Source organism: Sphingobium sp. BYY-5 (genome assembly GCF_022758885.1).
Taxonomy (GTDB): Bacteria; Pseudomonadota; Alphaproteobacteria; order Sphingomonadales; family Sphingomonadaceae; genus Sphingobium.
In genome coordinates, this window is the sequence record NZ_JALEBH010000001.1 from 2,499,832 (window position 1) to 2,557,502 (window position 57,671).

A 57,671-nucleotide genomic window follows, 5' to 3' on the forward strand; every position below is an offset into this window, starting at 1 on the left:
GACGCCCAGGATTCGCCCCGGAAACAGGCCCATGAAGAAGGTGACGGTGAAGGTCAGGAAGCCGAGGATCGGCACCGATTGCAGGATGTCGAGCGCAGGCACGATGATCTGGCTCGCGCGCCGGCTCCTGGCGGCCAGTGTTGCAATGACGAGCGTGAAGACGAGCGATACGAACAGCGCCGCGAACATCCGCAGCGTGGTGCGCAGGGCATAATAGGGCAAATAGGCGGGATCGAGCGTGACCGGCTCGATGCGCAGACGCGACAGAGGCTCGGCGATCCCCTCCGCGCCGCGGAAGACGAACATGGCAAGCGCCGTCAGCAAAACGAACGCGACAGCATCCGCCCGGTTCGGCGCGGTCAGGCGGAACATGCGCGAGAAAGGGCGCACGCCCCTGGCAATGGGGGTCATTTTTTTCATGTCTCACCTCATCGGACGCCGCCTGGCGACACCCCGAAGCGAGACTGATGCGATCAGGCTCGGCCAGGTGCCTCCGGCGGCGTGGACAATCGACTACTGTCGCTTGGCATGGTTTGGTTGCTTTCCTGATCGCCGGCAAATCTTGCCGACGGGCGGCGGATGCCCCCACCACGCGACAATGTCAATCGAAGCCCGGCGCACTATACCAAAGTATCGCTGCCCTATTACCGCCCCGAAGCGATCAGGTCGAATATCCGGACCAGTTGCGGCAGCGATGTCGCGCCCATCTTGAGCATCACCTGTCGCCGTCTCACCTTGACGGTGATCTCGCTTACATGGAGCAATCCGGCGATCTGCTTGTTGAGCAGGCCCTTGACCACCAGTTCCATGACCGCATCTTCGCCGGGCGTCAGGGTGCGATGCCGGGCCTGCAACGCCGTGACGTCACGCTCGGCCGCGCGGCGCAGCCTGTCGCGTCCGATCCCGCTGTGAATCGCATCGATCAATGCCTGATCGTCGAACGGCTTCATGAGGAACTCGATCGCCCCGTCCTTCATCGCCCGCACCGACATCGGAACGTCGCCATGTCCGGTGATGAAGATCACCGGAAGGCTGATTCCGAGCGAAACCATCTGCCGCTGAAAATCGAGTCCGCTCTGTCCCGGCATACGAACGTCGAGAATCAGGCATCCCGGCGCGTCCGGAATATCCTTTTCGAGAAAGGCCCCTGTCGAAGCGAAGGATCGCGCCTCAAGTCCCACCGAGGCAAGCAGATCTTCAAGCGCCAGGCGCACCGACACATCGTCATCGATGATGTGAACGACCGGCGGCGTTTCTTCGGGATCGATCGCAATATTCATGATTCGGTCCGTACCGGCAGGCTGATGTGGATTTCCAGCCCGACCGGCTCGGAAAGGCGCGCCTGGATCGTGCCGCCATGGTCCTCGACGATCGTCCGGCAGATCGCCAGGCCCATGCCGATGCCCTCCTTCTTGGTTGTCCAGAATGCATCGAACAGAAAGGGGAGATTCTCTTCCACCGCGCCAATGCCATCATCCTTCACGCATAATCGCACCGCAGCGCCATCCCGCCATGTGCGAAGGTCGAGCGAACGACGGGACGCCGGCAGATCCGCCATCGCCTCCACGGCATTGAGGGTCAGATTGCCAAGCACCTGCTGGAGCTGGACGGCGTCTCCCAGGATCAGAGGAAGGTCTTCCGCCAGATCCAGACGAAGTGCGATTCCGTTTCGATCGATCTCGCTCCGCGCAAGCGCCACCGATTCGATCACCAGCTCATTGAGCGACATCTCTCTCTTTTGGGCGACCTCGCCGCGGATATGCTGCCTGACGCGGGCGACCACCTTGCCCGCCCGGTCGGCGTCGTCGACAATCCGGCCGGCCGCCAGCCGCGCCCTGTCGAGATTGGGCGGATGGGCCGCCAGCCAGCGCAGACAGGCGTTGCCGCTGGTTGCGATCGCCGAAAGCGGTTGATTGACTTCATGCGCAATCGATGCCGCCAATTCACCCAGGCTGTTGACGCGCGCGATGCGGATGAGTTGGGCGCGGGCTTCATGCGCAGCGCCCTCGGCAGCGATCATCCTGAGCCCCAGCCATGTCGTGATGGCGATGGCGACGATACTGATGCCGGAATTGATTAAACCGGCGTCGTGGGAACCGGTCTTGGTGAGCGCGGCGCTGCACAGCGTCAGGGCGATGCAGATCATCGACAATATTATCACGCCACGTCGCCGAAACCGGCCGATCGCGACCAGGATCACCGCAATGTAGAATACGGCCGTTGCGATCTCCAGATCGGTGATCGTGTCAAAAACGAACACCAAACCGGTCAGCACCGCGATGATCGATGCGTATCCAATCCGCATTCCAATCCCCTTCTGGCCCAAGGGATATAAGCATTAGCTCAACTGCGCCACCAGCGCAGCGACCATCGATTATCCGGGATATGCGCTTCCGACGCGCAGGCCTTTTCCTCTCTTCGACAAGAGAGGAAAAATGGCGGAGACGGAGGGATACATTAAGATCAACATAGTGAACTGAAATATCATGATATTCTTTTTGCCTTAGACAGCCGATGCCCCCAAGGATGCCCCCGATCTCAGCGGTCATTGGCACCTCCCGCGATGCAGTTGGCAATCCACGCTTCGACGTCGGATTCGAGCCATCCAACGGCCCGCTGGCTCAACTGATGCGGCCGCGGGAACTCTGAGCTCTGGATCTTGCGGTATATGGTCGCTCGGCTCAGCCCCGTCCTTGCCTTGACCGCAGGCAGCCGAAGGATCGCCATGGGGGCACGCCCACCGAAAACGTACATCTCGCGTGCGGGCTGTTGTTCATCTGCTTGTATGATATGGGGGGTCTTAGCCATATGTTCCTCCAGGATCGATTGTGGTGAGGGTCGGGACGATGTTGACGCATCCCCCGACCCGCTTCGTTTATGGTGTCTGCTAACGCATCCAGATCGGCCTGATGATGCGCGACAGATTGATCATGATGTAGCTCCGCATATGCTCCGGCCGAATGGATGCCAGCCCCAGATCTTCAGGAATTGCGATCAGTTCGTTGCCGGCATGGGTAAAGAGCCATCGCGTGTCGAAGTTGTCGAAAATGGCCGGGGTGAACAAATCGAGGTAAAGGGCAAAAGCCAGCTCGGCCTCTTCATCAAACCAGGGTTCGATTTCGAAAGCCTTCGGATAGATTTTGCCCTGACTTTCCAGCCAATCCTCGAAACAGCTGAATGCAGTACCGGGGTTCTCTGTACCGGGGACAACAGATGCCCGAACCGGATAGCGGGCTCGCGCCCGGCGCACGGATGCGGCTTGGAACAGAACCTCCTCGGTGATGTCAGGATGCTGGGAGCAAAATGCCAAAACGCTCCAGAGCAGTTGCGCGACCTGCTTGAGCCCGGCGGTCTGGACACCATAAAGCCCCAGTTCTTTCAACAGGGCAGCGATGTGGATCGCCTCGAAGCCGAAGCGCCGGTATTTGCCCTTGCCCAGACCTTCACTTTCGGCCGCGACCAGCAGGCCCTCCTTGGTCCAGTAGGCAAGCAGTTCACGATCCACCCCCGTGGCTTCAGCAATCTGCTGCCGGGTGTAACGTCCGTCGGTGTTGAAGAGGATAGAAACCATGCCCCTGCGTAGAAGCGAATTTCCTACATGAAAAGGGAAATAATCCCTTTGTTTGAATTATTCTGAATCAATAGCTTAAGTAATAGACACCCCGTCCTTTCCTCTCGAACCAGGGCGGAGCAACCGATGCGGTCAATGACGGATAGATTGCTCCTGAGGGCAAAAGGCGAGCACAGCCGCTTCAGCACGCGCGAGTTCAGCTGCGATATCGTCGCGAATCCTGATGGCCACAGCGCAACGAACCTCACAAAGGACACAGCCGCGCGAACAGCCTGGTGTTTCGCGATATGCCGTCGTACGGTCGGTTCCAATCATCCCCGCCTCTCAGGCCCGTTCGGGTCGAAAGCCGATATTCATGATGCCGACCACCTTGCCGATGATCTTGCGCTGAAAACAGGCCGCACGCTCACCATCGGCGGCATAGGGACCGTCAGACCACCCGCCTGTGCGACCCATTCTGATCCACGCCTGGCGCTCTTTTAGAGACCGCGGCCGGTGATAACTATGGACCCACCAAACCGCTCCGGCATGACCATCGCGAAGCGACAATTCCATGATCGCTCGTCTGCCCGATGACTCCCAGCGGATAAGGAACAGTTCGCCCGACATCGGGTTACGATCCTCTGTATCCACCGCAACCCATTCGCCTTCGTGCAGATGTGGTTCGCAGCTGTCGTCCTCAATCGGGAAGGCGATGCAGCTGTCCGGCAGCCGGTCATAGACGATGTAGGAACGCAGCCCTTCTTGCATCGCAAGAGGGCGTGGCGGTATGTCGGCAAAAGCCATGATCGTTCTCCATAAACGAATGTGGTCAGGCCCGGGTCGATGTTGGTAGCATCGATCCGGGCTGCATAGATGTAATTACATGCACTATTGATTGAGGTCAACAATGTAATTACATTGTTGACATGACCCGGGACAAGAACCACCCATTCCAGATGCGCGTCTCAGCCGAGTGGCTCGCGATCATTGATGATTGGCGCCGCAAGCAACAGGATATTCCATCCCGTGCAGAGGCTATCCGTCAGCTGGTGAACAAAGGTCTGGAGGCCGATAAGGCCTGACTACGTCTGCTGGAATGACCGGGCTTTGGACCCTGGCGACTGACCGGAATTGAAGAGCAAATCAGGATATCGGCAGTAGCGCGGTGGTGCTACAGGCGAGCAAACGTGGCGCAGCGAAGGGATCGTGGATCGAGCAGATGCTGGCCCGCAAGCCACGCATGCTGGTGACGGTCGCGCTGGCAAATAAGATGGCGCGGATCGTCTGGGCGCTGCTGATGAAGGATGAAATTTACAAAGCTCCGGTCGCAGCCGCGGCATAAGCCAAGGCGGGCCAGAGGTCGTCGGAACGTAGTCGGTCGAAGGAGGGTATGGCACAACAGTCGGCGAGACGGGATCGGAAGAACCAGGTTAATCCACCGTGCTTCATCAGCACGCGTTAGTGATGTGGTTCCGGTCCGCGAACTCCCATACGGGCCCGCAGCTATCATCGCTGCATCAGAGGTCGGGCAGATGGCAGCATCCGACTACGAGCCTAACTCCAAATACCACTTGCGTTACTCGGGGCGTCCACAGATGGCAATCATGGTGGTGACCCTCTCAGGATTGCTCGTGCTGCGTTACGGCCTCTACTAGTGAAGCACAACACGAGCAGGCGAAAATGTCGGCTGTCGCCGGAAGCCGCCGTTCGCTTCCTCCATCCTGAAAGACGGCAAAGTCCCAGATGTCACCTACTGCTGTCGACCCTAATAAGACGCTCGAAACTTCAACTCGCGTGCCTTGAACCGGACGGTCGGCTTCTAAGGGCAGATTCAAGCACGCCTCCGATCGCTGCCAGGCAAAATCCAAGGCAAGAGCGTGATCGGAAACATAAGCGTTAACAGAAAAGCGAAAACGCCGTCTTCAAGTGATCGCTGTAGCCAAAGAAATATCCCCGCCAGAACCATCGCGGCCGATGCAATGCAAAGTCCGCAATAGAGATGCGACCCGACAGCGGCTTTTGTCGTAAGCGAGTGTAGGGGCTGGCCAATCATCGACGTGGCTCGCTACGCAAGATAAGGCGCTTGGCCTCGTCGAGCGCCGACGGCGACAAACCAGCCGCATGGGCTCTCTCCCTTGCTTCCGCATATGGGGCGCCGGCACGAAACAATATGCAATAGCTGCGCAGTGCCTCAAGCCGCTCATCTGCGAGCCGGTTGGGGGCATAGTTACCACTTAGCCACGCTATAAACCGTGCAATTCCCAAAGGCGGTTCAAGGCTGGAGGGGTGATCGAACAGGGATAGCGCGACGACGCACTGCTCCAGTGTCGTCAGGGCGTTCTCCTGCGATGGCTCAGGTCTGCAGTGCGTTCCGCCTGAAAGTTGGAGTTCTTCGGGCAACGAGATTTCATCGTGATTGCCGTTTGACCAATCCTGATTTGCCAAAAACATGGGACAACTCCTCGTCATGAGGGACTGCGTTTCAGCGTCATCGCAGGCGGGGTGGCAGCGTGCCGCCACCCCGTGGGACGTGGCTGATCAGTGCCGTCAGAAGTCGATCGTGCGTGCAGCCAGGACATTCTCATAGGCTGCCGACCGGTCGGCAGCCGGAGGATAGATCCAGACCTCGTTGATCTCCTTTTTGATGCCCTTAGCATCCGCACCGGTCACCTCGACCTGAGAGTCCCAGCCGCGCGTGAAGATTGCAGTGTCTGGCCCCAGGTCGAGACAGGTCACATAAGCAGGCTGATCATAGGGCAAGGTCGGCTCACCCAGCAGGTCGGCCGCCGCATTATGCCCTGCGAATGCACCGAGCCGACGGGCGTGCTGACAGGACATGGCAGCATAATTGCCGGCCGCATCGGTCTTCGCCTTGGCCGTGTCGCCAGTTGCGAAGATCGCGGGCGCGCCGGGGACACGCAGGTCGGGATCCACGATCACACGCCCGAGATTGTCGCGTTCGCCCGGCAATTGGGCTGTCAGGGCGGAGGCGCGCATGCCGGCCGACCATATGACGGTCGACGTCTCGATCCGACTGCCATCACTCAGCGTGACGCCATTTTCATCGAGACCTGCGATGCCCAGGCTCATCCGTGTTTCAATCCCTAGATCGCGCAGCTTCTGCTCGATATAGGGGCGGGGCCTTTCGCCCATCGCCGGCGCGACATGTTCGGATCGATCGACGATGATGACGCGAATGTCCGCGGCTTCGCCCAATATGCTGCGCAGACGGGCCGGCATCTCGGTCGCGAATTCCAGCCCAGTGAAGCCGGCTCCGCCGACCACGACCGTGTTGCGAGCGGGTAAAGACGGTTTCTCGGCCAGCGCATGAAGGTGGCGGTCGAGCGCAACCGCCTCGGCCAGTTGCGTGGCAGCAAAGCCGAATTCCGCGAGCCCGGGAATCGGGGGCGTAAAGCCATCGCTCCCCGCCGCCAGGATGAGGCGATCAAAGGGGAAGATTGCCGAGGCGCCGTCAGAGGACAAGACGGTGACGCAGGAGGCATCTCGGTCGATCGTCTCCACATTGCCCTGATGATGGAGGATATCGGTCGCCGCGAACAATTCGCTGAGCGGGGCGACCATCTCGTGCGGATGCGGTTCGTAGAGCCGCGGACGGATGACCATTTCCGGGGCAGGCGACACCACGGTGATGGTGAGGTCCTCCGGAGACACGCCCTTCTCGTCCCGCAGGCGCGATGCGCCCAGCGCGGCCATCATGCCTGCGAAACCGGAGCCAATTATCAGGATATTTTTCGACATGGCAATTTCTCCTCACGCCTGGTGAAAGCTGATTTGAGAATGGCTGCCGTTTTCCGTCCGCGCAGACGGACGCCCTGCAGAACGCAAGACTTGTCGCGGTTACGAAGGTTAGAAATCGGCAGCGATACTCTTGTCGGATGGCGCCCACATAGGGTCTGGAGGTCATCCGTTGCGCTTGAGGTCGGGATCTCGACTTCGTTGCCGAAAACATCCTCTGCTCAATCGATCGACAGAAGCTGTCGACACGATCTTTATAACCGCGCGGGATCAATGCCGTCGAGACTGAGACACCCTATACAAAGGTAGAGGCTGTCCTGGCCGGTCCATGAACAGGCCTAGTCTATCGGCATTATCAACGAGGATAAGTGTGCCGGCGCAGTGGAGCAAATGACCCGAAATGACCTTGCCGAGCAGCCCATGCTCCGCCGCCATCAAGTCAGCGCAATCCCCCCATCCACCAGCAGATTCGCTCCGGTGACGAAGCCCGCATCATCCGACGCGAGATAAAGAATTGACCGCGCCAGTTCATCCGCCTGTCCAAGGCGTCCCATCGGAATGACATTGGCCAGATGCGCTTCAAAGCCGTCGCGCGCGTCATCCGGCACGCCCAGCTTGCCCAGGATCGGTGTGTCGACGGGGCCGGGGCTCACCACATTGACCCGGATGCGCCGCGCCTTGAGTTCCAACGCCCAACTGCGAGCGAACGCTTCCATGGCGGCCTTGGCGCCGGCGTAGACGGCATGGCCCTCCAGGATTTTCCGGGTCGCGATCGAGCTGGTCAGGACGATGCTCCCGCCCTCGCGCATCAGGGGCACAATCTTCTGGACACCAAAGAAGACGCCACGCGCGTTGATTGCGAACTGCGCGTCATAATCCTCCTGCGTTACTGCTTCGCTCGGCTGGATGACGTTCACGCCGGCATTGGCGATATAGATATCCGCGCCGCCAAACCGATCGCGCACCGTCTCCGCGACCCGATCATGCGTCATCGGGTCGGCCACATCGCCCACCAGGCCAATGACATGCTTGCCCAACGCGGCGACGGCCTCGTCCACGGCTGCCTGACGGCGGCCGACGATCAATACCCGTGCGCCGGCAGCTGCAAGCGCAGCCGCCGTCGCGAAACCGATCCCACTATTGCCGCCGGTAACGATGGCGACCTTGTTCAAAAAGCTGTTCATGATTGTCTACTCCTGGTTGGAAGCCGACAAATAACTATTGCTTTTTCGCTATCCCATACGTTCAAATGTGCTTTCATTTGTTCCATGAAGGCATGAATTGGATGGATCGCACGCAGGGGCTGCTGGCCTTCATACGATCGGTGGAGGCCGGTTCCTTTTCTGGCGGGGCACGACTGCTGGGCACGACGCCATCGGCCGTCTCGCGCAGCATTGCCCGTCTGGAACGCCGGCTCGAAGCCAGGCTGTTTCAGAGATCGACGCGAAGCTTGACATTGACCGATGAGGGGCAGGCCTATTTCGACAGGGTGTCGCCATTGTTGCGCGAATTGGAGGCTGCCGATGAAGTGCTGCGCCCGGATGGCGCCCTATCGGGAACCTTGCGCGTGACCATGCCGACTGTCCTTGGCGATGTCCTCATGGATGCGATTGTGTCGGACTTCCTGCCGGCTCATCCGAGCTTGCGGTTGCAGGCGAGCATCACTGACCGGCATGTCGACATGATCGCAGAAGGCTTTGACCTGGCATTGCGCGCGGGCCCATTGCCTGACAGCGGCTTGATCGGTCGCCCCCTGGGAACGGTGCCGCTGCGTCTTGTCGCATCGCCGGCCTATCTCGACCAGATGGGACGGCCGCAGATGCCGGCCGATCTCGCCAGCCATCGACACATCCGTTACCTGGCTGGCAATCGCCCCTATCCGTTGCTATTTGCAGACGGCACAAGGATGGTGCCGGAGGGTCGGCTCGATGTCGATGACGGCACCGTCATGCTGCGCAGCGCACTCAACCACGCCGGTCTCGCCCAACTCCTGCATCCCGTCGTTGCCCCGCATCTGGCGAGCGGCGCACTGGAAGAAGTTCTGCCGCGCCATCCGCTGGCACGGATTGCGTTGCATTTCCTACATGCCTTCGGGCACCGTCTGCCGCCGCGAGCTCGAGCCTTCATGGACTTTGTCGCAGATCAGGTCATAGCCGGCACATGATTGCCCTCGACGAGCAGGCGGCTGACGCAATAGCAGTCATTGCCCTGGATGATTTCTGATGCCTGTTGGGCGGTCCAACTGGCATCACGCCGATAGCAGAGCTGATTGATCGGTAGGCTCTCCGCGGCCGGCGACGCCCATATAGTGACCGGGCGATACGATCGGACCGCCCGGCCCAGCGCATCAACCCACGTTGATATCTACGGCAATATTCCCGCGGATGGCATGGCTGTAGGGGCAGATGGTATCCGCCTCCGCAACCAATGCCTGGGCCGCTGTGCGTTCGACGCCAGGCAGAAATACCACCAGCGCGACTGTCAGGCCAAAGCCCTTGTCATCGCGCGGGCCGATGCCGACTGTGGCCTCGACCGCCGCGTCGACCGGGATACGGGGCAGGTTTGCATCCTGCGCGGCAGCGAATTTCATGGCCCCCAGGAAGCAGGCGGCATAGCCCGATGCGAACAATTGCTCGGGATTGTTACCCACGCCATTGCCGCCCAGTTCCTTTGCTGTTCCAAGCGTGACGGCAAAACTGCCGTCGAGCGTTGCGGCCTTGCCGTCGCGACCGCCAACGGCACGGGCTGTCGTCGAATAGAGGATCTTGGTTGTCATGTCGGTTTCCTTCGAAATCATAAGGGGGGAGCACGAACCGCCAGACGCGCGAGGGCGCCTGGCGGTTCGGAGACCATCACGGGGGAGGTTGATGGTCTCTGGGGGAGAAAGGGCTCAAACGCTATTGGAGTGCCCCAGGGTCTTATTACGCGGCGATCAATAGTCCCAGAAACCTGCGACCCAGCGGAAATTGCCTCCATCGCTGGCTACGCGTCCGACCGACGGGAACGGCAAGTGCGTAGCGACCAGCAGTTCACCGCTCGCCGCTGCATCCTGCAGCAGTTGGATACGCACACGGACTGATTCTTCGGGATCATGCTCAAAGCCATTGTGCCAGTCGGGATGGTCGAACCCCACCGGGAAGATCGCATCGCCCGCAAAGGTCAGGCGCTCACCGGCCGACGTCAGGCGCACCACGCTGTGGCCGGGCGTATGGCCGCCGGTGCGCCAGGCAAGCACGCCGGGCGCGACTTCATGTTCCTCCTCGAAGATCTGCAGTTGCCTGCCATAGGCATCCATGAATTGGTTGGCAGTCCTGCGCAGCACATCGGGTACTGGCGCCGGCATGTCCGTCATCGAGAAATCGGGCGACGCCCAGAAATCGACTTCGGCCGCCGCCACATGAATCCGCACGTCGGGCCGCAACTGGTTCTTCACTTCGTCGACCAGCAGGCCGCCGATATGATCCATGTGCATATGGGTGATGACAATGTCGGTCACGGACGACAGCTCGATGCCGGCGGCCTTCAGGCGCTTGGGAAATTGGCCGGCGCGCGGGAAACCGGCAAACTGACCGCCAAGACCGGCATCGACGAGAATGGTCTGCTCGCCGCTGCGCACGACCAGCACGTTGAGCGCCCAGTCGAATGCATCGGGCCCCAGGAACATGTCGTTGAACCAGGCGGCCCGATCAGCCGGCGTGACGTTGGTGGACATCGTCTGGGTCGGCAGCGGCAGCACGCCGTCGCTGACCACCAGCACATCGATCTCGCCAACCTTTAGCGCGTAACGCGACGGGACCAGTTCCTCGAACGCCGCCGGGGCGGCGGGCGTGATATTGTCTACCTTCATGTCTCTATCCTCCTGAGCCGCCCTAATCACGGCACATACGAGGCTATGGGGAGGCACGATCCTGGTCGATTGGGTGGAGGAATGGCCGGAGCCATACTGGAGTATAGGTTTGCTCATTCGCAAAGCGGAACGGCAAACTACCAGAAGCATATGCCTATAAGCCGCCGCGTCCATAACGCACGCAAGGCCCCGCAGAGTGCGATATTTTCTAACGAAAGGCCGTCGATGAGATTGTACGGAGGGCTAAGCTAGCGTTGCGCCACTCGGAATGGTGAAGCGGAACTCGGCACCGCCCAGCGGATGATTATCCGCCATGATCCGGCCGCCATGGGCCATGATGATGGACTGGCAAATTCCCAGTCCGATCCCAAGCCCATTTTCCTTGGTCGTGAAGAAGCCTTCGAACACGCGGTCCAGATTGGCAGCCGATATACCCGGACCGGTATCTCGGATCGAAAAGCACAATAGCCCGGTTATGTCCTGGCTAGTCTCCAGGATAATCGCGCACTCCGACCCTCGCACATTCTCGAGCGCCTGAATGCTGTTCATCAGCAGATTGACGATCACCTGCTGCAACTGGATACGGTCTCCGCGCACCCTAGGAAGACCCTTTGCAAAAATGGTCGTGATGCCGATGCTGCGGGTTTCGATCTCGTGGCGCAGAAACAGCATGGATTCCTGTGCCACCTGGTTCAGATCGAGCATCATCTGTTCAGGCTGATGCTTGGCTGCCATGCCGCGGATGCGCTGTACGATGTCGTTGGCGCGATGTGCGCTCGTGGCGATCCGCGTTGTCAGTTCCTTAACCTTGTCGAGATTGGGCTCGACACGGGCAAGCCAGCGCAGGCTGGTCTCCGCATTGGTCAGGATCGCTGCCAAGGGCTGGTTGACCTCATGCGCGATCGACGTCGTCAGTTCCCCCAGCATGGAAATGCGACAGGCATGGGTGAAATCGGCCTGTAGTTCGCGCAACTGCGCTTCCATCTGAACGCGCGCAGTCACATCCTCTATGCTGAAGATCGTGACGTCCAGTTCGCCTGGAGGGATCGGGTAGGTGACGGACAGTTGCACATCCAACGTGCGACCATCCAGTGTCTGCACCTTGGTTAGTTCTCTATGGCTGGGCTGGCCGTTGAACCGGCCAATCATGACGTTGCGCAAGGTATCACGATTGGCGAGGAACAGGTTGCCGACCGGACGGATCAGATCGAGCGCGCCCTGCCCCCCGAACATCTCGACCGCCCTGCGGTTTACATCCGTCACCGTCACGGTTTCGGCGGCCAGTTCGACCAGTTCGGGATGATCGGCGAGATAGGCGCCGAAATCTTCCACGCCGCTGGACCGAAGCCCCGCATAAATCTTGCCCATATGGCTGGCATCGACCTGTAAAAGGGCCGTGGGCATATAATGGATGAGCTTGCGATATCGTGCTTCGCTTGCCCGCAGATAGAGATAGGATCGGTCGTCGTCGGCGGTGCCGTTCACTGCCACGAATATCCGGTCGACCTTGTCAACCAGCCACAATGTCACCACCGGATCGCGCAATATCCCGTCCGAAGCCAGTTGCCGACGATGGGTCTGCCCCCGCTGGTCGGCGACAACCGCCTCTACGATCAGTTCCCCCAGGGTTGCCCTGCTTTCGATCGGCCAGAACGCTGCGACCGATTGATCGATCATGACGCCCGGCCCGCGATTGCCACCGACAAGACGTGCCGCGCGATCATTGACCTCGATCACACGACAGGCCTGGACCAGCGACAATAGCTGCGCTTCGCGGGCTTCGGCCTCCTGACCAGTCCCGCCGGCCACGACGGCATCAATCCATGGACGCGCGCCGGCAATATCTATCTCCCAACTGGCCGCCATCAGCCTGTCGGGAATATGCCAGTCCGTACCGGCCCTTTCGCCGTCCGTCAGGGCCCGCTGACCATACTCCACGATATCATGCAGCGTGCCGTCGCTGTGGAAACGAACATATTGCCTGATATCGACGACCACATGGCTGTTCGAAAAGCTGCGCCGGCTCACCTGCCCCTGCCATCCACCCTCGCGCAAGAGCAACTGCCAATGATCCTCGTCATCCATCACCCCCTTGGACAGGTCGACGATGCTCCGCCCCTTAACGCTCAGTGCCGGCCAGCCGTACAATGCCTCCGATGCCGGATTCCAATATTGGATCTTGCCTGCGCTGTCGAAGATGATGACGCTTTCCGATGCCAGATCGGCGATATGCAGGTCGGCCTTGATGGCCCCTACGTCCGACACCGCCGGCTTCATGCGTCGGGTTCCTGCGGCAGATCGACACCCTTGTCCTGCAGCGCCCGTCGCAGCGCGTGCAACAGCACACTGTCAGCAACCGGCTTCCCTAACCACGCCTGGGCTCCAACCCCCAGTGAACGTGTGCGGCTCTGGTCATCAACGACGGACGTAAGAACGATGGCGGGTAGATTTTCGCCACGCGCATGAAGATGTTCGAGAAGGTCCAGCCCGTTCATACCGGGCATGCGCATATCGGTGATGAGGCAATCGAAGGATGAACGGCCGATCTCCGCAATGAAGGCCAATGCGTTCTCGAAGGGTTGGCAGGCAAATCCTTCGACCATCAGCAACTCCGACAGGGCATCGCGAATGGCTTCGTCATCGTCCACGATCGCAACGATGGGAATTCTGGACAAGTGGCGCGATCCTCATAGTGGTGGCCCCAGGCCATCGCGGCATATGTCGCCCATTCCCGGGCAATTTGTAACCATACCAAGGTTTAGGCCGACTGCGGCTGGCGCAGAGGTGCAGGCAGGATTTCCCACGCCCGGATCAGTTCGCCCACGGATCCGGCCTGCATCTTCTTCATGACATTGCTGCGATGCAGTTTGACGGTGATTTCCGTAATGCCAAGATCAAAGGCAATCTGTTTGTTGAGCCGTCCGCGTGCCACTTCGCGCATGACCTGTGCTTCGCGCGGTGTCAGCGTCGCAAAACGATCGACATGTTGCTGCACGATGCGCGCCGTCTCGCGCTCTTCCGCGTTACGCTCCACACCGACGATGATGGCATCAATCAGGGTCTGGTCGCGCACCGGCTTGGTCAGGAAGTCGACCGCCCCTGCCTTCATCGCCTGCACGGACATGGGAATGTCGCCATGTCCGGTAAGGAACACGATCGGTCGCGACACTCCGGCGGCCGTCAGGCGCTGCTGCAGGTCGAGGCCGCTTAACCCTGGCATGCGCACGTCAAGGACCAGGCAGGCCGCCCGTTCAAGCAACGGCGAATCCACCAGTTCGCGGGTCGATCCGAAACCATGCGCTTCCATTCCCACTGATAGCAGGAGTTCTTCCACTGCAGTGCGAACATCCTCATCATCGTCCACGATGAGGACGAGGGGCGTTTCATCGGCAGCGCCTGTACTGATCATACTATCGTCCCCTGCTTGTCATGCTTGTCTTCGCTGCGCCTCCCGCGCACGCTCAGTCGGCTATCGAACCAGTCGCTGACCTCTCCGGCAAAGTCGGTAGGTGCCTTGCGGGTGACCGACCGACCAATATCAGCTAGCGAACAGTCCGCCAGCGTGTCGCGCATGGCCTTTTCCGCCTTGAGCATCGCAGCGTGGATCGAGCAGACGCCGCCTGTCGCCCATGATGGTGGCTGTCCTTCGAATATGGCACAGCGTCCCCGAATTTCCTGACAGGGAAAAAGCGGCTTGCGTCCCTCTATAGCGTCCAGGACCTGCAGTAGGCTGATCTGCTCTGGCGCGTGCGCCAGTACATAGCCGCCGCTCAGCCCTTCGGAGGCGCGAACGATGCCCGCCTTTGTCAGCTTTCCGAAGATCTTGATAATCAGGCTGGAGGAAATGCCCTGAAACTCTGCTAAATCGCGGCCACTGCGCGGCCGATCGCCGGCATCGACCAGCCATAGCAGGCAATGAAGCCCATATTCGACGTTGACGGTCAGGTAAGCCATAACGCAGACTATATTGATCCGTGTTCATCTGACAAGCCGGCTGCGCTCCGGTGGAAGCGGCATCTCCCTCCAGATCGTTCGTGCTGAACGAAAGGCCGGTAATCGCTTGATATCGATGAGGCCATATATGGCCTTTGCTCAGGCCAGCCTCATCCTTGGCACAATGTTCAAACCGCCTGTTGCTGCCCGATTAAGGCTTCGGCGCTTTCCTCACGTGAGGACAGGCGCCGAGCCACAAATCTTGCAACGGACATCAGCCATGCCCCTTCTTGAACAATTCATGTTGCAGCGCCGACGCTTTCTGGTTGCTGGCGCAGCCTCCGCAATTGCAGGCAGTATCGGCTGGTCTGCGACAAGCCTCGGCTCGATTTCCTCCCCGAACCAAGGAGCCAATCCGATGAACTTCATCACCGCAAAAGATGGCGCCCAGATCTTCTACAAGGACTGGGGCCCCCGCGACGCGCAACCGCTGGTCTTTCATCATGGCTGGCCACTCACCGCCGACGAATGGGACAACCAGCTGCTTTTCTTCCTCGCGCAGGGCTATCGCGTGATCGCACATGATCGGCGCGGCCATGGTCGTTCGACGCAGACCGACAACGGCAATGATATGGACAGCTATGCGGCCGATGTGGCTGCGCTGGTGGCAGCCCTCGGCCTCAAGGGCGCGGTCCATATCGGTCATTCGACCGGTGGTGGCGAAGCCGTCCATTATGCCGCCCGCGCAAAGCCCGGCGCGTTGTCGAAGCTGATCCTGATTGGCGCGGTACCGCCGGTGATGGTCAAAAAAGACAGCAATCCTGGCGGCCTGCCGATCGACGTCTTCGACGGTTTCCGCAAGGCGCTGGCCGACGATCGTTCGCAATTCTATCTCGATGTTGCTGGCGGGCCCTTTTACGGGTTCAATCGCAAGGGCGCCAAGATCAGCCAGGGCCTGATCCAGAACTGGTGGCGCCAGGGCATGGTCGGCAGCGCGAAAGCGCATTATGACTGTATCAAGGCCTTTTCCGAGACCGACTTTACTGAGGATCTGAAGAAAATTCAGATACCCACGCTGGTCATGCACGGAACCGACGACCAGGTGGTTCCCTTCGCGGATGCGGCTCCACTAGCGGTCAAGCTGCTCGCAAAGGGTATGCTCAAAGCCTATAAGGGCTATCCGCACGGCATGGCCGCAACCAATACCTACGAAATCAATCGAGACATATTGGTTTTTCTTCGGAGCTGATCATGGCAACCGGGGCGGACAATTTGCCGCCCCGGCCACTTAGGGCGGCGCGAACCGACCATTTATCGTCGCTTATGTCATGCTCTGGCACGCCACAAACCGGACGGTGGGTTAGGTCTCACTCTCCGCGTCTTGGCTATCCCGGTAAAGAGCTAGTATTTCTGCCCTGCGCTCATCGGACGAGACATGCACTATCACTGTTTCTGAGAGGTCCACATCGGGATGAGAAGCACAGTTCCCGGCAAACCATAGAGCCTCAGACAACGGTTCTTTATCGTGCCACGTCGTCATCACAAACTTGTCGTCCGGTATCTCCCCGAAATCGAAAGTTTTCAAGACGGCCCAATCCACTGCATCGTGCCATTCTTCGCAGGTTGTGCCCCAAGCGATAAAGTAGAGGCATCCGCTGCTAACGAGCCATGCGGCGACGTCATCGCGCCAAGCTTGGCTTACTGGCCTTTCAGCAATCAAAATTGCCCGGTAGGGCCGAGCTTTCATGTGAGGCACAGGCTGATCAGGCGAGATGTGCAGATAGTCTAGCTTCATCACGCGAGCCTATGTCCGCAATGTGATAAGCTCAACTTAAAAGCCGGCCATCCCCTAACCACCCTCTGCGGCGCTCTCGTCGTATCAACATCGTGGCCGTCAAGACCGAGCGGCTGTTGCAATTTCGGCGGCCGCCTCATCGCCAAACAACGCCGTTTGTCGAGTCGGGTACGTGTTCGCCTGCGTTACCAAGCAGCTAACCGCCATCGCCCCCAAAACACTAATTTTTCATTCTTCGCCGCGCTCGGATCGCGCTAGTCGCCGGCCGGTGGCCAAAGTCTGAATGACGAAAAGGAGAATAAGGATAAATCCGACTGTGCCAACAAACAGGTCGAAGCCTGACAGCCGTCCGAAATATCCTGGACCAGAACCCAGAGCGATCATCATCAGCGTCAGCGCGATGAGCATCAATCGCAATTCGGTCGGGCCTGCTGCGAGATAGGACAGCTTGAACTCTCCCAGCACGCGCGCCGAAAGGTAGGCGTGGATCGAGAGCAGCAGATATCCAGCGAGCGCCACCATGGCGACGTCCATCGTGACGAACGGACTAAGGCCAATGCCGGCAAGGATGAACAGTGTCGCAAGCCCATCGCAGCTATGATCGATGAAATAGCCATAGGAAGGACGTTCGATGCGGCGGAAGCGAGCTATGCTCCCATCCATTGAATCCCCAAACCATTGGACGACATAACCGACGATGGCGAGCAACAGCCAGGAGGAATGTAGATTGCTCCCCAAGTAGCCTAGAAAAATCATGCAGGCGCCGATCATGCCCAAGGCCGTCAGGCGATCAGGCGTGACGTACGGCGGCATTTGAGCGCACAGCCAGTTCAGTAATTTCCGCTCTTTCGTTGCAAGCCAATTTTCTTGAATACGGGAAAGGGCGGCTGAATTCTGCAAAGGAATTGTCATAGTCCCTTATGAAGCCGTCGGTCTCAATGGGCAATGTGGGAATGGCATTGCCTCCAATTGCTTCCGAGGCATTTGTCTGATGGCGGTTTCCGACCGAGGCTGTGTAGAAACGCTGGCGGACGGCATGGTAGCGCAAGATTGATTCACCGATGATCGTTTTCGGATTCTTTCTATGCGCGTTACATGTCACACGGATTCCGAAGTTGTTCATTTCGATCGCGACGAAAGCGTTTTCACACATGGGGTAATCGCGGGAGCGAGTCGCTGAAGATGACCGCGCAAGGTCATGGAAGCAGGGGTTGAAGCGTCCCGGGTTTTCTGGAGGCTGTGCAGTTTGACTCAGGCAGCCATATCGAGGGTCTCAATGGCCGCATAGTAGTTAGCTTCGGCCTCGGCGGGTGGGATGTAGCCGAGCGGGCCGAAAAGGCGATGGTTGTTGTACCAGTCGACCCAGCTCAGCGTCGCCATTTCCACCGCCGATGCGCTTGGCCAGGACCGCTGGCGCCAGATGACCTCGGCCTTGTAAAGGCCATTGATCGTCTCGGCCAAAGCATTGTCGTAACTGTCGCCGACGCTGCCGACCGAGGGCACGAGGTTGGCCTCCGCCAGGCGCTGGGTGTAGTTCATGGCGAGGTATTGCACGCCCCTGTCGCTGTGGTGGATCAAGCCGTCATCCGGGCCGGGTCTGCGCGCATGGATCGCCTGCTCAAGGGCATCCAGAACGAACCCGGCCGTGGCTGAAGTACTGACCTTCCAGCCCACGATGCGCCGCGCATAGGCATCGATCACGAAGGCCACGTAAACGAACCCTGCCCAGGTGTGGACATAGGTGAAATCGACTACCCACAGGGCGTTCGGCCGGTCCACACGAAACTCCCGGTTCACCTTGTCGAGCGGGCATGGCGCCTTGGGATTGCTGACGGTCGTGGTCGTCTTCTTCCCTCGACGAATACCGGCCAGCCGCATGCTACGCATCAGTCGCTCGACCGTGCACTTGGCGACATCAAGGCCCTCGCGCCGCAACTGATGCCAGACCTTGCGCGAGCCGTAGAGTCCGAAGCTGGCCTCGTGAACGCGCCGGATCTGCTCGCACATGTCGTCATCCCGGCGCGCACGGGCGGAACGCTTCGCCGGATCGGCAAGACGGGCCGCGTGTTCGTGATAGGAGGACGGGGCGATCGCCAGTTCGCGGCAGATCGGCTCGATACCCAGGTCCTCGCGATGGACGTCGATGAACGACATCATCATCTCTCGCGGCGGTCGAGCTCCGCCATCGCAAAATATGCCGACGCCTTGCGAAGGATCTCGTTGGCTCGACGGAGCTCCTTGACCTCGCGCTCCAGCAGCTTGAGCCGGGCCTTATCATCAACACCCTGCGCCGCTGGTGCCGCCCGTCGGCCTGCCTCCGTGCGGCACCAGCGGCGCAGCGTCTCGGCCGTGCAGCCGATCTTCGAGGCAATCGAACTCATCGCCTCCCATTCCGAGCCGTAATCCGCACGGTGCTCGCCAACCATTCGCACCGCTCGATCACGGACCTCAGGCGAAAATCTGTTTCCCATCTTGCTCATACCGGATGCTCCTTCTCACAGTTCGGAGCCTCCGGAAAACCCGGGACGCTTCAGGTGGCTGCTCTTCGATAAGATGAAAGTACGGGCTCACGACTGGACGCCGGGCCCAAGCATCTAGCGGAGAACAGCCATGGAAGAGTATATCGGATTCGACGTGTCGATGAAAGAGACCGCCGTTTCTATCCGCCGTGACGGTAAGCGGATTTGGCGCGGCAAGTGCGCCTCAGACCCCAAAGTTTTAGCGGACCTGGTCCGCAAGCGGGCGCCGCATGCAAAGCGTGTCGTATTCGAGACGGGTCCTCTGTCGGTATGGTTCTTCCATGCGTTGCAGGCAGAAGGTGTACCTGCGATCTGCATCGATGCGCGCCACGCCAAAGCTGCCCTGGACATGGCGCCCAACAAGACCGATGCGAACGATGCTGACGGACTGGCCCATCTGGCTGAGGTAGGTTTCTTCCGGGAAGTTCGCGTAAAGGGCTTTGAGAGCATGCTCTCGCGCACGCGCATAGCCGCACGCAATAGGCTGGTGAGGATTTCAGTGGAGCTTTTCAACCAGATCCGCGGGTTGATGAAGACGTTCGGCCTAGTCGTCCCTTCCGCCAAGGGAGGTAAGTTTGACGAGCATATTTGCCGTTTACTGGATGGGCGAGCTGACCTTGCACCTATCCTGATGCCAATCCTTGAGGCGTGGCGAGCTATCCGGGTACGAGCAGCAGAGCTTGGCCGTCAGCTCCTGGCTGAGGCACGGCAGAGCCAGGCATGCCAACTCCTCAGTCGATACCGGGCGTCGGCGCCATCACTGCGACAGCGTTCACCAGCGCCATTGAGGATCCTGCCAATTTTAAGAAATCACGATCTGTCGGCGCGTGGATCGGTCTGACGACCCGACGTTACCAATCAGGTGAGGTCGATTATGATGGCCATATCTCCAGGCGCGGCGACGCTCATCTGCGCGGCCTTCTCTACGAAGCGGCAACCGTCATCATGACGCGTGCAGCGGCAAAAAGCAGTCTGCGAACCTGGGGGGCTCAAGCTGCGCGAGAAAATCGGCTTCAAGCGCGCCGCTGTGGCTGTGGCGCGTAAACTGGCAGTTATCATGCATGCCATGCTCGTATCTGGAGAGCTTTTTGAGAGGAAAGCAGACATTACCATCTAACATTATCCAGCTCACACGCCCGATAGCGTGTAGAGGCGTCCTTGCCAGGACGTGGCTGAACCATTCCGCCTAGGCTGTTGCACTTCCCTTGTTGGAATGTGCGTTTTACACATTGGAAGGTTCTCCCGCGAAGCCCCATCATGCGGCAGCCGATGTTGACCGCGACGACGACAGTGCTCCGGGCAGGTTCATCTCTCTATGCTTTTTAGGGCTTGCAAATTGGGCCGCTATTAGACGACAGCCTCGACCAAAGTACGTCGTTCTGCTGCAAGCGGTGAACGTCCACTTACGCTATGACCAGTCATTGAAATCGGTTCAAACTTCCGGTGACAAGGGGATGGATGACGCCGATCGTCCGTCCTACATAGAAAAGGCGGCCCGTGATTTCTCACGAGCCGCCCCGGACGGTTCAAGCCTCGGAGACCTCTCCCCGTTCATGCTGGCACATGGGCGGGGCTGTTACCTGATGTACGAGGCGCGGGAGCGGGTGAGGCCCGCCCTCGGAACCTACGCCTTGCGGCGATGCTTAGGCAGAGCGACGTTCTTCCGACGCGCGCGATTTTCTTCCTGGACGGCCGTAAATTCCGGCTCGAGTTCCTTCAATCGGGCCACCAGACCGCTAAGATCATATTCGTTGCTGGTCTTTCCGCGTCCCGGCCGAGTGCGACCAATCCGCGCAACCAGGCCGGCCGCCTCTAGCTCTGCAATCTGGCGCTGAATCTGGCGTTCACTCATGCCGATGCGATCCGACAGCAGCTTTTTAGCCGGATATGGCTTGCGCTCCGGGTCCCACCAGAAATCGGCCAACTGCATGATGACATTGAACTGCACCGTGTTGATGCCAAGGCGGGCCTGCGCCCACATCAGCAGCGAGGGCACGATGCAGAAGCCCAGGTCCATCACCGGCTTGCCGTATTTCTTTTCCGACGCCTTACGCGTGTCCACCTTTTTTGCCGCCGCCGCGAGCTGGACGATGGAGGCACCAGGCATCGGGGGCACGCTCGCCAAAGGCGGGGGCGGCGGTGCAGGCGGTGCAGGCGGTGCCGCAACGTTCTGCGACGGCCAGGCGAGCGGAGCAGCTGGAGCCGGCGCAGGCGGCATAAGCTGGATAGGGGGCGGGGGCGGTATGTTCGGCGTGTCGGTCATAGTGCGTTTCCTCGATGACCGGGATATGGCACCAAAATTTGCGATTTCAAAGCGCGCCGATAGGACATAGAAGTCCGATCGCGCATGGACATTCACGACCTATCGGGACCAGTCGCCAGTGTCCGATAAAGCAGCATGTATCCCAAGCTGCACATAGTCGTAACGCTCATACGAACGTAGCATGAAAGCGGAGCGGTCGCGGATGTCCAGTCGGTTTCGACCTCTCAAACTTAGAACGTCCAATCCTCTTCCTCGATCAACGTCAGCAGATCGATATGGCGCACGCCCTCACGATCGCAGACGAACGGAATCCGGGGCTTGTCTGCCGTGCCGCCCGCTTCCTGTGTCACGACGACCAGGCGCGGGTTGCCAGCGAGGGCTTGGGCGATCACGAACGGATCGCCACCCGACTTCCCTTTGCCGGTGTCCACCAGCTTCGGATAGGTTTGCATGATCCTGACGACCTCGCCTTGCACGTCGTCATCAATCTCGAGGAACATCGTTTCCTTGCGGTCCTTGGCCCACTCGAAAATCTCATCGTCCTTCTTTTTTAGCTCATGATAGACCTCGATCGTCGCGACCAGGCGACCGTCATCGATGAGCTGATCGAACGCGTTCCATAGACCGCTGAAACGCTTCGGCGGATAAGCACGCCGCCACGCATGCACAAGCGAGCTAGTGTCGATGCAGTAGATCGGCGGCTCTGCAGCGACCATCAGCTATAGCCTAACTGTTGCTCAATGCCGGGAACATGGCGAACCTTCACGCCAAGATATCCCGACACATCAGAAAGGCTGATCCGATCGAGATGATAATTCTCGATCACGCGGCGCACGAATGGCTTGCCGTAGTCGGCGACCGTCTCGCGCGGCATGTTCCGCGGGATCGGCTTGCCTTCATTCTTCTCGCGATCTCGTTGCCGCTGTTGCTGGAACTCGATCGCATATTGGGCGCGCTTGCGCCTGTAGAATGCTTCCGTGGTTCGCCCGAGCGTCAGCAGGCGACGCACGATCGCCTCGCGCGACACACCATAGGTGAGCGAGAGCAATTGCACGCTGGCATCATCCCACTCGTGGCGCCCGTTGCCCTTCGCGGCGATCAACGCCTCTTTTAGAAACAGGTCGCGGGGCATCAGGGCCGCGGCGGCGACCTGGTTGCAGAACACTTCGATCTTTTCATCATCGGCAGGGCGGGGGCCTTCGATATCAAGATCGGAAACGCCGCTTTGCCGAAGCATCAAATGCGCCAGCTCATGGAACATCGAGAACGTGCGGCGCGCATAGGCATCCTTCCGGTTGATGACCATGAAGGGCAGCACATCGGACCAGTAGGCAAAGCCCGAAGCCTCATCGCTACTTATTCGCGAGGCCTGGAACACCAGCACGCCCAACTCCTCGATCTTCCCGCGCCAGGCCAGAAAGGCGACGCGGGGATCGCGCCAGTGCGATTGCAGATCGTAATCGACGCCGAGCGCATCACGGAGCGCGGCCGCGGCCGTTTCCGGGTTGGTGGCGATCGTCGTCTCAACCTTGAAGGGGGCGGGGGTTTCGTCACCGTCCTCGAATAGCTCGAGGGCCAATTCGCGCCGTTGCTGTGCGAGCCGGATTTCTAGCGTCAGCTCCGGCGAGAAGCTGCGCATTCCCAAATCAGGCAGGCGCCGGAAATCGTGCATCGCCTGGAATGAATTTGTCGGTGGTTCCGGCAGATAGAAAACCGCAAGCGGCCGCTTATAGGCTTCGGCCAGTTTGCGGAGCTGGGGAATAGACGGCTGATCGTCGCCCGTTTCCCAGGCGGCGAGCTTTTCTTCATCTACATCGATCTTTGCGGCCGCGGCCGTGAGATCGAAACCGGCCGTTTCTCGCGCCCAGGTCAGAACGGCAGGATTGATCGTTGCCTTGATACGCTTCGTCATGCTGGCGCACCGTCAACTCGCAATGCGCGATATAGCGTCGATCGGCCGACGTTGAGCGTGCGCGCCGTGTCAGACACGGAGGCACCGCCATCGATCAACATGCGGGCATGTTCGACCTTGGACGGGTTGAGACTAGGGGCGCGGCCAAGATGCCGCCCACGGGATCGCGCCGTGGCCATGCCAGCCTTAGTCCGCTCGACGATCAAAGACCGATCAAATTCTGCGAGCGCGCCCATCATGTGAAATACCAAACGCCCCCCGGCTGTCGTCGTGTCGATGTTTTCCGATAGCGACACAATCTCGATACCGCGCTCGCCCAGGTTATGCACTAAATTGATGAGGTGCTTAACCGATCGGCCGAGCCGGTCGAGCTTCCAGACGACAAGCGCATCACCAGGTTCGAGCATGGCGAGAGCCGCATCCAGGCCAGGGCGATATTTGGAGGCACCCCCGGCATGATCCTCGAACACGCGCGCGACAGCAGCCCCCTCAAGCGCATCGCGCTGCAGGTCTGGGTTTCCCTCCTCTATGGAGACGTAAGCATATCCGATTTTCACACTTGATTCTGACACAACCCTTTCGGGACGTGCAAGCATTTGTTCTCTTGTGCGCCCCTACGCATTGCCTGATGCTCACCGAAAACGCGGATTCGACTGCCCGAGGCACGACTGCTGACCCACGAATCGTTGAACGCAGCACGGCCGAGTGTGCGAAGGTCGGCTCTTGTAAGAAGCCGACGTTTAGAGATCCTGATAGGAGTGGCGGCTTTGTCCCACGAGCTTCCGACTGCTGTCGATCATTCAGCGCAAGGGGCTCGAAGCTGTCGCCCGACTCATGTCATGGCGCATCTTTACGCGTCGGCTTCATCATCCGCTTGACCCGCCCTCGCTTCCCTCGCCTCCCAAGGCTGCAGCACCTCCTCGAAATCGCCATCGTTAAAATGGATGTTGGCCTTTAGCGACCAGATGATGGACGCGGCGTCCCCATTGTCCGGCTTGGCCTTCGCCAAGTCATGAATGCGGCGCACAATCGCGACCGGCTTATCGAAGAAGGCGCCCAACCCATCGAGCGATAGCGTCGAGTTCGGCCCATAAAGCTTTTGGACGAAGCGCAGGAGCCAGGCGTCGTCTCCCGATCGCGCCGCCACGTGTTGGACGACGGCCTCGCGCGCGCCGGCTTGCGACCAGGCATAGAGCATGTCGGTCGCGCGGGGATCGGTCATCACCGTGTCGATGCCGCCAGCGCCGTAGCGCGCGATCATGATCTTGCGGATGACCTCGAACCCCTCGCGTGACGTCAACCGGTCGGTCGGATTGGGCCGGTCGCCGTAATAGCCGTGACCGAAGGTCTCGTCGCGCAGCAGATAGGAAAGGAAGCCGAGCGAGGTGCCCGCCTCGAACATCGCCTTGAGCGCCGGATCGAAGCGCTCGGGCGGCAGCGCGGCCTGGAACTGGCGCAGCATCGCGCGCGTCAGATAGTATATCCGCGGATAGCCCCAGTCGTCGCCGCGAAAGTCCGCCGCCAGCGTGTCGGCCGCGTGGGACAGGCCGAGCATCAGCGTTTCGATCGGCCAGCGATGGATCACGTCCTTCTCGACGTAGCGTAGCTGGTCGAGCAGCCGCTCGGCCTTGGTCCCGCCGGCATCGCCCTTGCGATTGCCCATGGTCATGAGGAGGTGCGCGACCGGGTTGGCGCCCTCGCGCGCCGCTGCTAGCAGATCGGCAAGGTCCATGTCGGTGACGCTATCGGGCGGATCGATCAGGGTGAAATAGATGCGGGCATGGCTTGGGCTCGCCAGACGCTTGTCCCTTGCCGCGTGGAAATGCGCCGCGCCGCGCGCGCCCGAGAACAGCCGCTCTTCCTTCTCCTTGTTGAACGATTGGAACTGGATGCCGGGCAGATGGCGGTCGAGTTCGAACTGCTGCTTGTCCCAGCTGAGCCCGTCGAGCTCCAGCGCGGCGTCCATCTCCTTGGCCATGTTCTCGCGCTCCGGATCAGAGACATGGGCACGCCCGCCGGCGAGCGCGACGAAGCTGGTCAGATAGTCCTCGACCCAGCGATAGAAATTGGGAGACCCCACCGCGATCATGCGCAGCCAGACGAGATCGGCTAGATCGACCCGGTCCTGGAGGCTCGGCCAGTAGACGCGCAAACTATCGAGCACGCGCACGACCGCGCGCGGGTTTTCGAGGACGCGGCCGCCGGTCTCGTCGATGACCTGCTGCAGATAGCCGACGCGCTCGGGCGGACATGTGGCGAAGGCCTGGAGCTCGGCCGAGAACCAGCGCCGCAGGGCAAAGGATTCGGGGCGCGGCACGGCAACCTCGGTCTGGACGATCTTTTCAAGATAGGCAGCACCGCTCGCGACGCCGGTGCCGGTCTCGATCGACCGCACCAAGGCCCGCGCGTCGTAGCAAAGGAGATAGGAGACGTTGGGGAAGTCGGCGACCGAGCGCACCAGGCGCAGGAGCTCGGCGACTTCCTTGGGTTCGAGGCGGTCGACATCGTCGATCGCGACGACGATGCGGCAATCGAGCTTGAGCAAAGCCTGCGAGAGCTTGTCCTTCTGCTCGACCAGGGTCGGCCCCTCGGTCTGCTCGGCCGCTGCCGCCGCGAGTTTTTCGAGGACGTCCCCTGCGAGCGATGCGCCGGGCACGAACAGGCCGGCCACGCCGGCGAGCTTGCCGACCGGCCCCAGGTGCCGGGCAAAGCTCTTGACCTGCGCGGCGACGTTCTTGGCGGCGATCTGGGTGGTGCCGGTCGCGTCGCCGGCGGCATGTTCGAGACCGGCGATCGCCTTCGCCAGATCCTCAAACAGGGCGGAGAGCAGCTGATCGCGGTCGCCGATCAGCCAGGGCCGGAATTCGACGGCGGCGACCTTGGCCCCATCCATGGCGCGCAGCCGCTTGAGCACGAGCGCGAGCATGCTCGACTTGCCCGAGCCCCATTTGCCCTCGAGCCCGAACACGAAGCCCTTGTTCGCGGCCTGCGAGGTCAGCGAATCCGCGATGCGGTCGGCGAGCGCCGCGAAGCCGAAGCGATCCTCCGCTTCGCTCTGGATCGGGCGGTCGCCATGGAAGGTCGGATCGGTCATCGGATCATCTCGCGTAGCGGCTTATATTGTTGGTCGGTTTCTTTCGGGGTCCGACGCCCGGAAAACTGGCGGTCAATGCCAGGGCGCCTGATCATGCTTGGGCACGCGGCTGTAGGCGAGCGCGTCCTTGGCCTGTTTGCCGTCGTCCTTGAGCAGCGCGTTGAGCGCCGGAACATTGATCCGCCAATGGTCATAGGCGCGCGGGGCGATCCGCAGGCGCGCCGCTGTCATCGTCCGCCCTGCCCAGCGCGCGCAGCCGCGGCTCGCGCAGCGTACGAACAGTTCGAACGCGGCAAACTGGACGAGCGGGTCGGGACTGTCGATGAAGGCGGTCAGCCAATGCCGGGCCTGGATCGTGCGCTCATAACGGCGATGCGCCCGGGTGCGCACCGCCGCCAGCCAGCGCGGCAAATCTGCGGGCAGCAGCCGCGCGTTCCACAGCGCGTCGGCCTCGGCGTCATGGTCGAGTTCGCCCGCCAGCACGAGTGCGCGGGCATAGTCGTAGGTCGGCCCTTCCAGCAGTTCGGCGATGATGGCCAGATGGTCTGCGGTATCGCCCAGCCGGCGTAGGCCTGAGGCGGCCTCGAGCAGGAGCTGATCGAACGCCAGGCCCTCCATCGCTTCGCGCCGCAGCGGACCGGTGACCGCATTGCCGGGAACATCGAACGGCATCAGACGCAGGTCGTCCGACTTGACGCTGGTCTCGCTCATACTGGCGATCAAGGCGCGCCACACCGCCGCCCCGCTCGGTCGTCCTGCGCGTAGCAGGGCGCGGGCAAGGTCGATCACCGCCTTGTGCGCGCCGAACAGCATATGGCCAAGGTCGAGCCGGCCGTTGCCGATCGCCGGCGCGAGCCATTGTTCGACCTCGTCCGCCTGCTCCGCCACGAGCCGGTCGTAGGAGCGCCCGTCGTCGATCGTATTGCTCATACCCTGCGAGGAGCGCGGCGGATCGAGTTCGGAGCGCACCCGCTTTTCGACACGATCGGCGAAGGCCCGGGCATAGCGCGGTTCGTCAGGCCAGACCCGCGCCAGATAGCCGAGCGCGAGCGGGATGATCCGCTCGAGCGGGTCGTCGTCGTACGGGATATCGGCCCGGGCGAGGGCCAGGCTGCCATGGGCCGCTTCGTCGCTGCCCTTGCCGGCGGCGCGCCAGGCGCTGTCGCGCAGGGCGTTGCACAGCCCGCGGTCGGGCGCACGGTAGGCGACCTGCATGGCCGCGGTGCGCACCTCGGCATTGTCGTGGCGCATGAGCGCGGCGACCGGCGGGTAACCGGGCGGCATGGCCGCGATGTCACCGTGGCCCAGCAGTGCAAGCCACCGCTTGAGTATGACAACATCGGTGCCTGGCGCGAGGATGTCCTCAAGTGCCCTGAAGGCTTCGGGCGCAAACGGCTTCAGGAGGTCGAGCTGGTTCTTGGGCCAGGTCGGCCCGTCGGGCATCGCCCGGAACGCGGCGAACTGCTCGGCGTCGCTCATGGTCGTCATCGCCAGCACCGCAAGGGTCGCGTTCATCGTCGGGTCGCGCGCGCCGTCGCGGTTGGCAGGAAGCCGCAGGGAGGCCGCGAACATGGCGTCGATCCCGATCCGAACGTCCTCCCCATGCGCGATCCAGCTGGCGCCCAGGCCGGCGAGAATGCGGGTGAGATCGTGGCGCCCAGTATCGATATCGGTGGTGCGCGCGAGATAGCGCAGCAGCTGTCCGGGCGCCCAGCGCGCCAGCACTGCCCGCAGTTCGGGCCGCATGTCGAACGAGCGGTCCTGGTCCCGCGCGATCATGTCCGCCGCGGCGGCTTCGAGCAAGGCGATGGAAGCGGGCGCCAGGTCGGCCGCGGGATCGGTCGCCATCGCCAACAGGTCGGTGGTATGGCGCAGCGCGATCTCGCCCCAGCCGGGCTCGCGGTCCTTGGGCGCATAGGTCCAGGTCAGGAGCCCGGCTGCATCGCGCGTCACGCTGCTCGGACGCCCGAACCGGCGATTTTCGCGCTGCGCCAGTGGCCGGGCTTCCGGATCGCGCGAGGCGAGCGCGTCGAGCAGCCGATCGGCGGCCGCATCGGCATGCGGATCGGCGACCGCGCGGATATGGCGTGCCTGCGCGATCAGGGCGGTTTCGGCTGCGGCCGGATCCTCGCGGTTGGCGCGCAGCAGCCATTCGAACCGGTCGATGCTGACGTGCATTTCGCGGGTGAGCTCGGTCACCACCGCGTAGTTTCCGAGCGCTTCGACGAACGGCGCGCGCGGCAGATAAGAGAGGGCGGACAGCAAGGTATCGGCCACGCACAGATAGTCCTCGTCAGGTTCGACGAGGATCAGCGGCGGCAGCGCGCCCTGACTGGCCGCGTTCCATGCCCCGACCCGAGCCGCGACGGCCGCCTGCGCGATCTCTTCGGGCGGATCGCCGCCGTTGACGACATCGCGCCAACCCCAGGCTTCGCTAAGCCAGATCGCCGCGCGCGCAGCCAAGGCGGTCATAACGGGCGGATAGGCTTCGGCGGCATTGACGATGCCGGCGAGGTGAACATTGTGATCGCCGTGCAGCCGATCCCGGTCGCGCCAGACCTGTTCAGTCCGCTCCAGGAAATAGTCCGGATCCTCGGCGATGAGGCGCTGGTAGCGTTTGAGCTCGTCGCCGTAGAAATTGTCGCTGCCAAGCCAGGTATCCAGAAGGACGCTGCGGGCCGCGGGGCTGAAGTCAGGCGAGATCGTCGCGAACGAGGCGGCGATGCCGGTGAGGGTCACGCCAAGCTGAAGCCCGCGCAGATCGTCGATGAACGCCGCGATGCGTTGGGTGGCGGCTTCGGCGGTGTCGAGCGTCTGCACGGCGCGCGCCAGGGCCAGCCCCATGGCGATTGGCGCGAGGTCCGGATTCACGCGGAACCGGTGCGGCTCGCCAGGCACCGGCGCGAACCAGACGCCGCTGACGATCGCGCTGACCGTCGCGTCGCCGCCGGGCGACCCGCTTTCCTCGCCAAGCGCCGCGCCGATCTCGCGCCGCAGGACCGTGTCCTCTCCGCCGCCCGCGGTGCGGACCGTGCCGCCGATCGCGGCGACGAGGTTGCGTATGTCCCGATCGTCGAGACCGGGATAGATGCGGTCCCGGAAATCCTCGTAGACCAGCCGCTCTGGCGTCATGTCGCCGCTGCCCGCCAACCGTTCCCAATGGCGCAGTGCGAGCGTGCAGAGCCGCGGCACCTTCATCAACGGGATCAGCGCGGGGTCGAGCCTGGCCTTGTCCAGCCCGGCGCGGCCGAGAATCTCGTCGAGCTCGGGGTCACTGAACCCAGCGACAGGCACTTCGCTGCAGGCGATGCCGGTCGCCTGGAAGCCGCCGCCGAGCAGCCGCCAGTGGTCGGTCCGGTCTGTCAGCACCAGATCGACCGCGCCGGCCCACGGCGCGAGGCGCAGTTCGGCGGCGAGCATGGCCCAGTCGGTCCTGTCGAACCGCTCGTTGAGCCCGTCGATGATCAGAATGAGCTGGGTGGTCTGTTGCCCTGCGCACCAGCGCCTTGCGCGCCGCGCCCACCATGCCGGATCGCGCACCCCGAACATCTGGTGGAGCGCTGCGCCGATCACCGCGTCGGGACTGGTCGAGGCGATGAAGCGGGCCGGCACCACCAGGGTCAGGGGCAGCGGCGCGCCAGCGCGTTCGCGGTCGAGCCACCAGCTGAGCGCGGCCCAGGTCTTGCCCATGCCCTCTGCGCCGAGCAGCGCCAGCGGTTGCCGGGGCATGGCGCCGTCCCACCAGGTCGACACGGCCTTGCGCAGCTCGGGGCGATCGATCCGGATGATCGCGGGATCGGTGAGGTTGGCGTAGCGCCCGATCCTTGTGGCTGCCGCGGGCATGCTCGCCATATGCTCGCGCAAGTAATCGGCGGCGGCTGCGCGGGCGTTCGCATAGCCCAGGGTCGGGAAACGAAGCGCCGCATGAAGCGCGGCGCATTGCTCGGCATAGGTCACATGGGCGCGGGCGTTGCGGAGAAGTTCGCCGATGTCCGCGGTAACGGTCACATAGGCGGCGAGCAGATCCTCGTGCTGAGCGCAGAGTAGCGCGATGGCGGGCAGGAGCTCGGCCGAGTCCGGCCAGTCGAGGATTAGCACCTCGACGCCGAGCGAGAGACCCTTGGCGCGCAGGTCCGAAGCGTCGGGCTCCTTGATCTCGCGGCTTGCGCACAGGACCCAGAGTTCGAGGTCGGGGTGGGTCGTGGCGGCATCATCGAGCTTGCTGCGCGTCTCGTCGGCCGGCAGCCTTGTCTTCAGGCCGTAGCGCTTGGTTTCGACGCCCAACACTGTGGCGAATCCGTCATCCGCGCTGCGCGCGTCGACGCCGCCCTGCGGCCCTGATTTGGCGAGCGTAAAGCGTTGTCCGGTCTCGCGGGAGAGGAGATCGCGCACGAGATTCTCGAAACTGCCGTGACCGCTGGCCGGAATCGCGCGCAAGGCGGCAACCAAAACATTGCCTTCGCTCTCATCGGGATCGGGCGCTGAAGTCATGTCAATTCCGCGCTCTTCCCGTTCCCCTGAGGCCCATTCCGGGCGGATCAGCCATGCTAGGCCGCCCGGAACGATATGGGAACGGTCATGACGCGATGGAAACCAATTGTTGTTTTCTTGCGACTATAGTTCCGCTCGCCCGCACTTTGACAAGTTGATTTCAATCCATCGGGACATGCGCCGCGTGATCATAGTTCCGGAACAGCTCGAAGCGGCGATTCTTGAGGATTGCCTCGAAGCCTCTGTCCTCCAGGTCTTCGATGGCGATGGCGATGGCGATGGCTTCCTGGCGGACGTTTGGAATCCTCTCCGTGAGACCTGGGTCCGGCGTGTGCCTTTCCGTTTTGCCTTCATCGATGCGCCGGAAATGGCGCAACTCCATGGCGCCCAATCCCGGGATTTCCTGCAACGCCTCATTGCAGGCAAATCGCTGCGCCTGATGCCGGTCGGCAAGGAATCGACCGGCGGCATGCCGATCGATCCATACAGGCGTATGCTGTGCATGGCCTACCTCACCGCGCAGATGGAGGTTGGCCGGATAGCCTATTTCCACGATGGCGTTTTCGAGAGCGGTCTGGTTCGACGCGCCCGAACCGTGTGCCGCAACATCGAACTCGAAATGATCGTCAACGGCTGGGCCTGGGTCGTGGAGCGCTATGCGTTCGACCGCGAGGCCGAGTATCTCGCAGCCCAGGACGATGCGCGAAGGGCGCGGCGCGGGCTCTGGGTGGTTCGCGATCCCGAACCGCCCTGGAGCTTCAAGCGTCGGCACAAGCGCTCAGCTGTCGACCGGCAGTACGGCCTGCTCTGAACTCAGAACAGAGGCGCATGAAGATGTGGGCGCGGGCCGCGCGGCTGGCGGCGCTGCGTCTGGTCGATCGCCCCCGGAACGATAGGTCTTGCCGTCCTGGCTTCCGTTGTGACCGCGCCCGCGGTCCCTCGCCGCCGTCTTATGGCCTGCAATCACCGGGCCGCGCCGCGGCCCAGTTGCACCGTTTAGGGCGATGCCAGCGACGATAAAGTCAGCGTCCCTGTTGCGGTTACGGCTACACCCGTAACCGCGGTGATCACGATATACCAGATACTGCCCCAAGACGGGCTGGGCGATCACAGCGCGCCAACGCCGATGAGGACGCTCAGGCAGCTGCTGCCAAGGCGGAGGCGAGCATGGAGGTGGTGAGCGTCGAGGTGTGCCGAGACCTACCGCTCGCCCATGCAGACAAGGCCGACACGCTCACGCGATCGCTGCCCGCTAATGTCCACGGGCACTGCTTCTTCACGCTCAATGGAACGTTCGACGTGATCGGCGAGACTGATCCGCGCAAGGCGGCCCTGGACCGGGTCAACGACGCGCAGATCGCGTTCGGTCGAACCGATGGCTAGCGTTGCATACGGCTTGGGTGTCGGGTTTTGGCGATGAACCTGCCGCTGAACTCGCCGGGCGGGAACGACCGCTAAGTCCCAGTTGCCGTCTAGCTTCACATGCCCTGAGCGGCGGCTTCTTCTGCCGGCACTTCCTTCACATGCTGAACAGTTAACGTGCCATGCTGGCGTGAATCCTCCCAGCTTATCGTCACCCAGCTGATCGACCTGGGATACTGGATCTCGATCCGCCCCGGTCGAAATTTCGCTGCCGCCAGCAATGGATATCGCTCCGGATCAAGGGGTTCGAGCAACAACACAAAAATGAGGCCCAGGATACTCACCTCGAGCGCCACGATCTCATCTCTGCCGTCCACCGTCTCCACCCAAGAGACCAGCTGGAATCGCGAATGGTTCAGCATGAGGTCGCCCTCATTCATCATGCAGTAAAGCCCCGCACCTTCTGGCCAGGCAGTCGGGTCGTCGAGCATTGCGATGAGTGAACCGTCTTGAGCGAAGGCGCCAGAAAGTCGCTCCTCTCCCCTCGCCAAGTTTCCGGACACCGCCAGCGCCTTGGCCGTCTTCAAAACCCATCGCTCCAGGTCGTGGCCGGACACGAGCGAATGGCGAGGTTCGCCGATATCCGCCTCCAGATAGGTTTTGAGCGACTGGAATAGATGCTTCGCAGCGTCATCGATTGGGCTCAGCGCGCTATTGTGCTTTGCACACAGACAATTCGCACGGAGCGCATTGGCGCCAAGGAATCGCACCTCTCCCCGGGGCAGCCAGGGCACGCCGGCGATCGAGATCTCACCGTTGCCTTGGAGCACCTGCATAACGGACTGTGAGATCAGATGTTCTCCGGAGATCGGGGCAACGCATGATCCGAGCTCGCGCATGTAGCAACGATCGACGACTGCGGATGCAGGTAGTTCCCTTAGGCCGAGGGGCGCGGCTTTCCGATGCCAGTTGCGGCCATCAAAGCAACACTCTCGCGCCACTCTGTTCGACCCGCACGGACACGGGCCATTGAGCACCGCCTCCCTCTTCCGCTTTGCTTCCCCCATACTGTCTCCGGCCATCTTAGCTATTAGCGATCTAAACGAGCCGCCGCTTTTGGGCTGCCCGCTGGCTTTCGAAGCCAGTAATGAGTGAGCTGATAAAAATGCGCATAGGGCAACTGTAGGCCGTGTTCCTGCATTGTCCACGGATCAACACACGAAAGAATGGCATCGAATGGGATGGCGTTCTCTAGGCGCGAATGGAAGTAATCAGGCGGCTTTGGCCGTGGAGCGAATCCATCTTCAATGTCTGTTTTCCACTCTCGAATGCTCGGAAGCCGTCAGTCGGCTAGGTCCCAAACCCTGTCGATCCGAGACCTACCTTTCGACATGAATGGAGGGGGGCTCAGTGCTGGAACGGCTGGAATGTTGGCGACAGCAGTAGATTGATTTTGCGCATGGATACCAATCCACACGCTGCGCTCGGCCACTCGACAAGGAGCCCATGGCAAGGCGCTTTGCTGTGGTAGGGGCTACTCACGCCATTGTGCAGTCGAAAGTTCGTCGCCATCGAGCGGGATACATTCCGCGGCACACAGGAACACTGCATGGCCCCTGCGCCCACACGGCACCCCGCAAAGCGCCCATATCGCCTCTCGTGCCAGGGAAGCGGCAATCGCCCATCGGACCGATGCCCGCGGACCTGCCACCCCTCGAAGCGCGCTTTTCCCCCCGCCTCGCCCGCGCGCTTTTCGTGTCGGTTTTGATGCACCGACCGAAGGGGCTTTGGGGCAGCGCAGGCTGGGCGCTTCTGGGCAATTTTCCGTTCCCATGCACTGATGCATTTTGATGCACCTGGAGGGGGTCGCTGCGCCCTGGGCGCGTCACCCTATCGGCAGGGGAAATGGTTGCCTTTGGGGCACGCCAAAGCCGCTTGCGCCCGCTGGGGAGCAATCGCACCGCCATGGGCGGTGCGTCCTGCCTCTCAACCGGAGGAGAGCTATGCGGGGACCATCGCTTATGAGACCGGATCCACTCACCTGCGCACGGCGAAGCCGTTCCTTCTATATATCCATGCCAGGATTCTGGCTGCTCGGTGAACTCGCGTTACTTTCCAGCAAAAGCCCGATGCGGCCAAGGGTTGCGGCAAGCGTCTCGTCGTCGATCATCGCGTGCATACGCCGGTCGGCCGGCAGCGATGCCAGCATGGCCTCCATTTCCCGCGCCGCGGTCTCGCGGCGATGGAGATCATCCGCCGGGACAGGCCCCTTGCCGACAATCCGGTCCACGATCCGCCGCACCGCTGCCGGGAGGCAGAAGCGATAGGCATTGGTGATCTGGCGCACCTGTGGTCCAAAGCCCTCATTGCCGGTCGGCTCGGTCCTGCGGATCCATTCCAGGAAGCCATGCTCTCTCAGTCGGGCCATGGCCTGGACGATCGCGGCCCGGGATCGGCGCAGCTGCCGCATCAGATAATCGATCGAGGGCTCGAGCCTGCCGGTCTTGTAGTCGACGATGCGGTAAAGCTCGCGCAGCAGTTCCAGCGCGATATGACCAAGTGGCCCATTGCGCTTGCCTGCCTGTTTGCGCTGGCGATCATAGGCCTCGGCCGCCCGGATATGTGCCCATTTGTCCTTTGGGTTCACCGGCCGCCAGAAGCGGCCCTCGCGCGCGCCGGCATGATAGCTGTTGCGGCGAACGGGCTGAAAGGTCCGCCGCGCCTTGTGCTCGATACCCGTGGCGATCTCGAAAAGGGAGCGCGCGCTCATGCGGCGCCTCCTTCAGCCCAACTGCCCCTTAGCGGCGTGGACCTTCCAGCAGCGCCATGGCCGGCGGCATATCCTTCATCAACAGGTCCGCCCACTCCTGCACGATCTCGCGCCGTCGCGGCATATAGGCAGCCCGGTTGTAGCTCGCTTCCACACCCTCGGGAATGTGCGCCAGCATCAGGTCGATGATCGCCCTGTCTCCTGCCAGCCCCTGCGCCTGTGCCCGTTCGTTCATGATGGTGGAGAAGGTCGAGCGCCAGCCATGCGGCACATGTCGCCCATGGGATACCAGTCGATTGTAGAGATAGCCGACCGCATTCTCGCTGATCGGCTTGTGTGCATGGCGCTGGCTGGGAAAGACAAGGCGGCTGTGGGGTGCAAAGGCCCGCGCAGCGTCCAGCACCTCCGTGGCCTGACGGGAGAGCGGCAGCATGAAATCGAAACGTGGGTCGATCTTGCGGTCGAGCTTCAGCTTCATCCGCGTGGCAGGAATCCGCCAGACCGGTTCGTCCGGGTCCAGCCCTTCCAGCTCCGACCACATTGTCGTTCGCAGGACGCCTTGCCGCAAAGCAGTGAGCGCCAGCATGCGGGACGCGAGCTTGGTCATAGGATGGGCGGGTGCGGCCTCCACCTGCCGCAGCAGCGCGCGGGCTTCCTCCAGCGTGGCGAGTGCGGGCTGCCGTCCCTTGATCAGCGGCTTCAGCGCAGCCCTGATCGGGGCTGCCGGATCGGCATCGGCAAGGCCGGATGCAATGGCATAGGCATAAACGGCCGAGATCCTCTGCCGCACCCTTCTTGCCGTTTCGATGGAAGGCCGGTCCTCGATCGCCCGAATCACCTCCAGCACCATGGGCGAGGTAATGCCCTTGATCGGCAGGGCGCCGATCTTCGGGAACACATCCTGCTCCAGGCTTTTGATCACATCGGCCGCATGGCGCGGCACCCAGCCGCCCAGCTGCTGGCCGTGCCATTCGCGGGCAACCGCCTCGAAGGTCGCTTCCGCTTCCTCCAGCCGTATCGCAGCCAGCTGCTTGGCCTGCAGCGCCGGATCGATACCGCTCCTGAGCAGGCGCGCGCCATTCTCCCGCGCTTCGCGGGCGGCGCTCAGGTTCATGTCGGGATAGCTGCCCAGCACCAGCCGCTTTTCCTTGCCGGCAAAGCGGTACTTCCAGCGCCAGGAACGAAAGCCGGTCCTGGTAACGAACAGGTAGAGACCGTGAGCATCGGAGAGCTTGTAGTCCTTCTCCCCTGCTTTGGCCTTGCGGCATTGCAGGTCGGTCAGCATCCGGTGCCCCCATAACTGCAAATTGATGCCCCCACAGTGCCCCCGAATCGTTCAAGCTTTCACGAGAACATATGAGATACAGGGAGATCGCAGACGCGCAACAAATAACGCATTTCTGCGCCTTTTGAGACGATGCAGGATCAATCAAGAAAAGGTGGTGGCGGAGACGGAGGGATTCGAACCCTCGGTAGCCCATTCAGGCTACGACGGTTTAGCAAACCGCTGGTTTCAGCCACTCACCCACGTCTCCGCACGAATTTGCCCACCAGGGAGGAGGGCAGTGGCTAGGGGTGGGGCTATAGCGAGGGCTTTGCGGCATGGCAACGGTCCTGTGCGGGGATTTTTGCACCCCGTCGCAATCATTGGATTCGGTCTGGCGCAGAATCGACTCAGGTCGCCGTTCGTTCATTGTCGGCTCAGCTTTACAGCCGATAATCTGGAATATGGTTTCAAGAGCGGTTTTCCGGGGAGTATCAGGCATGGTCAGCATCAATGGACGCATGAGCGTCCGCATCGCACGCGCAGCGGCACTGGCCGCTGCGCTGGCGGGCATGGCGCTGACCCCGGTCGCCACCTTGGCGCAGGTCCGCACGGTCGATCCCAATACCGCGATCGACGCCGATCTGGCGCCGCCGCCGCCCGCGAACAGCGCGCCGACCGATCCGGGCGTCGATGCCAGCGTCAATCGCGAAAGCGGTACCACCTACAGCCCACCGCCGAGTGGTGCCGAACCCTCATCGAGCGGTACGACGGCCAGCGGCGCACCGGTCACATCCGCTTCCCCGCCTGCCGCCATGGCCCCTGGCGATTCCTATCAGCAGGACGACCTGATCGGCGCGGCCGAGGGCGTGTTCGGCAAGGGCGCCGAAGGGCTGGCAGGCATCATCGAGAAGATCTTGAAGGACCAGGGCCGCCCCAACGCCTATATCTCCGGCCGCGAGGCGTCAGGCGCCTTCGTCGTCGGCTTGCGCTATGGATCGGGCACACTCAACCACAAGATTGAGGGCAAGCGCGAAGTCTATTGGACCGGTCCGTCGATCGGCTTCGATGTCGGCGGCAATGCGTCCAACACCTTCGTCCTGGTCTATAATCTCTATGACACGCAGGATCTCTACCATCGCTTCCCCGCGGCGGAGGGCACCGCCTATCTGGTGGGCGGCTTCACCGCCAGCTATCTGCGCTGGGGCAATGTGGTGCTGATCCCGATCCGTCTGGGCGTCGGCTATCGGCTGGGCGTCAATGCCGGCTACATGAAGTTCACCGAGAAACGGAACTGGCTGCCCTTCTGACGACGGCTACAGCGACAGGGCGAGTTGCCCGTCCTGTCCGTCTTCCTCCTCCGATTCCAGATTATGCACGCCCAGCCCCAGCAGCCGCGCACCCATGCGCAGCGGTAACTGGGCCAGCAGCAATTCCCGTCCCGCCTGCGCCAACAGATCCGGCGAACGGACAGGTGCGGAGAAGCTGCGCGAGCGCGTGATGATGCGGAAGTCGGCGAACTTGATCTTCAACACCACCGTCCGGCCCCAGGCCTGCGCCTTTTCGATTCGGGTCCAGAGATTGACGGCGATCCGGTCCAGTTCCGCCACCAACGCTTCCGCCTCGACCAGGTCGTCGAAGAAAGTGTCTTCCACGCTCACCGACTTGCGCTCCTGCCGTTCATGCACCGGCCGGCTGTCCTCACCCCGCGCCGCCCGATAGTAGAATTCGGCCGCGCTGCCGAAATGGGCCTGCAGGAAGGGCAGATCGCGCGCGCGCAGGTCCGCCCCCGTCTCGATCCCCAGTTCCTGCATCCGCCGCGCCGTCACCGGCCCCACGCCATGGATGCGCCGCACCGGCATGGCGGCGATGAACGCACCGCCCTCGCCAGGCCGCACCACGCAAATGCCGTCAGGCTTGTTCTGGTCCGACGCCAGCTTGGCGATCAGCTTGTTGTAGGAAACACCGGCCGAAGCGGTGAGGCCGGTTTCCTCGCGAATCATCCGCCTGATTTCCTGCGCCACCTCGGTCGCCGATGCGATGCCCGGCTTGTTCACCGTCACGTCCAGATACGCCTCGTCAAGGGACAGGGGCTGGATGATGTCGGTAAAGTGGCTGAAGATCGCGCGCACCTGGCCAGATACAGCGCGATAGACTTCGAACCGGGGCTTCACGAAGATCAGGTCGGGGCAGAGACGCCGCGCCCGCGCGCCCGGCATGGCGGATCGGACACCGAATTTGCGCGCCTCATAGCTGCATGTCGCCACCACGCCGCGCGGGCCGCCGCCGCCCACCGCAATCGGCCGGCCGCGCAAGCCGGGATCGTCGCGTTGCTCCACCGACGCATAGAAGGCGTCCATGTCGATATGGATGATCTTGCGCAGCGGCGAGTCCATGGCACCTTGCTATGCCATAATGCGGAACGAAAGGGAAACGAAGCCAGGACGAGCGAGGGCTTCAGGCCTTATCCTTGTCCTTGAGCGCCAGCAACGCGGCGAAGGGACTGGCCTGCTCCTCGTTCAGCACGCCGGCATCCTTCAGATAGGAGTCGGCCTGCGGCGAGCGGGGATAGGGCGTCATCGCCAGCGCCATCGTCTCGGCCACCGCCTCGCCCATATCGACGACCTGCCCATCATAGCCGATCGTATCGCAATCTTCGGCGTCCAGCTCCAGTTCCTCGCCCTCAGGCACCGCGTCGCCTTCCATGATGAAACGCAGCACGAAATCGCTGTCGATCACCTCAGGCACCGGCACCCCGGTCGCGACGCAGGGCTGGGCCAGCGCCGCGCGCACCCGCCCGCGCGCCATGATCGCGCCATTTTCCTCGGTGAGGCTATAATCCGCATCCAGCCGATCCAGCACGGAAAGGCCGAATCGCTGCGCCAGCGCCGCCCGCTCGGCCACATCGGCCTCGATATGGGTTTCGCCGGTCAGCCGCTTGATCTGGTCTACCTTGACCGGACGGGAAAATTCGGGCGTCGTCATTATCCAAGATCTCCTGCCAGCAGGGCCTCATGCGTCAGGCAGCCTAGCCGCATCCAGCGCTCGCGCAGCTTGCCTTCGACATGGGCGACCGCCGCATCAGCAATCGGCCCGCCGCGATAAAGGTTGCGGCGCAGCGCCTCACCAAAATCCGCACCGTCCGTCAACGCCTCGCGATAGGCGCTGATCCGCCCGCCCAATGCGCTCATCATCCGGCCGATATGCTTGCCGACCACCACGTCGCCCACGCCCTCCTGCCGCAACTGCCCGTCCATATCGTCGACGAACAATTCGGTCAGCCACACGCTTTCCTGCGTCGCGCCCTGCTGTTCCAGCCGGATCAACACCTGCGCCAATATGGCGACGATCATGTCAAAGCGACCGTCCAGCGTGTCGGGCACCGCGCCCTCCAGATACCAGTGCGGCTGCCGTCCTTCGCCGACCACGGCATGATAAAGCGGCCGCAGTCCCTCCCTGGGATCGGTGCGGCCGAAGAAGCGCTGAAGGAAGGAAGGGGTGGTGGGCATGGACAAAACGGCTTTTCATGACGGATCGACCGGTGGCGCGCGCCGACCGGTGCGCCTTCGCCCCTTGCCGGGGCTTGCGCATTTCCATATTGATCGCAGCGTCGCCCAATGCAATGGCGGCATCAGTTTTGTTGGGTTCGCGGGTTACGCCCCCGCAGGAGACGTTCATGCCTCAGTTCAGCCGCCACACCCGCCGCGGGCGCGTCTTGATCGCCGTCGGCCTCAGCGCGCTGCTGCTGGGCACATCAGCCTGCACCCGCATCCGCACGCATCAGGGTTATCAGGTCGACAAACTGCTGGTGGATTCGGTCCAGCCCGGCATCGACAATCGCGCGTCGGTGGAAGGGACGCTGGGCCGCCCCAGCTTTGCCTCGCAGTTCGGCCAACAGGACTGGTATTATGTCTCGCGCAGCATGCGCTCGCTCGCTTTCTCCAATCCCAAGCCGGTGGACCAGACCGTGCTGCGCGTCCGCTTCGATCCCGCAGGCAATGTCGTGGCGGTCGACCGCATGGGGCTGGAACAGGTCGCTCATATCTCGCCTTCCGGGGACAAGACCCCGACCCTGGGCCGCCATCGCAGCCTGTTCGACGAGATTTTCGGCAATATCGGCGCGGTCGGCGCCGGCGGCATGGGTGGCGGGGGCAGCGGCCCCGGCAGCGGCGGCCCGAACGGCAGTTGAATCCAGGAACGCCCGGCCTCGTCAGAGACCGGGCGTTTTGATTCAGGCCGCTGTTTGAAAATGCGCCTATCGGCGCATTGCCGCACCGGCCCTCTCCCCCACCCGGCCACCCAACGGCAGTATCATATGGGTGGCCGGGTGGAGGAGAGGGCCGGTGCCGCCTCAAAAATGCGCTCTTCCGCGCATTCTCAAACAGACTCTGACCGATGCCTTTCATGCAAGCGCCGGTTGATCGGCCGGATCATGCTGCTATCTAGCGATGGTGCCTAAGCCAGACCTTTTTACCCCGCTGCCATGATCAGGCGGTATTTCGGCACATTGCGGGGACTGGGACGTCTCGCCTTATCCTATCCCCAGTTTTTTATCGGCCTGTCCGCCAGTCGCGTACCCACCCCGGCGCAGGTGAAGCGGCTGGTGTTCGTTTGCCAGGGCAATATCTGCCGCAGCGCCTTTGCTGATGTCGCGGCGCAGCGTGCGGGCTTACGAACCACCTCCTTTGGCCTGTCGACCACCACGGGACGCCCGGCCCATCCGCCCGCCATCGCGGCGGCCCAAATGCTGGGGCATGATCTGTTGGCGCATCGCGCTATCGACGTGGCGGATTATATGCCGGAGGAAGGGGATCTGCTGCTGGTGATGGAGGTGCGGCAATTGCATCGCCTCGCCACCGATCCACAGCTGGCGCGCCTGCCACGGATGCTGCTGGGCCGCTGGACACGTCCCCTGCTGCCCCATCTGCACGACCCCTATGGCCTTGATGATCGCTATATGACGCAATGCCTGCGACGGATCGAGCGGGCGATCGGCCGGCTGGTCATCGCCTTCCCCGGCGCACGGCTTTCCTGACCATCTGCGCCATATCCCGCAGCCAGGGCCGTGGATCGGTCAGGCTGAAAACATAATAGCGGGTGCGCAGATCGATGAAGGCGATCAGATAACCGAAAAGATCGGCAACCGGACGCCTGCGGAAAAAGGGGTCGCTGATGCGGCCGGGCGTCCACAGCAGCCGGACCATCCGCTTGGTTTCCGGCACCATATAGCAGGCGCGCAGGTCGTCGCGCGGCGCGGGAGCGGGACTGCCCTGCCCCAACACCCTGCGCCGATAGGCTTCCCAGGCGAAATGCGCGCCGCAATGCCGGGCGAGCGGCAGGCTGCCCCAATAGCGGCCATTGACCTCCATCAGCCAATAGTCGCCGGTCGCGACGTCATAACGATATTCGACCATCGCCTGCCCATCCCAATCGAGCGCGCGCAGCAATCGCTCGGACAGCGCCATTTGCGCCGCATGGGCGTCCATCGGCTCGGCCCGGCAGAGGGTGGATACGCCGCCTTCCGGCGGCCATTCGTGCAGGCGGCGATGCTGGAAACGCAAGGTCGCGCGTCCGTCCTCCATGTAGAGCATCTGGCCCAGGCCAACCCCACGGCAATATTGCTGGATCAGCGGCCATCGACCGACCGGTGCATAACGGTCCAGCAGCGCCATGAGTTGATCGGGCGTACGGGCATATTCGGTCTTCAGCCATTCCAGTCCGGCATCGGCCAGAATCGGCATGATTTCCGGCGGATTCGCCCATTTCGCCACCAGCGGAAAGCGCATGTCGGCAATCCGTGCGGCAAAATCCTCGCCCGCCTGCGGCTGCCAGGTCTGGGGCACGCGCAGCCCCGCCTGCTCGGCAATGGCGAGCGTCCGCCGCTTGTCGATGACCCGTTCCAACCGATCGGGCCGGGGGACGAGCAGGTGGCAATCGCCGATGCGCGACGGCAGCGCGCCCAAATCGAGCAGGTCGCTTTCCGAAATGGCGAAGACGGCCTTAGCGCCGGTGCGTGCAATCAGATCAGGCAGCCAGGCGGAGGCAGGACCGTCGGGCCGTCGGATCACCGCCGTGCAATGACGCGACGCCGCCGCGATGGCCATGGGATCGCGTGCGACCCCATGCACGGGAACGCCATGTTCGCCCAGTTCCCGAACGATCGTCAGGCCGATCGCATTTTCCAGGCCGATGACCAGAGCAATGGGATGATGCGTCACGCGGGAATCAGCCGATGCTCGTAACGCCATGTCGCCCAGGCCTGCTGCACCAGGCGCAGGCCGGTGCGAAGACGGCTGGGCGGCACGCGGGTCAGGCCATGGACCGGCGCATCGGCAATCGCTGGCGACAGATCATAGAAGCCGGCGCCATGCAGGTTCGCCATGCCGGCCGCCGCCCGGCACAGGGCTTCGAAGCGCGCCTTGACCAACCCGTTGGGGCGTTGACGATCGCGTGAGAGCATTTCGAAACTATGGGTCACGACGACAAAGGCATCCTGCCCTTCGTACGCAGCATGGTGCATGGCAGCGCGCATTTCCGCCGCCGACATGGCGCAAACCTGCGCCGGGCGAAAACCGCCCGGCCGATCGGCAATGCCCGACACGGGCAGTTCGATCACCCCCTCCAGGCGCGCCGCGCCAATCTGCTGACGGTCAGCCGATATGCGGCAGTCTCGACCGAGATAGGCGGGGTTGACGCTACTGTCCCAAAGGATGCCAATGGCCGCAAGCGCCCGGAGCGTATCGTCATTGGCGCCGAAATTGCCGGCCCGAAACGCCGTGATTACAGGCGCACCTGCCTGCTCCAGCAGCCGCCTCGCCAGGTCCAGCAAGATGATCTGGTCCGTCAGCGCAAAGTCGCCGATATTGCGGCCCTGCCGTCCGCCGACGGGCGATTGCCGCGTCCAGGCGAGCCATTCGGTGTGGATGTGCAACTGCACTTCATGCCCGCGCCGGACGATCTCGCCGACGATGGGCGTCAGATATTCCGCGCCATGCACCAGCGCCGGCATGGGATCGAGAAAGAAGACGCCTTTGAGTCCATGATGATCGAGCCGGTCCATCTGCCAGCCGATGCCGACGGCCTGCCCCTGCGCCTCCGCCCAGATCGACCGGCGGACATTTTCCTCAAGACTGACGCCCCGCTGGTACAGCGAGGAGGACAGTTCCGTGTCGACAGTGATGAGCAGCGCGGTCATGCAAGGATCCGGTCAGGGGACATCAGGCCCGACATAGGCAATTTGCGTTAAGGAGCGGTAATATGTCTCCGCTATGTCTGACCGGTCACATATTGGAAAGGCGGCTGCTCGCCTTTACCCCGCCACGCGCTGCCTGTCCTTCATTCCAACAGGGAAAATTCGCCATAATTGCCCTGGAAGAAGAGCAGTGGCCGTTCGGGCCGCTCCACTTCCAGCGCCACCACCCGGCCAAGCACGATATAATGGTCGCCGGCCTCATGCACGGCATCCAGCCTGCAATCGATCCAGGCGACGACATCGTCCAGGATCGGTGAGCCATTGGCGGAAACGCGATGGGCGATGCCCGCGAATTTATCCGGTCCAGGCCCCGCAATCTGACGGCAGAGCGGCTTCTGGTCGCTGGCAAGGACATTGACGCAGAATTTGCCGACCTTTTCGATGCGTGGCCAGCTACCGGAACTGCGCGCCGGAAAAAAGGCGACCAGGGGCGGGTCCAGCGAAACGGAGGTGAAGGATCCCACCACCATGCCGACCGGCGCGCCGTCCGGCTCCGCCGCGGTGACGACGCAGACACCAGTCGGATAGTGACCCAGCACGCGGCGGAAGGTCGCACTGTCGAAACTGGTGGTCACGCTCATGCCCTGGTCGCTCCCTTGGCGGATCATCATCCTTCCCTGTCGCTTGAGGCCGGAGCGTTGCAAGTGAAAAAGCATGATCGACCGACAAGCAATGCTTACCGATCGGTCAGCGGATCGGGAATCAGAGCGCTATCCCGCCCGCGGCCAGCACCGCCAGGGTCAACAGTTCCGACGCATTGGAAGACATGGTGGCGATCTGCACCGATTTTTCCATGCCCACCAGCACCGGCCCGATCATCGACGTGCCGCCCAGTTCGCGCAACAGCTTGGCCGAGATATTGGCCGATTGCAGCCCCGGCATGACCAGCACATTGGCGGGTCCGGACAGGCGGCTGAACGGATAATTCTTCATGACGGCCGGGTTGAGCGCCGCGTCGGGGGTCATTTCGCCTTCATATTCGAAATCAACGCCCCGTTCGTCCAGCACCTTCACCGCATCGCGCACATTGTCGAGGAACGCGCCGGGCGGATTGCCGAAATTGGAATAGGAAAGGAAGGCGACGCGCGGATCATGACCCATGCGCCGCGCGACGGCCACCGTCCCTTCGGCAATATCGGCCAGTTCGGCGGCCGAAGGACGTTCGTGCACCGTGGTGTCGGCCAGGAACACCGTCTTGTCCTTCGCCACCGTGACATGGATGCCGAAAGGGGTGCGGCCCGCCGCCGGGTCCATCACCCGCTTCACCTCGCGCAGCGTCTGCGCATAGGGGCGCGTCACGCCGGTTATCATCGCGTCGGCGACACCCATCTTGACCAGCAGGGTGCCAAAGATGTTGCGATCGCGATTGACCATACGCTCGCAGTCGCGGCGCAGATAGCCACGGCGTTGCAACCGCTTGTAGAGCAGGTCGACCATCTCCGGCACCAGCGGCGAATTGACGCTGTTGTGCAGTTCGAAGCTTTCGGGATCGCGCACGCCCAATTCCTTGAGCTTGTCCAGCACATGGCCGCGGCCGACCAGTACGGGGATACCATAGCCCAGCTCGCGGAACTGAATGGCCGCACGCAGCACGACTTCTTCCTCCGCCTCGGCGAAGACCACGCGCTTGGGATCGGCCTTGGCCATCTCATAGGCGGTGGTCAGCACCGAAGTCGTCGGGTTGAGCCGTGCCTTGAGCGACTGGCGATAGGCAACCATGTCCTCGATCGGCTTTTGCGCCACGCCGGTTGCCATCGCCGCCTCCGCCACGGCGGCCGGCACCACTTCCATCAGGCGCGGATCGAAGGGCGCGGGAATGATATAGTCGGGGCCAAAGCTGTGCGAGCGGCCATAGGCCTTGGCCACTTCCTCAGGCACCCGTTCACGCGCAAGGTCGGCGATCGCCTTGGCCGCCGCCAGCTTCATCGCCTCGTTGATGCCCGTCGCCCGCACGTCCAGCGCGCCGCGGAAGATGAAGGGGAAGCCCAGCACATTATTGACCTGATTCGGGAAGTCCGACCGGCCGGTCGCAACGATCACGTCGGAACGCACGGCCTTGGCGTCGGGCGGCAGGATTTCCGGATCGGGATTGGCCATGGCGAAGATGATCGGCTTGGCCGCCATCGACTTCACCATGTCCTGCGACATGGCGCCAGCGACGGAAAGGCCCAGGAACACGTCGGCGCCCTTGACCGCTTCAGCGAGCGTCCGCGCGTCGGTCTTCACCGCATGGGCCGACTTCCACTGGTTCATGCCCTCGGTGCGGCCCTGGTAGATCACGCCCTTGCTGTCGCACATGATGACATTGTCCTGGGGCACACCCAGTGCCTTGATGAGTTCGGTGCAGGAGATGGAGGCGGCCCCCGCCCCGTTCACCACCACCTTCATGTCCTTCATGTCGCGCCCGGTGAGGAGCGCGGCATTGATGACGCCCGCCGCCGCGATGATCGCGGTGCCATGCTGGTCGTCATGAAAGACCGGGATGTTCATCCGCTCTTTCAGCGTCTGTTCGATGATGAAGCATTCGGGCGCCTTGATATCCTCAAGGTTGATGCCGCCGAAGGTCGGCTCCATCAGCTCGACCGCATCGATGAAACGGTCGACATCCTCGGTCTTCAATTCGATGTCGATGGAATCGACGTCGGCGAAGCGCTTGAACAGCACCGCCTTGCCTTCCATCACCGGCTTCGAAGCGAGCGCGCCGAGATTGCCCAGGCCCAGGATCGCCGTGCCGTTGGAGATCACCGCGACCAGATTGCCCTTGGCGGTATAGTCATAGGCCGTCGCCGGATCGGCGGCGATGGCGCGGACCGGGACGGCGACGCCCGGCGAATAGGCAAGGCTCAGGTCGCGCTGCGTCGCCATCGGTTTGGACGCGATGATCTCGATCTTGCCGGGTCGGCCGGTCGAGTGGAAGAACAGCGCCTCGCGCTCGGAAAATTCCACATTCGACTTCTCGGTCATGGCTGCACCCATATATTGGAACAATGCGGCCGCCCTAGCGGCAAGATTATCTTGTGGGCAAGTGCGAGAAGCGCAATTTTGCTGCCCGTTTGCGAAGCTCTGGTTTCAACACAGGGTTCAGGCTATCCGCTGATCCCATGGCGAAATCGACTGACACAGCGGCCCCACCCTCCGGCCAGCCGACCCCGATGATGGCGCAGTATCTGGCGCTGAAGGCCGAAGCGCAGGATTGCCTGCTCTTCTATCGCATGGGCGACTTTTTCGAACTGTTCTTCGACGACGCCAAAATGGCGGCCGCCACGCTCGACATTGCGCTCACCAGCCGGGGCGAGCATGGCGGCGCGCCCATCCCGATGTGCGGCGTGCCGGTGCACAGCGCCGAAGGCTATCTGGCGCGGCTCATCAAGGGCGGCCATCGCGTCGCCATCGCCGAACAGACCGAAACGCCTGCGCAGGCCAAGGCGCGCGGCGGGAAGGCATTGGTGGTGCGCGCGATCGTCCGCTACGTCACCGCCGGGACGCTCACCGAGGAAACCCTGCTCGATTCCCGGCGTGACAATATGCTGGTCGCGCTGGCGCAGGTAGGCGGGTCGCTGGAAAATGGGGGATCGGGCGAGATCGGCATCGCCGCCGCCGATATTTCGACCGGCCGGTTCGAAACGATGACCTGTCCCATGGCCGACCTGCCCGCCGAACTGGCGCGGCTGCGGCCAAGCGAGACGGTGGTGGCCGAAGGATCGACGATCGATATCGCGGACTCGCATCCGTTCGATCGTGCCGCCTTTTCCAGCAGCCGCGCGGAAGACGCTCTCAAGCGCCTGTTCGGGGTCGCGACACTCGACGGCTTCGGCCAGTTCGGGCGGGCGGAGCTTGCGGCGATGGGCGGGCTGATCGCCTATCTCGACCATGCGGGCAAAGGTACGCTTCCTTTCCTCGCGCCACCGCTGCGCAAGACCAGCGGCGGTCATGTCGCCATCGATGCGGCAACGCGCGAGAGCCTGGAGATCGTCGCGACCATGGCCGGGTCGCGCGCCGGCAGCCTGCTGGGCGCGATCGACCGGACGGTGACAGGCGCGGGCGCGCGCCTGCTGGGGCAGGATCTGTCGGCTCCGTTGATGGACCTCGCCATGATCGAGGCGCGGCTGGGGCTGGTCCAGCTTTTCCATGACGATGCGTTGCTGCGTGACCAGTTGCGCGCGGCGCTGCGTGCCCTGCCCGATATCGGCCGGGCGCTGGGCCGCGTGGCGGTGGGGCGCGGGTCGCCCCGCGACCTCGGCCAGCTCCGCGATGGCCTCGGCGAAGCGCGACTGTTGCGCGAACGGCTGGGCCGTCTGGCCGATGCGCCCCAACTCCTGCTGCAACTTCTCCCCGCGCTCGACGGCCATGGCGAACTGGTCGATGCCCTGTCGCGCGCGCTGGTCCCGGCGCCGCCGACCGAGACGGCCAATGGCGGCTATATCGCCGACGGCTACGACCCCGCGCTCGACGAACTGCGCCGCATGGCCGGCGACGGCCGCCGCGCCATCGCCGCGCTGGAGGCCAGATATCGCGAGCAGACCGGCATTTCCTCGCTCAAGATCCGGCACAATGGCGTGCTGGGCTATCATGTCGAGGTGCCGGCACGCGCCGCCGACGCGCTGATGGCGCCGACCAGCGGCTTCACCCATCGCCAGACGCTGGCCGGCGTGGTGCGCTTCAATTCGATCGACCTGCATGAGGAGGCCGGGCGCGTGGCGCAGGCGGGTGCCCATGCCCTGGTCGCCGAGGCCGCCCATCTGGAAGAACTCATCAACGCGGTGCTCGACCGCAAGGCCGACATCGCCCGCGCCGCTGATGCGCTGGCCCGGCTCGACGTTGCCGCCTCGCTCGCCGAACGCGCGGCCGAGGGCGGCTGGCAACGGCCGCATTTCGTGCCGGCGGACAGCGCGGGGCAGTGCCTGGATATCGTGGGCGGGCGGCATCCTGTGGTGGAGGATGCGCTGCGGCGCGAGGGCCAGCCCTTCGTCGCCAACGACTGTCGCCTGGCCGAAGCCGACCGGCTCTGGCTCGTCACCGGCCCCAATATGGGCGGCAAGTCGACCTTCCTGCGGCAGAATGCGCTGATCGTCATCCTGGCGCAGGCCGGCGGCTATGTTCCCGCGCAATCGGCGACGCTGACCCTGGTCGACCGCCTGTTCAGCCGGGTCGGCGCGTCGGACAATCTCGCCAAAGGCCGCTCCACCTTCATGGTCGAGATGGTGGAAACCGCCGCCATCCTGGCGCAGGCGACAGAGCGCAGCTTCGTCATTCTGGATGAGGTGGGGCGCGGCACGTCGACCTATGACGGGCTGGCGCTGGCATGGGCCGTGGTGGAAGCGGTGCATGAGGTCAATCGCTGCCGCTGCCTGTTCGCCACCCATTATCATGAGCTGACGCGGCTCGCCGAAACCCTCTCCTCGCTCTCGCTCCACCATGTCCGCGCCCGCGAATGGAAGGGCGACCTCATCCTGCTGCATGAACTGGCCGAAGGGCCGGCGGATCGCAGCTATGGCCTGGCGGTGGCGCGGCTGGCGGGGCTGCCGCCTGCCGTGCTCAAGCGGGCAAAGGATGTGCTGGCGCGGCTGGAAGCGGGCAAGGCCAGGACCGGTGGAATCGCCGCCGGCCTCGACGACCTGCCGCTATTCGCGGCCGTCGCGGTGCAGGAAGAGGAGAAGGCCGACCCCTTGCGCGCCGCGATCGAGGCGATCGACGCGGACGCGCTTTCCCCGCGCGAGGCGCTCGATCACCTCTATCGGCTGAAACAACTGGCCGCCGACGTGGCGCCCGACTAGAGAATAGATATGGTCATGCAGTTCCCCGCTCTGGGAGCGCGCCGCGCGATCATCGACAGGCGCGCGATTTCCGACACGATTCTCGCCCTGGCGCAGGAGCATCGGGGCGATCTGATGCGTTTGCGCGGATTGATCGTCAAGGAATTGAAGGCGGCGCTCGACCATGGCCGGGACGAGGTGGCGCAACGGCTGGAGGCGCGGCCCACGCGCGGGCGCGAGGCAGTGAGCGCCTTCGCCTTCCTGATCGACCAGATTGTGCGCCTGCTCTACGACGCGACCACGCATCACCTCTATCCGGCAGCCAATCGCAGCACCGGCGAGCGGATCGCGCTGATCGCGGTGGGTGGCTATGGCCGGGGCGAAATGGCGCCGCACAGCGACGTCGACATTGGCTTCATCACCCCCTGGAAGCCCACGGGCTGGACCGAGCAGGTGATCGAATCCATGCTCTATTCGCTCTGGGATCTGGGATTAAAGGTGGGCCATAGCAGCCGCTCGGTCGACGAGACGATGCGGATGGCCAAGAGCGACCTTACCGTGCGCACTGCTTTGCTGGAGGCACGCTATATCTGGGGCGACCGCGCGCTCTATGAGGAAACCTCCACCCGCTTCGACGCCGAGGTGATGCAGGGCAATGCCCGCGCCTTCGTCACCGAAAAGCTGGTGGAGCGCGACGAGCGGCACAAGCGGATGGGCGACAGCCGTTATGTCGTCGAACCCAATGTGAAGGAAGGCAAGGGGGGGCTGCGCGACCTGCACACCCTCTTCTGGATCGGCAAATATGTGAACCGGGTGCGGTCGGTCGCCGATCTGGTCGATGTCGGTCTGTTGACGCAGAGCGAGTTGCGGCAGTTCCAGAAAGCCGAGGATTTCCTCTGGGCGGTGCGCTGCCACCTGCATACCATCACCGGGCGCGCCGAAGACCGGCTGACCTTCGACCTGCAAATCGAAACGGCAACGCGGATGCATTTCACCGACCGCGCCGGCCGGTCGGGCGTCGAGCGTTTCATGCGCTATTATTTCCTCAACGCGAAAACGGTGGGCGACCTCACCGCCGTCTTCCTGGCGCATCTGGACGATCAAATGGGGCCGAAGGGACGGCGCTACATCCCGTCCATCTTCCGCCGACCCAAGAAACTGGACGGCTTCGTGCTGGAACGGGGCAGGCTGGCGCTGCCGAGCGACGATTTCTTCCAGGCGGACCCGGTGCGGCTGCTGGACATCTTCGCCGCCGCGGACAAGCATGGGCTTCAGATCCATCCCAGCGCCTTGCGCGCCGCAAGCCGCGACGCCGGCCTGATTACCGCCAAGATACGCAAGGACCCGCGCGCCAACGCCGCCTTCATGGAGGTGCTGACTTCCCCGCGCGATCCCGAAACGGTGCTGCGATGGATGAATGAATCCACCGTATTCGGCCGCTTCGTCCCCGACTTCCGCCGCGTCGTCGCGCAGATGCAGTTCGACATGTATCATCATTATACGGTCGATGAGCATACCATCCGCGCGGTCGGGCTGCTGGCGCGCATCGAAAAGGGGGAACTGGAACAGGACCACCCCCTTTCGACCGAACTGATGGGCCGGCTCCTCTCACGCCGGGTTCTCTATGTCGCCGTGCTGCTGCACGACATCGCCAAGGGGCGCGGTGGCGACCATAGCCTGCTGGGAGCGGAGGTGGCGGAACATCTCTGCCCGCGCCTTGGCCTCACCCCCGCCGAGACCGAAACGGTGGCCTGGCTGGTGCGCTACCATCTCCTCATGTCGGCGACCGCCTTCAAGCGCGATCTCGCCGACTATAAAACCATCCTCGATTTCGTCGAAGTGGTGCAAAGCCCTGAGCGGCTGCGGCTGCTGCTCTGCCTGACCGTGGTCGATATCCGCGCCGTGGGGCCGGGCGTCTGGAATAGCTGGAAGCGTCAGTTGCTGGGCGACCTCTACGATGCGGCCGAAGAACTGCTGCGCCTGGGTCACAAGCAGAAGGGGCGCAGCGAGCGCGTCGCCGCCAAGCAGGAAGCGCTGCGCCAGGCGCTACACATGGATGAGGCGGCGTTCGAAGCCTTTGGCAAGCGCCTCCCGGAATCCTATTGGATCGCCGAGCCTGAAGACATATTGGTCCACAACGCCCAGCATATCCTGGCGTCGGGCGATTCTCCGCTGTCGATCGCGGCCCATTATTATCCGCAGCGCGGCGCGACGCTCGTCACCGTCTACGCCACCGACCATCCGGGCCTATTCTACCGGATCGCCGGCGCGATTCACCTGGCGGGGGGCAACATCATCGACGCGCGCATCCATACGACGCGCGACGGCGTCGCCATCGACAATTTCCTGGTACAGGACCCGTTCGGCGGCGCCTTTCACAGTCCCGAACAATTGCAGCGCATCCGCAACGCGATCGAGGATTCGCTGTCCAACCGGCATCGCCTTATCACCAAATTGGCCGCCCGCCCCCTGCCCCGCACCCGCGCGGAGGCTTTCCGCATCGAACCGAACGTGCTGATCGACAACAAGGCATCGAACCGCTTCACCGTAGTGGAGGTCAACGCCCGCGACCGGCCGGCGCTGCTGTTCAGCCTGGCCAATGCGCTGTTCCAGTCGAAGGTCACGGTCCACAGCGCCCATGTCGCCACCTATGGCGAGCGCGCGGTCGATACTTTTTACGTCACCGACCTTCTGGGTGGAAAGATCGAAAGCAAGGCGCGGTTGCAGACGCTGGAACGACGCCTGCTGGAGGCGGCCGGCGGCGAGGTGGGCGAGGCGCTGGAGCGGGCGTAGTTGCCAAGCAGGATCCGTTCGTGCTGAGCCTGTCGAAGCACGCGCGCAACCGCCTGACCTGTCCGCGCCCTTCGACAGGCTCAGGGCGAACGGGTCTTTCTACGACCTGCGAGTCAGACGATCTCCATCACATCGTTTGGCTTTAGCAAGGGCAGGAGCCGCAGCATGTCTTTCCGCTCCACGGCGACGCAGCCGGCGGTGGGGCGGCCTTCCGAGAGGTGGAAGAAGATCGCGCTGCCCCGCCCCGGCACCGGCGGCGCATCATTATGGCCAAGCACGACGATGACGTCATAGGCATCGTCGCTACGGATCAGATTTTCGGCGGAGAAGGCGCGCGGCAGGCGCACGGGGCGGTTATAGGCCGGATCGGCGATATCGTCCGACCAGCCGTCATTCGCGCGCACCCAGCGCCAGGGCAGGCGGATTCCCGTCGCCTCGACCTTGCCCGGACGCAGCAATACGCCCCAGATCGCCCATGTCCCAAGCGGCGTGCACCCGTCCCCCTCCCGCTTGTGCGCTGCCAGGCAGGCGCCGCCGCGGCCGATGGTGCAGGCCATGGCGATGTCACCAAAGGTCAGGCGGCCCGCGCCGCTCTCGACGTAGACGACGCTCATAGCTGGTGGCCGGTGCGATCGCGCTTGGTCGCCAGATAATGTTCATTGTGCGGGTTGGCCGGCAGGATGATCGGCAGCCGCTCCACCACTTTGATTCCCGCCGCTTCCAATCCCGTCACCTTATTCGGGTTATTGGTGAGCAACCGCACCTCACCCACGCCGAGCAGGTCGAGCATTCGCGCCGCGACCGAAAAGTCGCGCGCGTCGATGGCGAAACCCAGCCGCACATTGGCGTCGACCGTATCGAATCCCTGGTCCTGCAGCGCATAGGCGCGCAGCTTGTTGACCAGGCCGATGCCACGTCCTTCCTGCCGCAGATAGAGCAATATGCCCCAGGGCGCATCGGCGATCTGATGCAGCGCCTGATGAAGCTGTGGCCCACAATCGCATTTCAGGCTGCCCAGCACATCGCCGGTCAGGCATTCGCTGTGCAGGCGGATGACGGGCGGCGATGCGTCGCGCCTGCCGACGATCAGCGCGACATGCTCGCGCGGTTCGTCCGGGCTGCGAAAGGCGACGATCTCCCCCGTCTCGCTGGCCGACACGGGCAGGCGCGCACGGGTTGCGACAGCGAGATGGACAGCATCGTCATAGGCGGCGATGTCGTCGGCGCTCACCTCCGCTTCGACCGGACCATCGCCATCAGCCACGAAATAGGCGGGCAGAATCCCGGCCAGACGCGCCAGACGCAGCGCTGCCCTGGCCGCTTGCGGCGCGGACAGCGGGCGAGCGCGGAACGGCCCCTTAAGCGGCGAGGCAAGATCCAGCACCGGATCGGCGATGGCGGTCGCCACGTCCGCATCGATCCAGGGGGTGCGTACGACCAGCACTGGCAGCTCTGGATCGGCTGCCGCCAACTGGTTGGAAAGCTTCAATGTTTCGGCGCGCGCGGCGGAGATCAAGATGTCCGCTTCGCTGTCGGGATCGAAGCCGCCCAGCGTCACGGCGTCTGCCCCCTCGATCGCCATCAGCCGGATCGCGCCGTCAGGCGCGGCCAGGCGCACCGCCCAGCCGCGCCGAAGCGCATCAATGGCGCGGGCGGCGTTCCGGCTGGACATCAGAAGGCGAACTCGGTGATGATGGGGATATGGTCGGACGGCTTGATCCAGCTCCGCGCCGGTTCGACCACGCGGTGGCTGATCGCCTTGTCCGCAACATCCTTCGTCATCCACATATGGTCGAGCCGGCGGCCGCGATCCGATTCCGCCCAATCCTTCGCACGATAGCTCCACCAGGTGTAGAGCCGCGCCGGCGCCGGATGGAAATGGCGGCCGATATCGATCCAGTCGTTCGACGTCTGGAGACGCGCCAGAATCTCGCACTCGATCGGCGTGTGGCTGACGACGTTCAGCAATTGTTTGTGGCTCCACACGTCGCATTCCAGCGGCGCGATGTTGAAGTCGCCGGTCAGGATGGTGGGCTTGTTATCGAGGTCCGAAGACCATTGGATCATGCGCTCCAGGAAATCGAGCTTCTGGCCGAATTTGGGATTCACCTCCCGGTCCGGCACATCGCCACCCGCCGGAACATAGACATTCTCGATCCGCACGCCATTGTCGAGTCGCACGCCGACATGGCGCGCCTCGCCATTGGCCTGCCAGTCGAACCGGTCGTCCTCATGGATGGGAACCTTGCTCATGATCGCGACGCCATGGTGCATCCGCTGGCCGTTCAGCACCTGATGCACATAGCCCAGCCGCCGGAACATGTCGGCGGGGAAGATTTCGTTCACCACCTTGGTTTCCTGCAGGCACAATATATCGGGAGCTTCCTGCCGCAATAGCTGTTCGACGATGTCGATGCGCGCGCGGACGCTGTTGATGTTCCAGGAGCAAATGGAGAGCATATCGGCCATGCTTAGCCAACTAGGAGTCCGCGCGTCGTTGCGCAAGCGCAAGACCTATAGGACCGACAAAGTAAGACCCCCGCTCCGGGGGCGTGGAACGGGGGTCTCGATCGCGCCCTTGAAGCGCTTCGCGGCGGGAGCTGGGGACCGGGTAACAGGGGGGAAATCCCGGTTTTGTCTCCTGCCGTGGGTTTCTGATTAGCGCTCCACATATGAGCGGCAGATGAACGGAAATGAAAGTTTATCAATCCATCTTGCGATGCGCTCGGGTCAGCCGCCCGCCGAACGCCCCTTCGGACGCGGATCGGTCCAGCGGAAGGCGGAATCGGCCACCGGAACGCCGTAACGCTGGTTGGTCAGGCGCACCGCCGTGCGGTTATTCTGCGAATCGAGCGCGACCCAGCCATAGAGCTGCAGGCCCGCCGGGCTGGCCGGATCGCGCTTGAAGATCATGCTGATGGTGCCGAATTCGGGCCGCTTGGGATCGCGCGCCTCGACACTGAGGATCGACGGGTCGCCGGTGGGCACGACCTTGCCGAATTTCGACAGATCCTTGTTGGGATCGAGCAGCGCGCCCAGCGGCGAATTGCCGATCGGCCAGCGCTGCACCTGCCGCACCTCATAATCGATCATGGTCAGCGCCTTGCCGTCGCCCACGATCAGCAACGGCACGCCCTTCTGATATTGGAAGCGCACCTTGCCCGGCTGCTTCAGGGTAAGCTGGCCGGTCAGCGTCTGGCCATTGCGGTCGGTCTGGCTGAAATCGGCGGTCATGGTGGTGACGGCGCGGATATAGGCGTTGACCTGACTCAAGTCCGACTGTGTCTGTCCCCCTTGTCCCTGCTGCGCGGCGGCGGGCAGGGTGGAAACGACCAGCGGCGCGACGGCAAGGACAAGCGCGAGGGGCGCAATCATGCGCTTCATGGCTTCAACTCCGGTTATACTGAAATGAGATGCTTAGGCAGGGAGGCTTGAACCCCCCGTGAACCCGGCTTTTGAACCGGGCCGTTCTGAAACAGCAGGAATGAGGCTGATGGGGGAGAGCATCCACTTGGCATTGGGACCAGCTCCATCCCCCATGCTCCCGCCTCGCCATGCCGGTCTGTCCGGCGGCACCGCTCCAATTATGTTATCGGCGCGGCAGCAGCAGGCGCAGGCCTAGCCGCTTTCGCAGACAAAAAAAAGGCCGATCGAGAAGACCGGCCTGGAAAGTTTTTAGGAGAGGATGCCTGAAAGGCCCGTTCCCTATGCCGACCGGTTCACCATGCCGCAAATGCGAACGGCAAAAAGGCGATTGCGCGAAGTGCAACCATGATCGTTTCAGGCCGATTCAGAGCGGATTCCCGTTCTCGTCGCGCAGCACCTCGCGACGGCCGACATGGTTGGGCGCACCAACCAGCCCTTCCTCCTCCATCCGTTCGATGAGGCGCGCCGCGCTGTTGTAGCCGACGCGCAATTGCCGTTGCAGCCAGCTTGTCGACGCCTTCTGATTCTCGAACACAAGCTGGCAGGCCTTGCGGAAAAGCTGCGCGTCCGGGCTGTCATCGCCCAGGTCCACGCCATCGAGCGCGAAGCTGCCTTCCTCCGGCTCCTCGGTGACAGCGGAGATATAGTCGGGTTGCCCCTGCGCGCGCCAATGGTCGGCGACTACGCGCACTTCGTCATCGGACACGAAGGGACCGTGGACGCGCATCAGTCCCTTGCCGCCATGCATATAGAGCATGTCGCCCTTGCCCAGCAGTTGCTCGGCGCCCTGCTCGCCCAATATGGTGCGGCTGTCGATCTTGCTGGTCACGAAGAAGCTGATACGGGTCGGCAGGTTCGCCTTGATAACGCCGGTGATGACGTCGACCGAAGGACGCTGCGTCGCCAGGATCAGGTGGATGCCCGCCGCACGGGCTTTCTGCGCCAAGCGCTGGATCAGGAATTCGACTTCCTTACCCGCCGTCATCATCAGGTCGGCCAGCTCGTCCACCACCACCACGATCTGCGGCAGCGGCTGGAAATCGAGCTGTTCCTCCTCATAGATGGGCTTGCCGGTCTCAGGATCATAGCCGGTCTGCACGCGGCGGCCAAGCGGCTTGCCCTTGGCCTTCGCCGCACGGACCTTCTCGTTGTAATTGGCGAGGTTGCGGACGGAGATGGACGCCATCATGCGATAACGGTCCTCCATCTGCTCCACCGCCCATTTGAGCGCACGGATCGCCTTGGCCGGTTCGGTGACGACCGGAGAGAGCAGATGCGGAATGTCGTCATAGGTCGACAGTTCCAGCATCTTGGGGTCGATCATGATGAGGCGAAGCTGGTCCGGCGTCATGCGATAGAGCAGCGACAGGATCATCGCATTCAAGCCCACCGACTTGCCCGACCCGGTGGTGCCCGCGATCAGCAGATGCGGCATCGGCGCCAGGTCGGCGATGATCGGTTCACCGGAAATATTCTTGCCCAGAATGATCGGCAGCGTCGCTTCCTGCGCGAACTGCTCCGACGTGATGAGTTCGCGGAAGGAGACGCCCTCCCGGTTTGCATTGGGCAGTTCGATGCCGATCACCGTGCGGCCCGGAATCGTCGCGACGCGGGCGGAAAGCGCCGACATGTTGCGGGCGATATCATCGGCCAGCGCGATCACCCGGCTTGCCTTGATGCCCGGCGCCGGCTCCAGCTCATACATGGTGACGACCGGGCCGGGCCGCACCTCGACGATATTGCCCTTCACATGGAAGTCGTCGAGCACGGATTCGAGCAGGCGGGCGTTCCGCTCCAGCGCCGCCTTGTCGATCTTGCCGCCCTGGCTGGCCGGAATCGGGTTGAGCAGGTCGGGCGAGGGGAGCGAGCTGTTGCCGAACAGGTCATC

At 62.7% G+C, this 57,671-nt stretch carries 50 protein-coding genes, 1 tRNA gene, 2 pseudogenes and 1 other annotated feature (2 of these 54 only partly in view); of the genes and pseudogenes, 12 read left to right on the forward strand and 41 right to left on the reverse strand.

The features are described from left to right. The 6 genes from MOK15_RS12015 to MOK15_RS12040 all read right to left on the reverse strand — a co-directional run. Window positions 1–420, reverse strand: the 5' portion of a protein-coding gene (locus MOK15_RS12015) for an ABC transporter permease subunit (protein ID WP_242931823.1). It extends 1,329 nt beyond the left edge of the window; only the first 420 of its 1,749 coding nucleotides appear in the window; its start codon is at window positions 418–420; the stop codon falls past the left edge of the window. A 224-nt stretch (window positions 421–644) separates the two neighbouring features. Next, window positions 645–1,280 carry a response regulator transcription factor gene (locus MOK15_RS12020; RefSeq protein ID WP_242931824.1) on the reverse strand — a complete coding sequence of 212 codons (636 nt, stop codon included), beginning with the start codon at window positions 1,278–1,280 and terminating at the stop codon, window positions 645–647. Beyond that, on the reverse strand, window positions 1,277–2,305 hold the full coding sequence (locus MOK15_RS12025) for an ATP-binding protein (protein WP_242931825.1): 1,029 nt from the start codon (window positions 2,303–2,305) through the stop codon (window positions 1,277–1,279). The genes MOK15_RS12020 and MOK15_RS12025 overlap by 4 nt, the downstream gene beginning before the upstream one ends. Window positions 2,306–2,538: 233 nt before the next feature. Further along, a complete protein-coding gene (locus MOK15_RS12030; protein ID WP_242932735.1) occupies window positions 2,539–2,754 on the reverse strand; it encodes an AlpA family transcriptional regulator in 216 nt (71 codons plus the stop codon). Between the two features lie 133 nt (window positions 2,755–2,887). Then, window positions 2,888–3,571: a MerR family transcriptional regulator gene (locus MOK15_RS12035; RefSeq protein ID WP_242931826.1), complete on the reverse strand. Its 684-nt coding sequence runs from the start codon at window positions 3,569–3,571 to the stop codon at window positions 2,888–2,890. A 324-nt stretch (window positions 3,572–3,895) separates the two neighbouring features. Further along, the gene (locus MOK15_RS12040) at window positions 3,896–4,357 is read right to left on the reverse strand and encodes a S24 family peptidase (RefSeq protein ID WP_242931827.1); all 462 of its coding nucleotides are present in this window, start codon (window positions 4,355–4,357) and stop codon (window positions 3,896–3,898) included. A gap of 122 nt (window positions 4,358–4,479) precedes the next feature. On the opposite strand from MOK15_RS12040, the gene MOK15_RS12045 reads away from it, so the two are divergent. Then, entirely contained in the window at window positions 4,480–4,635 is a 156-nt protein-coding gene (locus MOK15_RS12045; protein ID WP_242931828.1) for a hypothetical protein, read from the forward strand. A gap of 119 nt (window positions 4,636–4,754) precedes the next feature. Then, a pseudogene (locus tag MOK15_RS12050) lies at window positions 4,755–4,895 on the forward strand (IS110 family transposase); the annotation flags it as partial. A 707-nt stretch (window positions 4,896–5,602) separates the two neighbouring features. On the opposite strand, the gene MOK15_RS12055 reads toward MOK15_RS12050, so the two are convergent. The 3 genes from MOK15_RS12055 to MOK15_RS12065 form a co-directional block, all read right to left on the reverse strand. Next, window positions 5,603–6,004, reverse strand: coding sequence for a hypothetical protein (locus MOK15_RS12055; protein ID WP_242931829.1), 402 nt, complete (start codon window positions 6,002–6,004; stop codon window positions 5,603–5,605). Between the two features lie 96 nt (window positions 6,005–6,100). Further along, a complete protein-coding gene (locus tag MOK15_RS12060; protein WP_242931830.1) occupies window positions 6,101–7,312 on the reverse strand; it encodes an NAD(P)/FAD-dependent oxidoreductase in 1,212 nt (403 codons plus the stop codon). 431 nt (window positions 7,313–7,743) lie between these two features. Continuing rightward, window positions 7,744–8,493 carry an SDR family oxidoreductase gene (locus MOK15_RS12065; RefSeq protein WP_242931831.1) on the reverse strand — a complete coding sequence of 250 codons (750 nt, stop codon included), beginning with the start codon at window positions 8,491–8,493 and terminating at the stop codon, window positions 7,744–7,746. A gap of 101 nt (window positions 8,494–8,594) precedes the next feature. Here MOK15_RS12065 and MOK15_RS12070 point away from each other — a divergent pair, with 101 nt between their 5' ends. Further along, window positions 8,595–9,473: a LysR family transcriptional regulator gene (locus tag MOK15_RS12070; RefSeq protein ID WP_242931832.1), complete on the forward strand. Its 879-nt coding sequence runs from the start codon at window positions 8,595–8,597 to the stop codon at window positions 9,471–9,473. A gap of 183 nt (window positions 9,474–9,656) precedes the next feature. On the opposite strand, the gene MOK15_RS12075 is transcribed toward MOK15_RS12070, so the two are convergent. From MOK15_RS12075 to MOK15_RS12100, 6 genes are all read right to left on the reverse strand, one after another. Further along, complete coding sequence (locus MOK15_RS12075; protein WP_242931833.1) at window positions 9,657–10,085, reverse strand: organic hydroperoxide resistance protein; 429 nt, start codon at window positions 10,083–10,085, stop codon at window positions 9,657–9,659. Window positions 10,086–10,241: 156 nt separating this feature from the next. Further along, window positions 10,242–11,156, reverse strand: a complete 915-nt coding sequence (locus MOK15_RS12080) for an MBL fold metallo-hydrolase (protein WP_242931834.1) — start codon at window positions 11,154–11,156, stop codon at window positions 10,242–10,244. A gap of 243 nt (window positions 11,157–11,399) precedes the next feature. Further along, entirely contained in the window at window positions 11,400–13,433 is a 2,034-nt protein-coding gene (locus tag MOK15_RS12085) for an ATP-binding protein (RefSeq protein ID WP_242931835.1), read from the reverse strand. Next, a complete protein-coding gene (locus MOK15_RS12090; protein WP_242931836.1) occupies window positions 13,430–13,831 on the reverse strand; it encodes a response regulator in 402 nt (133 codons plus the stop codon). The genes MOK15_RS12085 and MOK15_RS12090 overlap by 4 nt, the downstream gene beginning before the upstream one ends. An 83-nt stretch (window positions 13,832–13,914) precedes the next feature. Beyond that, window positions 13,915–14,565: a response regulator transcription factor gene (locus MOK15_RS12095; RefSeq protein ID WP_242931837.1), complete on the reverse strand. Its 651-nt coding sequence runs from the start codon at window positions 14,563–14,565 to the stop codon at window positions 13,915–13,917. Beyond that, a complete protein-coding gene (locus MOK15_RS12100) occupies window positions 14,562–15,110 on the reverse strand; it encodes an Rrf2 family transcriptional regulator (protein WP_242931838.1) in 549 nt (182 codons plus the stop codon). Before MOK15_RS12100 ends, MOK15_RS12095 begins: the two co-directional genes overlap by 4 nt. A 397-nt stretch (window positions 15,111–15,507) precedes the next feature. On the opposite strand from MOK15_RS12100, the gene MOK15_RS12105 reads away from it, so the two are divergent. Continuing rightward, window positions 15,508–16,338, forward strand: a complete 831-nt coding sequence (locus MOK15_RS12105) for an alpha/beta hydrolase (protein WP_242932736.1) — start codon at window positions 15,508–15,510, stop codon at window positions 16,336–16,338. A 111-nt stretch (window positions 16,339–16,449) separates the two neighbouring features. Here MOK15_RS12105 and MOK15_RS12110 read toward each other — a convergent pair whose 3' ends face one another. The 3 genes from MOK15_RS12110 to MOK15_RS12120 all read right to left on the reverse strand — a co-directional run bounded on the left by MOK15_RS12110 (window position 16,450) and on the right by MOK15_RS12120 (window position 19,364). After that, entirely contained in the window at window positions 16,450–16,884 is a 435-nt protein-coding gene (locus tag MOK15_RS12110; RefSeq protein ID WP_242931839.1) for a hypothetical protein, read from the reverse strand. Between the two features lie 228 nt (window positions 16,885–17,112). Continuing rightward, window positions 17,113–17,796 carry a CDP-alcohol phosphatidyltransferase family protein gene (locus tag MOK15_RS12115; protein WP_242931840.1) on the reverse strand — a complete coding sequence of 228 codons (684 nt, stop codon included), beginning with the start codon at window positions 17,794–17,796 and terminating at the stop codon, window positions 17,113–17,115. A gap of 339 nt (window positions 17,797–18,135) precedes the next feature. Then, a protein-coding gene (locus MOK15_RS12120; RefSeq protein WP_242931456.1) for an IS3 family transposase occupies window positions 18,136–19,364 on the reverse strand; the annotation gives its coding sequence in 2 pieces (ribosomal slippage) (window positions 18,136–19,076 and window positions 19,076–19,364; 1,230 coding nt in all). After that, window positions 18,969–19,083, reverse strand: a sequence feature (AL1L pseudoknot). It overlaps the preceding gene by 115 nt. Window positions 19,365–19,494: 130 nt before the next feature. Here MOK15_RS12120 and MOK15_RS12125 point away from each other — a divergent pair. Then, window positions 19,495–20,520 (forward strand): annotated as a pseudogene (locus MOK15_RS12125) (IS110 family transposase). A 507-nt stretch (window positions 20,521–21,027) separates the two neighbouring features. Here MOK15_RS12125 and MOK15_RS12130 read toward each other — a convergent pair. From MOK15_RS12130 to MOK15_RS12160, 7 genes are all read right to left on the reverse strand, one after another. Next, entirely contained in the window at window positions 21,028–21,666 is a 639-nt protein-coding gene (locus MOK15_RS12130; protein WP_242931841.1) for a helix-turn-helix domain-containing protein, read from the reverse strand. A 230-nt stretch (window positions 21,667–21,896) separates the two neighbouring features. Continuing rightward, a complete protein-coding gene (locus MOK15_RS12135; protein WP_242931842.1) occupies window positions 21,897–22,382 on the reverse strand; it encodes a DUF4411 family protein in 486 nt (161 codons plus the stop codon). Next, complete coding sequence (locus tag MOK15_RS12140; RefSeq protein WP_242931843.1) at window positions 22,382–23,578, reverse strand: XRE family transcriptional regulator; 1,197 nt, start codon at window positions 23,576–23,578, stop codon at window positions 22,382–22,384. Before MOK15_RS12140 ends, MOK15_RS12135 begins: the two co-directional genes overlap by 1 nt. Continuing rightward, complete coding sequence (locus MOK15_RS12145) at window positions 23,575–24,135, reverse strand: recombinase family protein (protein ID WP_242931844.1); 561 nt, start codon at window positions 24,133–24,135, stop codon at window positions 23,575–23,577. Before MOK15_RS12145 ends, MOK15_RS12140 begins: the two co-directional genes overlap by 4 nt. A 293-nt stretch (window positions 24,136–24,428) precedes the next feature. Further along, entirely contained in the window at window positions 24,429–26,672 is a 2,244-nt protein-coding gene (locus tag MOK15_RS12150) for a P-loop NTPase fold protein (protein ID WP_242931845.1), read from the reverse strand. A 72-nt stretch (window positions 26,673–26,744) separates the two neighbouring features. Then, entirely contained in the window at window positions 26,745–31,163 is a 4,419-nt protein-coding gene (locus MOK15_RS12155) for a hypothetical protein (protein ID WP_242931846.1), read from the reverse strand. Window positions 31,164–31,323: 160 nt separating this feature from the next. Continuing rightward, window positions 31,324–31,545 (reverse strand): hypothetical protein, encoded by a 222-nt coding sequence (locus tag MOK15_RS12160; RefSeq protein WP_242931847.1) that lies wholly within the window; start codon window positions 31,543–31,545, stop codon window positions 31,324–31,326. Here MOK15_RS12160 and MOK15_RS12165 point away from each other — a divergent pair. Further along, on the forward strand, window positions 31,531–31,974 hold the full coding sequence (locus MOK15_RS12165) for a thermonuclease family protein (RefSeq protein WP_242931848.1): 444 nt from the start codon (window positions 31,531–31,533) through the stop codon (window positions 31,972–31,974). The genes MOK15_RS12160 and MOK15_RS12165 overlap by 15 nt on opposite strands. A 356-nt stretch (window positions 31,975–32,330) precedes the next feature. Next, entirely contained in the window at window positions 32,331–32,546 is a 216-nt protein-coding gene (locus MOK15_RS12170; RefSeq protein ID WP_242931849.1) for a hypothetical protein, read from the forward strand. A 95-nt stretch (window positions 32,547–32,641) separates the two neighbouring features. Here the strand turns inward: MOK15_RS12170 and MOK15_RS12175 are convergent, their stop codons facing one another. The 4 genes from MOK15_RS12175 to MOK15_RS12190 form a co-directional block, all read right to left on the reverse strand. Beyond that, window positions 32,642–33,424: a hypothetical protein gene (locus tag MOK15_RS12175; protein WP_242931850.1), complete on the reverse strand. Its 783-nt coding sequence runs from the start codon at window positions 33,422–33,424 to the stop codon at window positions 32,642–32,644. A 1,166-nt stretch (window positions 33,425–34,590) separates the two neighbouring features. Beyond that, window positions 34,591–35,295, reverse strand: a complete 705-nt coding sequence (locus MOK15_RS12180) for a replication protein A (RefSeq protein ID WP_242931851.1) — start codon at window positions 35,293–35,295, stop codon at window positions 34,591–34,593. 28 nt (window positions 35,296–35,323) lie between these two features. Next, window positions 35,324–36,580, reverse strand: a complete 1,257-nt coding sequence (locus MOK15_RS12185) for an integrase arm-type DNA-binding domain-containing protein (protein ID WP_242931852.1) — start codon at window positions 36,578–36,580, stop codon at window positions 35,324–35,326. A 158-nt stretch (window positions 36,581–36,738) separates the two neighbouring features. After that, window positions 36,739–36,830: transfer RNA gene (locus tag MOK15_RS12190), tRNA-Ser, on the reverse strand. Window positions 36,831–37,059: 229 nt separating this feature from the next. Between MOK15_RS12190 and MOK15_RS12195 the strand changes: the two genes are divergently transcribed. Next, on the forward strand, window positions 37,060–37,869 hold the full coding sequence (locus tag MOK15_RS12195; protein WP_242931853.1) for an EipA family protein: 810 nt from the start codon (window positions 37,060–37,062) through the stop codon (window positions 37,867–37,869). 6 nt (window positions 37,870–37,875) lie between these two features. On the opposite strand, the gene dinB is transcribed toward MOK15_RS12195, so the two are convergent. The 3 genes from dinB to MOK15_RS12210 all read right to left on the reverse strand — a co-directional run bounded on the left by dinB (window position 37,876) and on the right by MOK15_RS12210 (window position 40,068). Further along, entirely contained in the window at window positions 37,876–38,955 is a 1,080-nt protein-coding gene (gene dinB, locus MOK15_RS12200; RefSeq protein WP_242931854.1) for a DNA polymerase IV, read from the reverse strand. Window positions 38,956–39,016: 61 nt separating this feature from the next. After that, window positions 39,017–39,544 carry a DUF177 domain-containing protein gene (locus MOK15_RS12205; RefSeq protein WP_242931855.1) on the reverse strand — a complete coding sequence of 176 codons (528 nt, stop codon included), beginning with the start codon at window positions 39,542–39,544 and terminating at the stop codon, window positions 39,017–39,019. Continuing rightward, window positions 39,544–40,068 (reverse strand): ubiquinol-cytochrome C chaperone family protein, encoded by a 525-nt coding sequence (locus MOK15_RS12210; protein WP_242931856.1) that lies wholly within the window; start codon window positions 40,066–40,068, stop codon window positions 39,544–39,546. The genes MOK15_RS12205 and MOK15_RS12210 overlap by 1 nt, the downstream gene beginning before the upstream one ends. Before the next feature lie 167 nt (window positions 40,069–40,235). Between MOK15_RS12210 and bamE the strand changes: the two genes are divergently transcribed. Both bamE and MOK15_RS12220 read left to right on the forward strand, forming a co-directional pair. Then, complete coding sequence (bamE, locus tag MOK15_RS12215; RefSeq protein WP_242931857.1) at window positions 40,236–40,748, forward strand: outer membrane protein assembly factor BamE; 513 nt, start codon at window positions 40,236–40,238, stop codon at window positions 40,746–40,748. A gap of 294 nt (window positions 40,749–41,042) precedes the next feature. Further along, on the forward strand, window positions 41,043–41,594 hold the full coding sequence (locus tag MOK15_RS12220) for a phosphotyrosine protein phosphatase (RefSeq protein WP_242931858.1): 552 nt from the start codon (window positions 41,043–41,045) through the stop codon (window positions 41,592–41,594). Here MOK15_RS12220 and MOK15_RS12225 read toward each other — a convergent pair. The 4 genes from MOK15_RS12225 to MOK15_RS12240 all read right to left on the reverse strand — a co-directional run bounded on the left by MOK15_RS12225 (window position 41,563) and on the right by MOK15_RS12240 (window position 46,775). Continuing rightward, on the reverse strand, window positions 41,563–42,777 hold the full coding sequence (locus MOK15_RS12225) for a carboxylate--amine ligase (RefSeq protein WP_242932737.1): 1,215 nt from the start codon (window positions 42,775–42,777) through the stop codon (window positions 41,563–41,565). The two genes, MOK15_RS12220 and MOK15_RS12225, sit on opposite strands and share 32 nt — an antisense overlap. Then, window positions 42,774–43,754, reverse strand: a complete 981-nt coding sequence (locus tag MOK15_RS12230; protein WP_242931859.1) for a hypothetical protein — start codon at window positions 43,752–43,754, stop codon at window positions 42,774–42,776. Before MOK15_RS12230 ends, MOK15_RS12225 begins: the two co-directional genes overlap by 4 nt. A 140-nt stretch (window positions 43,755–43,894) precedes the next feature. Continuing rightward, entirely contained in the window at window positions 43,895–44,392 is a 498-nt protein-coding gene (locus MOK15_RS12235) for a flavin reductase family protein (protein ID WP_242931860.1), read from the reverse strand. A gap of 121 nt (window positions 44,393–44,513) precedes the next feature. Then, window positions 44,514–46,775, reverse strand: coding sequence for an NADP-dependent malic enzyme (locus MOK15_RS12240; protein ID WP_242931861.1), 2,262 nt, complete (start codon window positions 46,773–46,775; stop codon window positions 44,514–44,516). Window positions 46,776–46,912: 137 nt separating this feature from the next. Here MOK15_RS12240 and mutS point away from each other — a divergent pair, with 137 nt between their 5' ends. Both mutS and MOK15_RS12250 read left to right on the forward strand, forming a co-directional pair. Next, window positions 46,913–49,585 (forward strand): DNA mismatch repair protein MutS, encoded by a 2,673-nt coding sequence (gene mutS / locus MOK15_RS12245; RefSeq protein WP_242931862.1) that lies wholly within the window; start codon window positions 46,913–46,915, stop codon window positions 49,583–49,585. A gap of 9 nt (window positions 49,586–49,594) precedes the next feature. Continuing rightward, window positions 49,595–52,357, forward strand: coding sequence for a [protein-PII] uridylyltransferase (locus tag MOK15_RS12250; RefSeq protein WP_242931863.1), 2,763 nt, complete (start codon window positions 49,595–49,597; stop codon window positions 52,355–52,357). A 113-nt stretch (window positions 52,358–52,470) separates the two neighbouring features. On the opposite strand, the gene MOK15_RS12255 is transcribed toward MOK15_RS12250, so the two are convergent. The 5 genes from MOK15_RS12255 to MOK15_RS12275 form a co-directional block, all read right to left on the reverse strand. Beyond that, window positions 52,471–52,971, reverse strand: coding sequence for a L,D-transpeptidase family protein (locus MOK15_RS12255; protein WP_242931864.1), 501 nt, complete (start codon window positions 52,969–52,971; stop codon window positions 52,471–52,473). Beyond that, window positions 52,968–54,029, reverse strand: coding sequence for a GTP cyclohydrolase II (ribA, locus tag MOK15_RS12260; RefSeq protein ID WP_242931865.1), 1,062 nt, complete (start codon window positions 54,027–54,029; stop codon window positions 52,968–52,970). The genes MOK15_RS12255 and ribA overlap by 4 nt, the downstream gene beginning before the upstream one ends. Continuing rightward, window positions 54,029–54,826 (reverse strand): exodeoxyribonuclease III, encoded by a 798-nt coding sequence (locus MOK15_RS12265; protein WP_242931866.1) that lies wholly within the window; start codon window positions 54,824–54,826, stop codon window positions 54,029–54,031. The genes ribA and MOK15_RS12265 overlap by 1 nt, the downstream gene beginning before the upstream one ends. A 261-nt stretch (window positions 54,827–55,087) precedes the next feature. Then, window positions 55,088–55,741, reverse strand: coding sequence for an outer membrane lipoprotein carrier protein LolA (locus MOK15_RS12270; RefSeq protein WP_242931867.1), 654 nt, complete (start codon window positions 55,739–55,741; stop codon window positions 55,088–55,090). 406 nt (window positions 55,742–56,147) lie between these two features. Continuing rightward, window positions 56,148–57,671, reverse strand: the 3' portion of a protein-coding gene (locus MOK15_RS12275; protein WP_242931868.1) for a DNA translocase FtsK 4TM domain-containing protein. 798 nt of this gene lie beyond the right edge of the window; 1,524 of the gene's 2,322 nt are visible here — the last part of the coding sequence; its start codon lies off the right edge, out of view; its stop codon occupies window positions 56,148–56,150.

Coding starts and splice junctions, on each gene's coding strand:
- MOK15_RS12020 (WP_242931824.1), bottom strand. CDS start 1,280: ATGAATATTGCGATCGATCCCGAAGAAACGCCGCCGGTCGTTCACATC.
- MOK15_RS12025 (WP_242931825.1), bottom strand. CDS start 2,305: ATGCGGATTGGATACGCATCGATCATCGCGGTGCTGACCGGTTTGGTG.
- MOK15_RS12030 (WP_242932735.1), bottom strand. CDS start 2,754: ATGTACGTTTTCGGTGGGCGTGCCCCCATGGCGATCCTTCGGCTGCCT.
- MOK15_RS12035 (WP_242931826.1), bottom strand. CDS start 3,571: ATGGTTTCTATCCTCTTCAACACCGACGGACGTTACACCCGGCAGCAG.
- MOK15_RS12040 (WP_242931827.1), bottom strand. CDS start 4,357: ATGGCTTTTGCCGACATACCGCCACGCCCTCTTGCGATGCAAGAAGGG.
- MOK15_RS12045 (WP_242931828.1), top strand. CDS start 4,480: ATGACCCGGGACAAGAACCACCCATTCCAGATGCGCGTCTCAGCCGAG.
- MOK15_RS12055 (WP_242931829.1), bottom strand. CDS start 6,004: ATGTTTTTGGCAAATCAGGATTGGTCAAACGGCAATCACGATGAAATC.
- MOK15_RS12060 (WP_242931830.1), bottom strand. CDS start 7,312: ATGTCGAAAAATATCCTGATAATTGGCTCCGGTTTCGCAGGCATGATG.
- MOK15_RS12065 (WP_242931831.1), bottom strand. CDS start 8,493: ATGAACAGCTTTTTGAACAAGGTCGCCATCGTTACCGGCGGCAATAGT.
- MOK15_RS12070 (WP_242931832.1), top strand. CDS start 8,595: ATGGATCGCACGCAGGGGCTGCTGGCCTTCATACGATCGGTGGAGGCC.
- MOK15_RS12075 (WP_242931833.1), bottom strand. CDS start 10,085: ATGACAACCAAGATCCTCTATTCGACGACAGCCCGTGCCGTTGGCGGT.
- MOK15_RS12080 (WP_242931834.1), bottom strand. CDS start 11,156: ATGAAGGTAGACAATATCACGCCCGCCGCCCCGGCGGCGTTCGAGGAA.
- MOK15_RS12085 (WP_242931835.1), bottom strand. CDS start 13,433: ATGAAGCCGGCGGTGTCGGACGTAGGGGCCATCAAGGCCGACCTGCAT.
- MOK15_RS12095 (WP_242931837.1), bottom strand. CDS start 14,565: ATGATCAGTACAGGCGCTGCCGATGAAACGCCCCTCGTCCTCATCGTG.
- MOK15_RS12100 (WP_242931838.1), bottom strand. CDS start 15,110: ATGGCTTACCTGACCGTCAACGTCGAATATGGGCTTCATTGCCTGCTA.
- MOK15_RS12105 (WP_242932736.1), top strand. CDS start 15,508: ATGAACTTCATCACCGCAAAAGATGGCGCCCAGATCTTCTACAAGGAC.
- MOK15_RS12110 (WP_242931839.1), bottom strand. CDS start 16,884: ATGAAGCTAGACTATCTGCACATCTCGCCTGATCAGCCTGTGCCTCAC.
- MOK15_RS12115 (WP_242931840.1), bottom strand. CDS start 17,796: ATGACAATTCCTTTGCAGAATTCAGCCGCCCTTTCCCGTATTCAAGAA.
- MOK15_RS12130 (WP_242931841.1), bottom strand. CDS start 21,666: ATGACCGACACGCCGAACATACCGCCCCCGCCCCCTATCCAGCTTATG.
- MOK15_RS12135 (WP_242931842.1), bottom strand. CDS start 22,382: ATGGTCGCTGCAGAGCCGCCGATCTACTGCATCGACACTAGCTCGCTT.
- MOK15_RS12140 (WP_242931843.1), bottom strand. CDS start 23,578: ATGACGAAGCGTATCAAGGCAACGATCAATCCTGCCGTTCTGACCTGG.
- MOK15_RS12150 (WP_242931845.1), bottom strand. CDS start 26,672: ATGACCGATCCGACCTTCCATGGCGACCGCCCGATCCAGAGCGAAGCG.
- MOK15_RS12155 (WP_242931846.1), bottom strand. CDS start 31,163: ATGACTTCAGCGCCCGATCCCGATGAGAGCGAAGGCAATGTTTTGGTT.
- MOK15_RS12165 (WP_242931848.1), top strand. CDS start 31,531: ATGGCGCAACTCCATGGCGCCCAATCCCGGGATTTCCTGCAACGCCTC.
- MOK15_RS12160 (WP_242931847.1), bottom strand. CDS start 31,545: ATGGAGTTGCGCCATTTCCGGCGCATCGATGAAGGCAAAACGGAAAGG.
- MOK15_RS12170 (WP_242931849.1), top strand. CDS start 32,331: ATGGAGGTGGTGAGCGTCGAGGTGTGCCGAGACCTACCGCTCGCCCAT.
- MOK15_RS12175 (WP_242931850.1), bottom strand. CDS start 33,424: ATGCGCGAGCTCGGATCATGCGTTGCCCCGATCTCCGGAGAACATCTG.
- MOK15_RS12180 (WP_242931851.1), bottom strand. CDS start 35,295: ATGAGCGCGCGCTCCCTTTTCGAGATCGCCACGGGTATCGAGCACAAG.
- MOK15_RS12185 (WP_242931852.1), bottom strand. CDS start 36,580: ATGCTGACCGACCTGCAATGCCGCAAGGCCAAAGCAGGGGAGAAGGAC.
- MOK15_RS12195 (WP_242931853.1), top strand. CDS start 37,060: ATGGTCAGCATCAATGGACGCATGAGCGTCCGCATCGCACGCGCAGCG.
- dinB (WP_242931854.1), bottom strand. CDS start 38,955: ATGGACTCGCCGCTGCGCAAGATCATCCATATCGACATGGACGCCTTC.
- MOK15_RS12205 (WP_242931855.1), bottom strand. CDS start 39,544: ATGACGACGCCCGAATTTTCCCGTCCGGTCAAGGTAGACCAGATCAAG.
- MOK15_RS12210 (WP_242931856.1), bottom strand. CDS start 40,068: ATGCCCACCACCCCTTCCTTCCTTCAGCGCTTCTTCGGCCGCACCGAT.
- bamE (WP_242931857.1), top strand. CDS start 40,236: ATGCCTCAGTTCAGCCGCCACACCCGCCGCGGGCGCGTCTTGATCGCC.
- MOK15_RS12220 (WP_242931858.1), top strand. CDS start 41,043: ATGATCAGGCGGTATTTCGGCACATTGCGGGGACTGGGACGTCTCGCC.
- MOK15_RS12230 (WP_242931859.1), bottom strand. CDS start 43,754: ATGACCGCGCTGCTCATCACTGTCGACACGGAACTGTCCTCCTCGCTG.
- MOK15_RS12235 (WP_242931860.1), bottom strand. CDS start 44,392: ATGAGCGTGACCACCAGTTTCGACAGTGCGACCTTCCGCCGCGTGCTG.
- MOK15_RS12240 (WP_242931861.1), bottom strand. CDS start 46,775: ATGACCGAGAAGTCGAATGTGGAATTTTCCGAGCGCGAGGCGCTGTTC.
- mutS (WP_242931862.1), top strand. CDS start 46,913: ATGGCGAAATCGACTGACACAGCGGCCCCACCCTCCGGCCAGCCGACC.
- MOK15_RS12250 (WP_242931863.1), top strand. CDS start 49,595: ATGGTCATGCAGTTCCCCGCTCTGGGAGCGCGCCGCGCGATCATCGAC.
- MOK15_RS12255 (WP_242931864.1), bottom strand. CDS start 52,971: ATGAGCGTCGTCTACGTCGAGAGCGGCGCGGGCCGCCTGACCTTTGGT.
- ribA (WP_242931865.1), bottom strand. CDS start 54,029: ATGTCCAGCCGGAACGCCGCCCGCGCCATTGATGCGCTTCGGCGCGGC.
- MOK15_RS12265 (WP_242931866.1), bottom strand. CDS start 54,826: ATGGCCGATATGCTCTCCATTTGCTCCTGGAACATCAACAGCGTCCGC.
- MOK15_RS12270 (WP_242931867.1), bottom strand. CDS start 55,741: ATGAAGCGCATGATTGCGCCCCTCGCGCTTGTCCTTGCCGTCGCGCCG.